55 protein-coding genes (2 of these 55 only partly in view) are annotated in these 56341 nt (G+C 72.5%); 25 read left to right on the top strand and 30 right to left on the bottom strand.

Annotated features, from left to right (window positions below; translation table 11 throughout):
- Positions 1-2093 carry the 5' portion of an NERD domain-containing protein gene (locus FRAAL_RS23300; protein ID WP_157892197.1) on the bottom strand. It extends 268 nt beyond the left edge of the window, so the window shows 2093 of its 2361 coding nt (coding positions 1-2093); the start codon lies at positions 2091-2093; its stop codon lies off the left edge, out of view.
- Positions 2094-2211: 118 nt separating this feature from the next.
- Positions 2212-2628 (bottom strand): hypothetical protein, encoded by a 417-nt coding sequence (locus tag FRAAL_RS23305; RefSeq protein ID WP_041939679.1) that lies wholly within the window; start codon positions 2626-2628, stop codon positions 2212-2214.
- A 172-nt stretch (positions 2629-2800) separates the two neighbouring features.
- Here FRAAL_RS23305 and FRAAL_RS23310 point away from each other — a divergent pair, with 172 nt between their 5' ends.
- Together FRAAL_RS23310 and FRAAL_RS23315 are read left to right on the top strand one after the other, a co-directional pair.
- The gene (locus FRAAL_RS23310) at positions 2801-3763 is read left to right on the top strand and encodes an alpha/beta hydrolase-fold protein (protein WP_041940917.1); all 963 of its coding nucleotides are present in this window, start codon (positions 2801-2803) and stop codon (positions 3761-3763) included.
- A 28-nt stretch (positions 3764-3791) separates the two neighbouring features.
- Positions 3792-4979, top strand: a complete 1188-nt coding sequence (locus FRAAL_RS23315; protein WP_011606432.1) for a phytanoyl-CoA dioxygenase family protein — start codon at positions 3792-3794, stop codon at positions 4977-4979.
- A 132-nt stretch (positions 4980-5111) separates the two neighbouring features.
- On the opposite strand, the gene FRAAL_RS23320 is transcribed toward FRAAL_RS23315, so the two are convergent.
- Positions 5112-5318, bottom strand: a complete 207-nt coding sequence (locus FRAAL_RS23320) for a cold-shock protein (RefSeq protein WP_041939680.1) — start codon at positions 5316-5318, stop codon at positions 5112-5114.
- A gap of 276 nt (positions 5319-5594) precedes the next feature.
- Between FRAAL_RS23320 and FRAAL_RS33595 the strand changes: the two genes are divergently transcribed.
- Positions 5595-5780: a helix-turn-helix transcriptional regulator gene (locus tag FRAAL_RS33595; protein WP_011606435.1), complete on the top strand. Its 186-nt coding sequence runs from the start codon at positions 5595-5597 to the stop codon at positions 5778-5780.
- A 78-nt stretch (positions 5781-5858) separates the two neighbouring features.
- Positions 5859-7610 carry a cation:proton antiporter gene (locus FRAAL_RS23325; protein WP_231861227.1) on the top strand — a complete coding sequence of 584 codons (1752 nt, stop codon included), beginning with the start codon at positions 5859-5861 and terminating at the stop codon, positions 7608-7610.
- Here FRAAL_RS23325 and FRAAL_RS23330 read toward each other — a convergent pair.
- Positions 7565-9022 carry a PP2C family protein-serine/threonine phosphatase gene (locus tag FRAAL_RS23330; RefSeq protein WP_011606437.1) on the bottom strand — a complete coding sequence of 486 codons (1458 nt, stop codon included), beginning with the start codon at positions 9020-9022 and terminating at the stop codon, positions 7565-7567. The genes FRAAL_RS23325 and FRAAL_RS23330 overlap by 46 nt on opposite strands.
- Positions 9023-9135: 113 nt before the next feature.
- Here FRAAL_RS23330 and FRAAL_RS23335 point away from each other — a divergent pair, with 113 nt between their 5' ends.
- Positions 9136-9357: a hypothetical protein gene (locus FRAAL_RS23335; RefSeq protein ID WP_041940919.1), complete on the top strand. Its 222-nt coding sequence runs from the start codon at positions 9136-9138 to the stop codon at positions 9355-9357.
- A gap of 809 nt (positions 9358-10166) precedes the next feature.
- On the opposite strand, the gene FRAAL_RS23340 is transcribed toward FRAAL_RS23335, so the two are convergent.
- The gene (locus FRAAL_RS23340; protein ID WP_041939681.1) at positions 10167-11036 is read right to left on the bottom strand and encodes a P1 family peptidase; all 870 of its coding nucleotides are present in this window, start codon (positions 11034-11036) and stop codon (positions 10167-10169) included.
- A gap of 175 nt (positions 11037-11211) precedes the next feature.
- Between FRAAL_RS23340 and FRAAL_RS23345 the strand changes: the two genes are divergently transcribed.
- The 3 genes from FRAAL_RS23345 (at position 11212) to FRAAL_RS23355 (ending at position 13722) form a co-directional block, all read left to right on the top strand.
- On the top strand, positions 11212-12054 hold the full coding sequence (locus FRAAL_RS23345; protein ID WP_011606440.1) for a sulfurtransferase: 843 nt from the start codon (positions 11212-11214) through the stop codon (positions 12052-12054).
- Positions 12055-12222: 168 nt separating this feature from the next.
- Positions 12223-12642 carry a PPOX class F420-dependent oxidoreductase gene (locus FRAAL_RS23350; RefSeq protein WP_011606441.1) on the top strand — a complete coding sequence of 140 codons (420 nt, stop codon included), beginning with the start codon at positions 12223-12225 and terminating at the stop codon, positions 12640-12642.
- Between the two features lie 348 nt (positions 12643-12990).
- Positions 12991-13722 carry a DJ-1/PfpI family protein gene (locus tag FRAAL_RS23355; protein ID WP_011606443.1) on the top strand — a complete coding sequence of 244 codons (732 nt, stop codon included), beginning with the start codon at positions 12991-12993 and terminating at the stop codon, positions 13720-13722.
- 21 nt (positions 13723-13743) lie between these two features.
- On the opposite strand, the gene FRAAL_RS23360 is transcribed toward FRAAL_RS23355, so the two are convergent.
- Positions 13744-13950: a WD40 repeat domain-containing protein gene (locus tag FRAAL_RS23360; protein ID WP_011606444.1), complete on the bottom strand. Its 207-nt coding sequence runs from the start codon at positions 13948-13950 to the stop codon at positions 13744-13746.
- A gap of 408 nt (positions 13951-14358) precedes the next feature.
- On the opposite strand from FRAAL_RS23360, the gene FRAAL_RS23365 reads away from it, so the two are divergent.
- Positions 14359-15309, top strand: coding sequence for a CLIPPER-2 domain-containing protein (locus FRAAL_RS23365; protein ID WP_443985216.1), 951 nt, complete (start codon positions 14359-14361; stop codon positions 15307-15309).
- 115 nt (positions 15310-15424) lie between these two features.
- Positions 15425-16024: a class F sortase gene (locus FRAAL_RS30660; protein ID WP_157892199.1), complete on the top strand. Its 600-nt coding sequence runs from the start codon at positions 15425-15427 to the stop codon at positions 16022-16024.
- A 125-nt stretch (positions 16025-16149) separates the two neighbouring features.
- On the opposite strand, the gene FRAAL_RS23375 is transcribed toward FRAAL_RS30660, so the two are convergent.
- From FRAAL_RS23375 to FRAAL_RS35215, 3 genes are read right to left on the bottom strand one after another with little or no spacing between them, the layout of a single operon-like run.
- On the bottom strand, positions 16150-16404 hold the full coding sequence (locus FRAAL_RS23375) for a hypothetical protein (protein ID WP_011606447.1): 255 nt from the start codon (positions 16402-16404) through the stop codon (positions 16150-16152).
- Between the two features lie 7 nt (positions 16405-16411).
- Entirely contained in the window at positions 16412-17725 is a 1314-nt protein-coding gene (locus FRAAL_RS23380) for a DUF2252 domain-containing protein (protein ID WP_011606448.1), read from the bottom strand.
- A 2-nt stretch (positions 17726-17727) separates the two neighbouring features.
- Positions 17728-18015: an EthD family reductase gene (locus FRAAL_RS35215; protein ID WP_041939682.1), complete on the bottom strand. Its 288-nt coding sequence runs from the start codon at positions 18013-18015 to the stop codon at positions 17728-17730.
- Between the two features lie 553 nt (positions 18016-18568).
- Here FRAAL_RS35215 and FRAAL_RS23390 point away from each other — a divergent pair.
- Entirely contained in the window at positions 18569-19621 is a 1053-nt protein-coding gene (locus FRAAL_RS23390; RefSeq protein WP_231861237.1) for a nuclease-related domain-containing protein, read from the top strand.
- Positions 19622-19660: 39 nt separating this feature from the next.
- Here FRAAL_RS23390 and FRAAL_RS23395 read toward each other — a convergent pair whose 3' ends face one another.
- Positions 19661-19879, bottom strand: a complete 219-nt coding sequence (locus FRAAL_RS23395) for a hypothetical protein (protein WP_041939683.1) — start codon at positions 19877-19879, stop codon at positions 19661-19663.
- Between the two features lie 486 nt (positions 19880-20365).
- Here FRAAL_RS23395 and FRAAL_RS23400 point away from each other — a divergent pair, with 486 nt between their 5' ends.
- Both FRAAL_RS23400 and FRAAL_RS23405 read left to right on the top strand, forming a co-directional pair.
- Positions 20366-20608: a hypothetical protein gene (locus tag FRAAL_RS23400; protein WP_011606452.1), complete on the top strand. Its 243-nt coding sequence runs from the start codon at positions 20366-20368 to the stop codon at positions 20606-20608.
- Positions 20608-21078: a hypothetical protein gene (locus FRAAL_RS23405; RefSeq protein WP_011606453.1), complete on the top strand. Its 471-nt coding sequence runs from the start codon at positions 20608-20610 to the stop codon at positions 21076-21078. Before FRAAL_RS23400 ends, FRAAL_RS23405 begins: the two co-directional genes overlap by 1 nt.
- 110 nt (positions 21079-21188) lie before the next feature.
- On the opposite strand, the gene FRAAL_RS23410 is transcribed toward FRAAL_RS23405, so the two are convergent.
- The 3 genes from FRAAL_RS23410 to FRAAL_RS23420 all read right to left on the bottom strand — a co-directional run bounded on the left by FRAAL_RS23410 (position 21189) and on the right by FRAAL_RS23420 (position 23445).
- A complete protein-coding gene (locus tag FRAAL_RS23410; RefSeq protein WP_083867040.1) occupies positions 21189-22181 on the bottom strand; it encodes an alpha/beta hydrolase in 993 nt (330 codons plus the stop codon).
- 163 nt (positions 22182-22344) lie between these two features.
- Positions 22345-22842, bottom strand: coding sequence for an effector-associated domain EAD1-containing protein (locus FRAAL_RS23415; RefSeq protein ID WP_011606455.1), 498 nt, complete (start codon positions 22840-22842; stop codon positions 22345-22347).
- Positions 22843-22875: 33 nt separating this feature from the next.
- On the bottom strand, positions 22876-23445 hold the full coding sequence (locus FRAAL_RS23420) for a DUF6232 family protein (RefSeq protein WP_041939685.1): 570 nt from the start codon (positions 23443-23445) through the stop codon (positions 22876-22878).
- 451 nt (positions 23446-23896) lie between these two features.
- On the opposite strand from FRAAL_RS23420, the gene FRAAL_RS23425 reads away from it, so the two are divergent.
- Positions 23897-24334 carry an SsgA family sporulation/cell division regulator gene (locus tag FRAAL_RS23425; protein WP_011606457.1) on the top strand — a complete coding sequence of 146 codons (438 nt, stop codon included), beginning with the start codon at positions 23897-23899 and terminating at the stop codon, positions 24332-24334.
- A 65-nt stretch (positions 24335-24399) separates the two neighbouring features.
- Here the strand turns inward: FRAAL_RS23425 and FRAAL_RS23430 are convergent, their stop codons facing one another.
- Positions 24400-25095, bottom strand: coding sequence for a TetR/AcrR family transcriptional regulator (locus FRAAL_RS23430; protein WP_041939686.1), 696 nt, complete (start codon positions 25093-25095; stop codon positions 24400-24402).
- 59 nt (positions 25096-25154) lie between these two features.
- Between FRAAL_RS23430 and FRAAL_RS23435 the strand changes: the two genes are divergently transcribed.
- The gene (locus FRAAL_RS23435; protein WP_041939687.1) at positions 25155-26039 is read left to right on the top strand and encodes an SDR family NAD(P)-dependent oxidoreductase; all 885 of its coding nucleotides are present in this window, start codon (positions 25155-25157) and stop codon (positions 26037-26039) included.
- Positions 26040-26084: 45 nt separating this feature from the next.
- Here the strand turns inward: FRAAL_RS23435 and FRAAL_RS30665 are convergent, their stop codons facing one another.
- A complete protein-coding gene (locus FRAAL_RS30665; protein ID WP_083866902.1) occupies positions 26085-26897 on the bottom strand; it encodes a helix-turn-helix domain-containing protein in 813 nt (270 codons plus the stop codon).
- A gap of 48 nt (positions 26898-26945) precedes the next feature.
- Here FRAAL_RS30665 and FRAAL_RS23445 point away from each other — a divergent pair, with 48 nt between their 5' ends.
- Positions 26946-27908 (top strand): LLM class F420-dependent oxidoreductase, encoded by a 963-nt coding sequence (locus FRAAL_RS23445; protein WP_011606461.1) that lies wholly within the window; start codon positions 26946-26948, stop codon positions 27906-27908.
- A gap of 62 nt (positions 27909-27970) precedes the next feature.
- On the opposite strand, the gene FRAAL_RS23450 is transcribed toward FRAAL_RS23445, so the two are convergent.
- Positions 27971-30538, bottom strand: coding sequence for an FtsX-like permease family protein (locus FRAAL_RS23450; RefSeq protein ID WP_050997231.1), 2568 nt, complete (start codon positions 30536-30538; stop codon positions 27971-27973).
- Positions 30535-31269: an ABC transporter ATP-binding protein gene (locus FRAAL_RS23455; RefSeq protein WP_083867041.1), complete on the bottom strand. Its 735-nt coding sequence runs from the start codon at positions 31267-31269 to the stop codon at positions 30535-30537. Before FRAAL_RS23455 ends, FRAAL_RS23450 begins: the two co-directional genes overlap by 4 nt.
- Before the next feature lie 238 nt (positions 31270-31507).
- On the opposite strand from FRAAL_RS23455, the gene FRAAL_RS23460 reads away from it, so the two are divergent.
- Together FRAAL_RS23460 and FRAAL_RS23465 are read left to right on the top strand one after the other, a co-directional pair.
- On the top strand, positions 31508-31927 hold the full coding sequence (locus FRAAL_RS23460; RefSeq protein WP_041939688.1) for a YciI family protein: 420 nt from the start codon (positions 31508-31510) through the stop codon (positions 31925-31927).
- On the top strand, positions 31927-33303 hold the full coding sequence (locus FRAAL_RS23465) for an RNA polymerase sigma factor (RefSeq protein ID WP_011606465.1): 1377 nt from the start codon (positions 31927-31929) through the stop codon (positions 33301-33303). Before FRAAL_RS23460 ends, FRAAL_RS23465 begins: the two co-directional genes overlap by 1 nt.
- A gap of 79 nt (positions 33304-33382) precedes the next feature.
- On the opposite strand, the gene FRAAL_RS23470 is transcribed toward FRAAL_RS23465, so the two are convergent.
- The 8 genes from FRAAL_RS23470 to FRAAL_RS23505 form a co-directional block, all read right to left on the bottom strand.
- Positions 33383-34300, bottom strand: a complete 918-nt coding sequence (locus FRAAL_RS23470; RefSeq protein WP_011606466.1) for a DUF1684 domain-containing protein — start codon at positions 34298-34300, stop codon at positions 33383-33385.
- A gap of 65 nt (positions 34301-34365) precedes the next feature.
- Positions 34366-35370 carry an LLM class flavin-dependent oxidoreductase gene (locus FRAAL_RS23475; protein WP_231861239.1) on the bottom strand — a complete coding sequence of 335 codons (1005 nt, stop codon included), beginning with the start codon at positions 35368-35370 and terminating at the stop codon, positions 34366-34368.
- A 126-nt stretch (positions 35371-35496) separates the two neighbouring features.
- On the bottom strand, positions 35497-37329 hold the full coding sequence (locus FRAAL_RS23480) for an FAD-dependent monooxygenase (protein WP_011606468.1): 1833 nt from the start codon (positions 37327-37329) through the stop codon (positions 35497-35499).
- A 2-nt stretch (positions 37330-37331) separates the two neighbouring features.
- On the bottom strand, positions 37332-38705 hold the full coding sequence (locus FRAAL_RS23485) for an NtaA/DmoA family FMN-dependent monooxygenase (RefSeq protein WP_011606469.1): 1374 nt from the start codon (positions 38703-38705) through the stop codon (positions 37332-37334).
- Positions 38706-38811: 106 nt separating this feature from the next.
- Positions 38812-40602 carry a nickel ABC transporter ATP-binding protein NikE gene (nikE, locus tag FRAAL_RS35875; RefSeq protein WP_041939690.1) on the bottom strand — a complete coding sequence of 597 codons (1791 nt, stop codon included), beginning with the start codon at positions 40600-40602 and terminating at the stop codon, positions 38812-38814.
- Between the two features lie 68 nt (positions 40603-40670).
- Positions 40671-41579 (bottom strand): ABC transporter permease, encoded by a 909-nt coding sequence (locus FRAAL_RS23495; protein ID WP_011606471.1) that lies wholly within the window; start codon positions 41577-41579, stop codon positions 40671-40673.
- 3 nt (positions 41580-41582) lie between these two features.
- Positions 41583-42605, bottom strand: a complete 1023-nt coding sequence (locus FRAAL_RS23500; RefSeq protein WP_011606472.1) for an ABC transporter permease — start codon at positions 42603-42605, stop codon at positions 41583-41585.
- 61 nt (positions 42606-42666) lie between these two features.
- Positions 42667-44220 (bottom strand): ABC transporter substrate-binding protein, encoded by a 1554-nt coding sequence (locus FRAAL_RS23505; RefSeq protein WP_041939691.1) that lies wholly within the window; start codon positions 44218-44220, stop codon positions 42667-42669.
- Positions 44221-44743: 523 nt separating this feature from the next.
- On the opposite strand from FRAAL_RS23505, the gene FRAAL_RS23510 reads away from it, so the two are divergent.
- Both FRAAL_RS23510 and FRAAL_RS23515 read left to right on the top strand, forming a co-directional pair.
- Positions 44744-45436 (top strand): CGNR zinc finger domain-containing protein, encoded by a 693-nt coding sequence (locus FRAAL_RS23510; protein WP_011606474.1) that lies wholly within the window; start codon positions 44744-44746, stop codon positions 45434-45436.
- Between the two features lie 383 nt (positions 45437-45819).
- The gene (locus FRAAL_RS23515; RefSeq protein WP_041939692.1) at positions 45820-48498 is read left to right on the top strand and encodes an FAD/NAD(P)-binding protein; all 2679 of its coding nucleotides are present in this window, start codon (positions 45820-45822) and stop codon (positions 48496-48498) included.
- Here FRAAL_RS23515 and FRAAL_RS23520 read toward each other — a convergent pair.
- Together FRAAL_RS23520 and FRAAL_RS23525 are read right to left on the bottom strand one after the other, a co-directional pair.
- Positions 48484-48720: a hypothetical protein gene (locus FRAAL_RS23520; RefSeq protein ID WP_041939693.1), complete on the bottom strand. Its 237-nt coding sequence runs from the start codon at positions 48718-48720 to the stop codon at positions 48484-48486. The two genes, FRAAL_RS23515 and FRAAL_RS23520, sit on opposite strands and share 15 nt — an antisense overlap.
- A 98-nt stretch (positions 48721-48818) precedes the next feature.
- The gene (locus FRAAL_RS23525) at positions 48819-49022 is read right to left on the bottom strand and encodes a DUF5708 family protein (protein ID WP_011606477.1); all 204 of its coding nucleotides are present in this window, start codon (positions 49020-49022) and stop codon (positions 48819-48821) included.
- Positions 49023-49735: 713 nt separating this feature from the next.
- On the opposite strand from FRAAL_RS23525, the gene FRAAL_RS32060 reads away from it, so the two are divergent.
- Entirely contained in the window at positions 49736-49891 is a 156-nt protein-coding gene (locus tag FRAAL_RS32060; RefSeq protein ID WP_011606480.1) for a hypothetical protein, read from the top strand.
- Positions 49892-49986: 95 nt separating this feature from the next.
- On the opposite strand, the gene FRAAL_RS23530 is transcribed toward FRAAL_RS32060, so the two are convergent.
- The gene (locus tag FRAAL_RS23530) at positions 49987-50463 is read right to left on the bottom strand and encodes a DUF2867 domain-containing protein (protein WP_011606481.1); all 477 of its coding nucleotides are present in this window, start codon (positions 50461-50463) and stop codon (positions 49987-49989) included.
- A 477-nt stretch (positions 50464-50940) separates the two neighbouring features.
- On the opposite strand from FRAAL_RS23530, the gene FRAAL_RS35235 reads away from it, so the two are divergent.
- Complete coding sequence (locus FRAAL_RS35235; protein WP_011606482.1) at positions 50941-51102, top strand: LuxR C-terminal-related transcriptional regulator; 162 nt, start codon at positions 50941-50943, stop codon at positions 51100-51102.
- Positions 51103-51353: 251 nt separating this feature from the next.
- Positions 51354-52646 carry a glycosyltransferase gene (locus FRAAL_RS23540; protein WP_041940927.1) on the top strand — a complete coding sequence of 431 codons (1293 nt, stop codon included), beginning with the start codon at positions 51354-51356 and terminating at the stop codon, positions 52644-52646.
- Positions 52647-52649: 3 nt separating this feature from the next.
- On the opposite strand, the gene FRAAL_RS23545 is transcribed toward FRAAL_RS23540, so the two are convergent.
- On the bottom strand, positions 52650-53789 hold the full coding sequence (locus FRAAL_RS23545; RefSeq protein ID WP_231861254.1) for an SAM-dependent methyltransferase: 1140 nt from the start codon (positions 53787-53789) through the stop codon (positions 52650-52652).
- Positions 53790-53791: 2 nt separating this feature from the next.
- On the opposite strand from FRAAL_RS23545, the gene FRAAL_RS23550 reads away from it, so the two are divergent.
- Positions 53792-54784 (top strand): LLM class F420-dependent oxidoreductase, encoded by a 993-nt coding sequence (locus tag FRAAL_RS23550; protein WP_063822659.1) that lies wholly within the window; start codon positions 53792-53794, stop codon positions 54782-54784.
- A gap of 81 nt (positions 54785-54865) precedes the next feature.
- Here FRAAL_RS23550 and FRAAL_RS23555 read toward each other — a convergent pair whose 3' ends face one another.
- Positions 54866-55927 carry a methyltransferase domain-containing protein gene (locus FRAAL_RS23555; RefSeq protein WP_157892200.1) on the bottom strand — a complete coding sequence of 354 codons (1062 nt, stop codon included), beginning with the start codon at positions 55925-55927 and terminating at the stop codon, positions 54866-54868.
- Positions 55928-56090: 163 nt separating this feature from the next.
- Between FRAAL_RS23555 and FRAAL_RS23560 the strand changes: the two genes are divergently transcribed.
- On the top strand, positions 56091-56341 hold the 5' end (the start) of the coding sequence (locus FRAAL_RS23560) for a histidine phosphatase family protein (RefSeq protein ID WP_041940928.1). 439 nt of this gene lie beyond the right edge of the window; only the first 251 of its 690 coding nucleotides appear in the window; it begins with the start codon at positions 56091-56093; its stop codon lies off the right edge, out of view.

A 56341-nucleotide genomic window follows, 5' to 3' on the forward strand; every position in this document is an offset into this window, starting at 1 on the left:
CCGTCGTACTCGAGCAGCGACACCGCCGGGATGCCGGCCCGGGTCAGGAGGCGCTGCCAGCTGGCGACCGCGTCGTTGGTCGAGGTGAGCAGGGCCATGTCGCCGTAGCGGACCCCGCGGCCGTCGTGGGCGTCGACCAGATCCGCGCGCAGCGCCGACACCTGCTCGGCCTGGCCGGTGACGGCGACCTCGTCGACCTCGCCGCCGGGACGGTCGATCTCGACGTGACGCCGGCCGCGTTCACCGGCGACGTCGAGGTCGTCGAAGCTGTCGCCGGCGACGACCTGCTGGGCGTAGCGCAGAATCGCCTCGCGGTTGCGGTAGTTGCGGGCGAGCACGGTGGACCGCCCGACGACGGACACGCCGGCCTCCGCCAGCGTGAACCCGCCGGGGTAGACCGACTGCTGCCCGTCCCCGACGACCAGCAGGCCGTCCTGCCGGTCACCGACGAGGGCGTGCAGGAACTGCAGGCCGACGCAGGTCAGGTCCTGCACCTCGTCGACGATGACGGCGTCGAACTCGTCGCCGGCGTGCTCCCTCGCCAGGTCGCGGGCCAGCAGCAGCACGTCGCCGCGGTCGAGGACCCCGCGGGCCGTCCGCAGCCGCTCGTAGTGCTCGTACAGCTCCCAGACGGCGCGCCGGTGCGTCGGCTGCAGCGGCATGCTGCGCCCGACCCGGGCAAGCTCGGCGTACTGCTCGAAACCGGTCAGGCCCCGGCCCTTGATGACGGTGGCGATCTCGTCGCGCCAGTATCCCGGTTCCACCCCGCAACGGCCCAGGACCGACGCAAGCCCGACGCGCCCCCACGCCAGCCAGAAGCAGTTCTCGGCGATCCCCCGCTGGTAGCGGGTGCGCGCGCCCCGCTGTTCGAGATGGCGAACGGCGAGCGCGTCGACCGAGGTGAACTCGATCCGGTTGACGTGCTCCGGGGCCATCCGGGCCAGCAACGCCCGGTTCACCGGCCCGAGGGTGCGGACCAACGAGGTGACCAGCACCCGGTCGCCGCGGGCGGCCAGGTACTTGGCCCGGTGCAGCGCGACGACGGTCTTGCCGGTGCCCGCCGCGCCGCGGATGCGCGCCGGCCCGGACGAGCGGCGGCAGACCAGCCGGGCCTGCATCGGATGCAGCCAGGTCATCCACGTCTCGATCGGCTCGCGAGCCGCGGCGTCGACGAGCTCCCGCCACAGCTCGTCGCGGCTGAACAGCCCGTCCACCTCCGGTGCCCGCCCGGCCGGTGGTGCCGGCACGCCGGACAGTGCCGGCGCAGCGGGAGGTGGCGGCGCAGCGGAAGGTGGCGGCGCGGCGGGCAGTGGCGGCGCAGCGGACGGTGGCGGGGGCGTGCGGGTGGCTCGCGACGGGCGCACTCGGCGGGGCAGGTCGGTCGGGGAGGCGGCCACGGCGGCGTCCTGCATCGGCGGGCACGCCTCGTCCAGGCAGGCCAGCACGCGTTCCACGACGGCGGGTTCCAGCCGCAGGCCGCGCCGCACCAGGTCACGGGTGAGATCGAGCTCGCCGGTGACCTGCACCCGGTCGAGCTGCTCGGTGCCCCGCCGTCCCACGAGGACCAGCAGGGGCACCACCTCGGTCGGCGGCAGGCCCGCGTCCGCCAGCACCTGCTCGACCGCCGCCGTCTGATCGGTCAGCTTGCGCAGTTCGTCCTCGGCGTTCTCGTCGCCCCGCCACAACCGGCCGTGCTCGACTCTGACCTCGCGCCAGTTCTTCACGTCCACCACGAAGACGCCGCCCGGGCCGACCACCAGCACGTCGATGTTGGCGCGGCGGGTGCCGGGCCACCGCCGGTCGGGCAGCACCCGCCACCCGGCGTCGTCCATCCCGACGAGCACCCGGACGACGTCGCGTTCTCCTCGCGCCCCCGCCTCCCAGGCCCGGCGGCTGCGGCGCAGCTCGCGGAGCAGGTCGGTCAGGTGCTGGATCTGCCGCTGGACTCCGTCGATCTCCATGCCGATCAGGACGGCCTGGCCGAACGCCGACGGCTCGATCTGGGCCTCGACCTCGACCTGGGCCTCGACCTGGGCCTGAACCTCGACCTGAGCCTGAGCTGCGGCCGGCACGCCCGACCGACCTGGCGACATGTCATCTCCTCCCCACCGAGAGTCACCAGGAATGCTATGCCTATATCGGTCCTTTAGCGATGTTTGCCGTCGATGGCGTCCTGTAGCTGCCAACCTCCCGTGACTGCCGGCGCCCCGGTCAGGGGCCGGCCTGGACGTCCGCGGTCAGGTCGCCCAACAGCTCGCCGAGACGTTCCCAGGCGGCCTGCGCGGCCACGGTGTTCGCGCCGGTCGGCGGCCCCGCGGCAAGCAACTGGACGGTCTTCACCGCCGCGTACAGGTACAGCGGGCGGGCCCGCCAGACGGTGAGCTGCGGATACGTCTCGTCCAGTGCGCGGTGCACAGTCCGCCGCAGGGGGACGTCGGGGGTTCGGCGGGCGAGATCCATCCGGTGCAGGATGGTCACGGCCGCGTCGATCTCGTCGGGGTCCGGGCGCCAGGCGCCGGCCCGCAGCGCGGCCTCGGCCTCGGCCAGCGCCTCGGCGGCGGCCACCGCCGGATCGCCGCCACCGTAGGGCACGGGCGGCGGGGCCCAGTCGTCGTCATCATCGGTCACCCGACCACGGTCCCTCACCGACACGGCTCTGGGACGCCGAGTGACGAGACCCATAGTGGACGAAGAATGCACTGAATTCGGCGTGCACAGCGTGCACGATGCGCGGGCCGGCGAGTAGGTCACGTCGGCCTCACGGGCTGGCCCGCACGGGCCGACTGGCATGATCGGCGCCATGCGACCGAGCCGGCGAGCCCTGGTGATCGCGGCACCGGTCGCGGCGGCCGGTGCCGTCGCCGTCGGGTTCGCCGCCGGCGGGCTTGCCGCCGGCGCCGTCGGCCGATCCTCCCCCGCGGACGGACCTGCCGCGGCAGGCTGGACGCCGCCCCCCGCCGACCCGCGTGCCGGCGGCGAGAGCGCGGCACCCGGCGCGGCATCACCGGTCGTGGCGTCACCGGCCGCGGCGTCGTCGGAGCCGGCCATCGGTCCGGCCGTGGTGACCACCACGACGTTCAGCAGTGCGGCCCGGCGGCGGCCGGTCACGATGGTCACCGTCACTCCGGCAGGCGGCGGGCGTGGCCTGCCCGTGTGCCTCGTGCTGCACGGCCGGGGTGATGACGCGCGCCGCGCCGTCGGCCTGCTGGGCCTCGACCACCTGTTGCCGGCCGCGATCGGCGCGGGCGTGGCGCCGTTCGCCCTGGTGACCGTGGACGGCGGCGAGACCTACTGGCACCGGCGGGCCACCGGCGACGACCCGGAGGCGATGATCCTCGACGAGATCCGGCCCCGGCTGGCCGCAGCGGGCTTGCGCACCGTCCGGCTGGCGGCGCTGGGCTGGTCGATGGGCGGTTACGGCGCGCTGCTGCTGGCCCGGCGCCATCCCGACCTCGTGGTCGCGGCGGCGGCGAGCAGCCCGGCGATGTGGCGCAGCTACGGCGCCAGCGCCCCCGGCGCGTTTGACTCCGCCGCCGACTTCGCCGCGCACCGGATCCTGGGAACCGCGCCGGCGCCGGGGGTGGCGTACCGGATCGACTGCGGCGACGCCGACCCGTTCGCCGCCGTCTCCCGGCAGGCCGTCGCGGACCTGCGCCCGCAGGAACACAGCCTGGGCCCCGGCGGGCACACCCCGGCCTACTGGCGCTCGGTCGCCCCGGCCCAGCTCGCCTTCGTCGGCGCCGCCCTGCACCGCTCCGCCTGAACCCGCACGCTGGCCACCAGAAGGCACAATGATCACTCCGCTTGGTGCGCTGCCCTACGAGATCTCCGCGGGTGACCGCGCGGATCCAGAGGTCTACGACCGAGAGGGCCACCTCGTCGGCCGCGGCGTGTTGGAACCGGAGGTGCTGCGCAGGCTGCGAACGCCGTTGATCGAGGCACTGGTGGCGGACGGACACGTGGCGGTCGTCGAAGGCGAGAAGGACCGGTTCGCCTGGTGCGGGGACGCGTCGAGCTTCGATCGGCGTCTCGATCGGTATCGCGACGGATTGACGGCCGCCTGTGAGGAGCTGGTGGTGGCCACGGGCATCGCCAGCAGGGCAGTCGAGGCGATGTGGGGACGCCGACCGGCGATCTGGCGGTTCACGAGAGTCTTCGTCATGGTGCCGGGCGACCCCGATCGCGTGCATCGCGACGGCTGGTACATGCTCGGCGCGGGCGCGCCCGACGAGCATCTCAACCTGTGGATACCGCTGACTCGTGCGGACGAGGGCGACGGCACGCTTGCCCTTGCGGTTGGAACGCACCGCATGGCAGATCAACCCGCGGAGGTGGCCGTGGCCCATCCGATGCACAGCGAGGTCCTCGTCAACACGGGAAACCCGCCGCCGGCGGAGGTGCTCGCGCCGCTGTGGCGCACGACGACCTTCGAACTCGGCGACGCCGTGGCCTTCCGCCCCGACAGCGTGCACTCCGCGTCGGCCAACACGGGTCAGAATCTTCGTATCGCGATCGGCCTGCATGCCCAGGACGCCCGACTGCCATTGTCACCCAGGGCCGGGCTGACCCTCGACCCCGGGCGTGATCTGATCGCCGTCGAGTGGCTCACGCTGGCCGTCCTCGCTGTCCAGCCGAGCACGCCGTGGCTGGCTCGCCAGGCGTTCCTTCCCCGCGGGATCATCGGTCGGCTGTGGACCCAGCAACTCGACGAGTTGACCCTGAGCGCGTTCCCGGTCCTCGAGAGGCGAGGTCTGATCGAGCCACACGAGATCCAGCCCCAGGCAGACGAGGTCAATCATCGGTACTTCCACGCCACCGCGCGGGGTTGTTCCGAGGTCAGGCAGTGGCTGGTGGGTTCAGGTCCGGTCGACGATCATCTGCGTGCGGTCAGGCTGTTGTTCGCCGAATGGCTCGGCATCGGCGGGTCGTCCTTGTTGACGAACCAAGGTGGCTGGTTGTCAGGGCCCGGGAGCTGGTAGCCGGCGCCGCGAGGACGGGGCGAGCGGCGGGCCGCGTGAGCCGGTGGGCACGCGGCCTGCCCGAGCGGGCCGTCCAGGCGCTCCCGGTCTGGCCGGGAACCGTGGGACGACCGGCCCGTGAGAGCCGCCTGGCTACCCGATCGCCTGGACCTTGGCGGCCTGCAGGCCCTTCTGGCCCTGCTCGATGTCGAAGCTGACGCGCTGCCCCTCGTCGAGGGACTTGAAGCCCTCACTCACAATCGAGGAGAAATGGACGAAGACGTCGCCGCCCCCACCGTCCACCGAGATGAAACCGAAGCCCTTTTCGGCGTTGAACCACTTCACGGTTCCTGCTGACACAGTCGCTCCTCACTGTTCCTGCCGCGGCGCATCCACACGACGCGCCGCATATCTCCGCCGACCGGATCCGCTCCGGTCGATGGATCGTGCCATCCTGAAGGTGACCGGCGACACCAAGAAGAGCAACGTGGGCAAGCGTACCCGCATGCGGCGCGTACGCCGAGCGGTACCGACCCTCCGCGGTGCCGTGCACGCCCGTCCGTGGTGCCCGGCGCGGGCGGGGCAGGGCAACCCTGGGCGGCGCCGGGGCGTGCCGTTGTCGCATAGCATGGCGCTATGGCGGTAGACGATCTGTGGACGACCGCCGATATCGCTCGTCGGCTGTCGATTTCGGCACATCGCGCCCGTGGGCTGTGCGCCCGTGACGATTTCCCCTCCCCCATCCACTCCGTGGGCCACTTTGTCCTGTGGCGGGCGCGTGACGTCGAGGCCTGGCTGACCGAGGGCCGTCCTGATCTCTGACGGTCCCGGCCGCGCCGCCGGAGTCCGTCGGCGCGGGTCGCGTACCACCGGGGGCGGCACGTGCCGGGTGGGCGGCAGGTGCTGGTGGGGCGGCAGGTGCTGGTGCGGCGACGCATACTCGGCGGGCGGCACATGCTGGGAGAGATAGCCTTCGGGCTGCTCGGCGTCGCGCTCGTGGTGACGGCCGCCCTCACGGCACGCCGGTTCGGCCTGCCGGCGCCCGTGCTGCTGGTCGTCGCGAGCGCGGTCTACGCGCTGCTGCCCGGGCCCACCGTGCGGCTCGAACCGGACCTCGTCCTCGCACTGATCATTCCACCGCTGCTCTACTCCGCCGCCCTGAGCTCAAGCCTGGTGGAGATCCGCGCGAACCTGCGCGCGGTGGTGTCGCTGTCCGTTCTGCTCGTCGTCGTCACCGCGGTCGTGATCGGGGCGGCTCTCGTCGCCGTGGTGCCCGGCCTGTCGTTCGCCGCCGCCTGCGCCCTCGGGGCGGCGCTGGCGCCGCCCGACGCGGTGTCGGCCCTGTCGATCGGACGCCGCGTCGGCCTGCCGGACCGGCTGCGCACCGTCATCGAGGGCGAGAGCCTCTTCAACGACGCGACGGCCCTGACCCTGTACACGGTGGCGGTGGCCGCGGTCGTCGACGGACGGTTCGACGTCCCGTTGGTCGCCGGCCGTTTCCTGCTCGCAGTCGTCGGCGGGCTCGCCGTCGGCCTCGCCGTGTCCTGGTTGATCGGCCAGCTCCGGCGGCGCATCGAGGATCCGGTGACCGAGACGACCGTCTCCCTGGCGACGCCCTTCGCCGCCTACGTGCCGGCGGAGGAGCTGCACGCCTCCGGGGTCCTCGCGGTGGTGACCGCCGGGCTGATCCTCGGTTCCCAGTCCCGCAGCCTGCTCTCCGGGCCCGCGCGGCTGCATGCGCGCGCGGTGTGGCGGCTCGTGGACCTCCTGCTGGAAGGCTTCGTCTTCCTGCTCATCGGCCAGCAGCTCGCGGCGGTCATCCCGGCGATCGGTGACTACCCGCGCTCGACCGTCGCGGCCGCGACGGCGGTGACGGTCGGCGCGGTCGTGCTGGTCCGGCCACTGTGGCTGCTGCTGCCCACGATCCTGCCGAGCCACGAGCCAGCGCCGACCCACGAGCCCCCGCCGACGCCCGCAGCGCCGGCGGCGCCCGCAGCGCCGACGGCCCCCGAGACGCCGCTGACGCGCCTGCGCCTGCTGTCCCCCCATCCGTACCTCTCGACCCGCGAGCTGGTGGCGCTGTCCTGGTCCGGGATGCGGGGAGTGATCTCCCTCGCCGCGGTCTTCGCGCTCCCGCTGTCCATCGACGGGACCGGCTTCCCGCATCGGGACCTGCTGGTGTTCTGCGCCTACGTCGCGGTGCTGGTGACGCTCGTCGGGCAGGGGCTGACCTTCGGACCGGTCCTGCACCGGCTGGGGGTGCGGCCCGACATCGACGAGGGCCGGCGGCAGCGTGCCCGGGCCCGGGTCGCGGCGGCCGACGCCGGCCTGCGGACCCTGGCCGTCCTCCATGATCGCGGCCAGCTTCCCGACGATCTCATCCTCCGGCTGCGCACGGTCGCCGAGGAGCGCAAGCGGCGCAGTGAGGACAGCCTGCGTGCGCTGAAACGCGCCGACGCCGGCCGGCCCCCCACCGCGAGCCTCACGGAGGCGTTCAGCCGGGTTCGCCGCACGATGATCGAGGCCGAACGCGACGAGCTGCAGCTCTGGCGGGACACCGGTCACCTGTCCGACGCCTCTCTGCGCCTGCTCGAGGACGAGCTCGATCACGAGGAGGGCGCGCTACCTCCACCGCAGCCGCCACCCTCCTGACCAGGACCTACCGGTGCAGGGCCAGGACCCGGGCCGACCCGCCCAGCCACGCTGGCCCCTGGCCGGGCGGGTGGGGAGCCGGGGGCGCTCGGCAGTCCGAGCGCGAGGATGGCGATGTCGTCGTGCGGTGCGCCCTCGGCGAAGTCGAGAACCTCGGCCTCGACGGCCGCCGTCAGCCGTGCGGCGGTGACCGGGCCGAGGGCGCCGACCAGGGAACGAAGTCGATCGTCGCCGTACTGCTCGCGGCCGCGGCGCGCCTCGGTGACGCCGTCGGTGTAGAGCAGGAGCATGTCGCCCGGGTCCAGCCGGATCGGGGTGTCCACCAGCTCGGCGTCGTCGAAGAGCCCGAGCACGAGGCCGTGCACGCCGACCGGCCGCACGTCACCGTCGGCGCGGCGCAGCAGGACGGGGGTGTGGCCGGCCGAGCAGAGGGTGAGCCGTCGGCCCGAACGTGCGTTGCGGACGTCCAGATAGGCGGCGGTCAGGAAGCGCTCGCTGTCCGGGCGCTGCGTCAGCAGGGCCGTGTTGAGCTGGCCGAGGATGGCGGCGGGACTGGTGCTGTGGCTCGCTGCCGCCCGGATCGTGTAGTGGGCCAGGGCGGTCACCCGGGCCGCCTCGACGCCCTTGCCGGCGACGTCGCCGAGCACGACGCCCAGGCCGGCCGGTCCGGTGTCGAAGACGTCGAAGAAGTCGCCGAGCACCTGGGAGCCGTCGCCGGCCGGCCGGTACCGGGCCGACAGGTCCAGGCCGGGCACCTCGGGCAGGCGGGGCGGCAGCAGGCTCGCCTGCAGGGTGCGGGCCAGCTCGGTGGCGCGCGCGAGCGTCGCCCGCAGCGCGATCTCGCCGGAGGCCGCCTCGGACAGCGTCTCCAGGATCGTGCGGTCGCGGTCGGTCCACGGACGCGGATGGTCGTCCGCGATGCTGAAGACCCCGACGATCTGGCGGTCCGGGCCGAAGACCGGATGGCCGGCCCACGCCGCCACGCCGAGCGTGGTGGCCATCGGGTTGTCCCGGGTGCGGGCGTCCCCCGCCGTGTCGGACACGGCGAGTGGCGCGGCGGCGTCGATGACCAACGGGCACAACACCGCGGCGAGCGGGCGGCACCGGCCGGTCCGGGCCACCGGATCCACCCCGGCCTGGGACAGCACGCCGGCCTGGGACAGCGCGCCGGCCAGGGTTGTCGCGCCGGCCTGGGACTTGACGAAGGCATGGCGGTCATCGACCACGGTGAGCATCGCCAGCGGGGCGTCCAGCATCATCGCGGCCAGCCTGGTCAGCCGGTCGAACGGCTCCTCCGGGTCGGAGCCGAGCAGGCCACACCCACGGACCGCGGCCAGGCGGACGGGGTCGACCATCCGGGCACCGAGGTCCTGCGTCGGATGGGCCCGTCCCCCCGCCGGCCCGCGTTCCACAGCACCCAGACTAGCCGTGCGTACGCCCCCTTTCCGGCCATCGATGGACGACAGCCCGGCCCCGGGGCGGGCGGCGACTGGCCATCCCCGCGCGGACGTGCATACTGGAGGTGATGACCGAGTCAGCGGTGCCCCGACGTCGCCTACCCAACAGCCCCTTCAAGGTTCCGGCGGTCCCCGCGCAGGAGCGGTTCTCGGTCGGTGACCGCGTCACGCATGACGTGTACGGGCTCGGCCGGGTTATCGGGGTCACTGGAGACACCTCCGTGGATGTTGATTTCGGCTCCCGGCAGGAACGCATCCCGAGCCCCTTCAGCCGGATGTACCGGCTCTGACGACCCGCCCACAGGTTCCATCGGCACGCAGGCTTCGCGCCGCGGCCAACGGCTCCAGGGTGTGGTCGCAATACCGATCGTCGTCCGACGATCCGTCCTCGAAAGCGAGACACCCCCATCGCTACCTCATCGATCCATCCTTTCTCCGCGCAACGGGCGGCCCGGTCGCAGCCGAGGCGTGAGCTTCCGCCGCCGACGACCCGCCCCTTCCGGATCCCGGACTTCGCCCAGCCTGCCGCGGAGGCCAGCGCGCACCCGATCGCGGCCACCCAGGTCGCCAGCCTCGTCTTCCAGGCTCCGCCGGCAGCCCCGGCCGCAGCCTCCCAGGACGTAACCACCCGGGACGTAACCACCCGGGACGCGACCTCCCGGGACGCTGTCTTCCCGTTCGCCGACCAGCCGGCCGCCCCGAACCGGCGCAGGCCCGCGGCCACCCCCGTCCGGCACAACCAGCGGCGTCGTCGCCCCACTCGCTGACCGTCCCACCGCTCAGAACGGCCGCGCCACCGCGAAAGCGGGCCGAGCCACGCCGTGGCCGCCGGGAAGGCGGCCCTCTGCCACATCGACGGCGCCCCGCCCCGGACCAGCGTCCGGAAGGCCGGTTCCTCGGCCGAGCCCGGCATGGGACCGCCGGGCGGGAACCGTCTGTCTCCCCCGGCCCCAGGCTGGTGACTGAGCCCCCGACAGCAGGACCCCTTCGGGCCGACGATCCTTTGGAACGGCCGCCGGACCACGCCGCCCGGCAGGATCCCTCGGTCCGCGACACGGCCACATCACGGCCGCGACCCGGCGACCGGCAGGCACCCAGGTCAGGGTGAGCGGTCGACGGAGCGGATGGCGGCGGTGACGGCCGCCAGTGCGAGCAGACGGACGAGGTCGACGTCGGCCTCGACCCGCCCGGTCGCCGCGGCGACGAACGCGTCGCCGTCGAGGCGGGTGTGCGGCGGAGTGATGGCCCGCGCCAGCCCGTCGTGGGCGCCCTGCGCGACCAGCAGGCAGCTCGTCTTGTCCAGGCGGGCGTTGGTGACCACCACTCCGATCGTGGTGTGGGTCCGCCCGGCCGCAAGATCGAACGGTCGCCACTGCGATTCGGCGGCGTCGAGGGGCACGGGATCGCCGCCGTGGTCGACATCCCCGAATGCGTTGACCACGCACAACGCGGCGACGCTGACCTCGCCGCGGCACCGTTGCGCGTGGCCGAGCCCCCCGGGGCGGCGGTGCTCGGGCCCGCGCCACTGGCTCGCGTACGCCCCCGTGCCGGCGCCGACCCGGCCTCGCAGCACCTGCTCGCCGCCGGTCGCCCGCGCGGCCAGATAGCCGGCGTCGGCGGTCGGCCGGGCGGTGGGCGCTCCGACGGCGAGGTCGAACAGAGCCAGTGCCGGGACGACCGGCACCGGTCCCCCGCTCGTGGGCACGCCGCGGCCACGCTCGGCGTAGTAGCGCATCACCCCGTCGGCGGCGGCCAGACCGAACGCCGACCCGCCGGTGAGCAGCACGGCGTCGATGCTGGCAAGCGCCATCTGCGGCGCCAGCGCGTCGAGCTCGCGCGAGGCCGGTGCCCCGCCGCGCACCTCCGCCGAGGCGACCGTGCCCACCGGCAGCTCCACCACCGTGCACCCGGTGACGCCCACCGGGTCGGTCCAGTGCCCGACCCGCACCCCCTCGACCCCGATCGCCATCGCGCCGAGCCTCGCACGGATCCGTCTCGGGCGACAAATCAGCATCCGGTCCGGCGGACGGGCGCGACCCCGTCGCCGGCCGCCTCGCCAACCGCCACCCGCCACCCGGCGCATGCACCGCCGACCGTCCGGCGGGCGGCGCGGTGCCGGCCTCCCGGACGGTAGCGTCCGGGGCATGAGCAATGTGCTGATCTCCGCGACGGACCTGGTCCGGCTCCTCGACTCCGCGCGGCCCCCGCGGGTGCTCGACGTCCGCTGGCAGCTCGGCGGTCCGCCCGGGCGGGACGGCTACCTGGCCGGGCACATCCCCGGAGCGGTCTTCGTGGACCTCGAGACCGAGCTCGCCGCGCCGCCCGTGCCGGCACAGGGCCGCCATCCGCTGCCGGACGTCGCCGCGCTGCAGCGGGCCGCCCGCGGCTGGGGGCTGTCCACCGGGGACACCGTCGTGGTCTACGACGACTCGGGCGCGATGTCGGCGGCGCGGGCCTGGTGGCTGCTGCGCTGGGCCTCGGTCGAGCCGGTGCTGATCCTCGACGGCGGGCTCGCCGCCTGGACGGCCGCGGGCGGGACGCTGCAGACGGAGCCGGTCCAGCCGCCGCCCGGGGACATCACCCTCGTCCCCGGCGCGCTGCCGACGCTCGACGCCGACGGGGTCGCGGCGCTGGCCCGCGACGGGATCGTGCTCGACGCCCGGGCCGGCGAGCGCTACCGCGGCGAGGTCGAGCCGGTCGACCCGGTCGCCGGGCACATCCCCGGCGCGCACAGCGCCCCGACCGGGGACAACCTGGGCGCCGACGGGACGTTCCGCTCCCCCGCCGAGCTCGCCCGCCGGTTCGCGGCGCTCGGTGTCACCGGCGAGCAGCCCGTCGGGGTGTACTGCGGCTCGGGCGTGACCGCCGCCCACGAGGTCGCGGCGCTGGCCATCGCCGGTCACCCCGCGGCGCTGTACCCGGGCTCCTGGTCCCAGTGGTCGAACCTGCCCGACCGTCCCGTCGCCACCGGCCCCGAGGCCGGCTGAGCGAAAATGGTGCCGCAGGGCGCGTGCCGCAGGACGCAGGAGTGCGCGCCGTCGGATCGTGCCCGCATGACCAGCACATTCTCGAATGCGGGCGCGCCGCACCCGTCAATGCACGGGAAACGTCCCGATGATTGTTAGGCTGATCGTCGTGGATGGGAGCATCGGGCGATGACACTGCTGACACCTGAACTCCGTGACCTGATCTCCAGTGGTCCGCTCGCGCACCTGACGACGATCAATCCGGACGGCAGTCCCCAGGTGAGCGTCATCTGGATCGGGCTGGACGGTGACGACGTCGTCAGCGGTCATCTGGGCCGGCACGTGAAGGTGCGCAATGTGGAGCGCGATCCCCGCGTTGTGCTCTCCTTCGACGCGCCGCGGGTGCCGGGAGCCTTCCTGGCCGAGTACGCCGTCCTGCATGCGACGGCCACCGTCACCGCCGGGGGCGCCCTGGATCTGCTGAACAGCCTGACGAAGGTCTACGTGAACCCGGACGCCGACTTTCCGGGCCCCAGGGGCGACGGGTTCGTCCTGCGCTATTCGATCAACCGTGTCGGTGGCGTCGGTCCCTGGGCGGCGGCGCGCTGAACCTCGGCCGCCGGTATGCCGGCGGTTGTCGAATCTCGCCGACGGCGACGCGCCCCTGGCCGCACCCGCGCTGACGACCCCCGAGCAGTGGCGCGATTATCTGCGCGAGTACAGCGAGACGTATCGGACGACGGCGACGGCCCCTGGGCGGCGGCGCACTGAATCCTCGCCGTGGACGCGCCGCCCGGCCATCGATCAGGCTGGCAATTTCCCGTCGAACATTGTCACGCCGGCCGGCGGTCGGCGCCGCACCCCATCGATAGCGTCGGCACCGACCCCCCATTCCGGGGTCGGGAGACGGGCCAGCCCCGTATTACGCGGTTGACCGCTGAACCAGAGGAGTTGTCGATGACCGATCGCACGGCCGACACGCCCACCCCGCCACGGGCTGCGATGCTGCTGTACCCCGGGCTCACCCTGCTCGATCTGATCGGCCCGCAGACCGCTCTCGCCCCCGTCATGGAGGTGCATCTGGTCTGGCGGACGCTCGACCCGGTCATGTCCGACACCGGCGTCGCGGTGATCCCGACGACGACCCTGGCCGACTGCCCGCCGGACGTCGAGGTCCTGTTCGTCCCCGGCGGGCGGGACCAGGCCGCTGCGGCGGACGAGGACGTCCTCGCCTTCCTCGCCGACCGAGGCTCGCGGGCCCGCTACGTCACCGCCGTCTGCGGAGGCTCGTTGCTCCTCGGCGCCGCCGGACTGCTGCGGGGCTACCGGGCTGCCACCCACTGGGCCGGCCGCGACGTGCTGGCCCTGGTCGGCGCCGAGAACGTCAACGACCGTGTCGTGATCGACCGTAACCGGATCACCGGCGGCGGCGTCACCGCCGGCCTTGACTTCGGCCTCACGCTGCTCGCGCAGATGTTCGGCGACGACGTCGCGAAAATCGCCCAGCTCGCCATGGAATACGACCCGCAGCCGCCCTTCGACTGCGGTTCTCCCGAGAAGGCCGGCCCCGCCCTGACCGAGCTGGTGCGGGCCACCACCCGGCAGACCAACGACGACATGATCCGCGTCCTGACCGACCTCGACAGCCGGGGCTGGGGCCACGGACGGAGCGTCGTCGCCGCCGGTTGACCCGCGGGCCGACCCGGTAGCTCAGGCGAGGGTCCAGATCCGGACGCTGTCCTGGCCGCCGCTGGCCAGGGTGCGGCCGTCCGGGGAGCAGGCCACCGACTCGATGAGCGAGCTGTGGCCCCGCACCGCGGTCCCCTGCGGGCGCGGGGCGTCCGGCCCGGTGAGGTTCCACAGGTTAAGGGCGTCGAAGTCGCGACCGCGGCGAGCGAGCCGTCGGATGTGAAGCACACCGGGCCGTCGCCGGCCATCGGCTGGCCGAACGGGCTCAGGGAGGTCCGGTCGGCGGAGACCCGCCACAGGTGCACCGCGTCATCGGAGCTGCCGGTGGCGAGGACACGGTCGCGCCGGCCAGCCGCTCCCCCGCCGCGGGGCCGGACCGCCCTCGACCGCGCCCCTGGCACCGCCGATTTGACCACGGGCCACGTCCGCGTCAAATTACTCTGAGTAACAATCCGTGACGCTGGGTGGGGAGCTTGTGATGACGGGACCGTCGTTGGACTCGGCGGGCGCGACAGCGGCCACGACGTCATGATCGGCCGTCGGCCGCTTCGTCGCCACCCGGCCGCCCCGGCGGCACCGAAGGGTCGCCCTGACCGGCCGCTGTCAGCGGTCCTGACGACGACCGTGCTGCTGGTGATGATGGCCGTCCTGCCGGGACTGCCGGCCAGGGCGGACAGCGGCTCGGCGCAGACCACCGTCAGCCTCATCGTCCTGGGAACACCGGCGCTGGCTGCCACCAAGCGCGGAACCGTGGTGGACGCGGACTCCGACGGCAGGATCGGTCCAGGTGACCGGGTGCACTGGAAGATCACGGTCTCGAACACCGGGAACACGGTGGTGTCCGCGGTGACCGTGAGCGATCCCACGGCGGGCCCGGTCCGCTGCCCCGCCAGGTCGCTTCTCCCGAAGCAGGCTGTGACCTGCACCGTTCCCGAGCACACGATCACCCCCGCGGATGTCGCGGCGGGCGTCGTCAAAAACGTGGCGAACGCGTCCGCAGCCGCTCAGGGTGGGCGGGTGATCGCGCCGCCCGCCTTCGCCAGCGTGCCGATCCCGACCGTCAAACCGATCGTCGTCTTCCCGCCCCCGCCGTGGCTACCCGGGTTCCCCGGCGGCCTTCCCCATCACCCCGACTTCGATCACCCCGACTTCGATGGCCCCGACTTCGATGGCCCCGGTCTCGATGGCCCCGGTCTCGATGGCCCCGCGGTGGGCGGCGCCGTCGTGGGCGGCGGCGCGGTGACCGGCGGTTCCGGCTCTGGCAACGGCTCCGGCACCGGCCCGGGCGGCGGCACCGGCACCGGCACCGGCCCGGGCGGCGGCCCCGGCACCGGCACTGGCCCTGGTGACGGGCCCGGCACCGGCCCGGGCCGGCCCGGGCCCGGTTCCCCGCAGCGCCACGGTGGTGCGTCGCCGGCGCCGGGGGGCCAGCAGGATGCTCATCCGCCGGTGGCCGTGGCGGGGGGACAGCCCGATGAACCCGGGCGCAGCGGTCTTGAGCTGGTCGTACTCGGCACGGTCACCGCCGGCTGCGCACTTGCCGCGCTCGGGGCACTCGGCGCCCGACGGACCAGACGCCGGCGTTGAGGCGACCGCCGGTGCAACGCGCCGCCAGGCGGCCGACCGCCGCGGGTCACCCCTGACCAGAAGACGCCCGGCCGTCTCACTGCCCGTCCTCGGCGCCCTGACCCTCGCCGGGATCATGGTGGCCGGGATTGCGCTGGTCGTCCTGGGATGGCCGGCCAGACCGGCTCCCGTGGCCGCCCCGCTGCCCGAGGTCGGCGGGGCGCACCTGCCCGAGCCGTCGCCCGGGCCCGGTGGGGCGGGCACGGTCCAGATCCCGCGGCACCAGTCCGATCTGCCGGCATCCAGCCTCCGGATACCGGCGCTCGGCGTCACCGCCAGGATCGGCCGGGCGACCGAGGACGGGGGCATCCTGACTCCGCCGCGGGCGCCGTCCGAGGTCGGGCTGTGGTCCGGTTCGGCCGCGCTGGACGCCAGCTCCGGGGAGGTGACGCTCGTCGGGCACGTGAACTGGCGGGGGATGCCGCCGTTCGCGTTTGGACGGCTGGCCCACCTGCACGCCGGAGATCTCGTCTACACCAGCGACGCAGGCGGGCAGCAGACCGCGTGGCGGGTCAGTCGGGTCTCCGCCCGCGCCAAGGCCGGCGGCGTCGATCCGGCGGCATTCGCCGGATCGCGGGGCCCACGCCAGCTAGTCATGATCACCTGCGGTGGACCGTTCGACGTCCGGGCCCACTCCTATTCCGACAATGTGTACGTGCGCGCCAGCCCCGCGTGAGCGACGGCCCCCGTCAGAGGAGAGGCTGCTCGCGGCCGGATGTGGCCGCCAAGGAGGAACCGGCACGGGGCGGAACAGCACGGGAAGGATGCCGCGCGTCGCCCAGCCGGGCGAGGATCGGTCGCTCAGAAGGGCAGGATCGACGCGATCGCCTCCCACAGCCGCGGGCGTTGCACCCCCTTGTCCAGCGCCCCGTGGGCGGCGTAGTAGGCGGTCGTCTCGGCCCGCAGACGTCGCTCGCCGGCACGCCACGGCCGGGACACCCACCTGACATACAGTGCCCGCACGTCCGCCGGCTGCTCCTCCCAGCCGGCCCAGGCGTCCGCCTGGCCGAGCGCCTCGAGCAGCTCGTCCGGGAGGGACTGCGGGTCGTCCGCCATGTTCCGCTCAGTCCACGTCGATGAGCTGGCCGTTGCGGAACATGTCGACGAAGAGCTGGTGGTCGCGGTGGACCTGGGCGCCGTAGTCGTGGGCGAAGTCGACCAGCGAGGCGACGAACGCCTTCTCGTCGCGCGTGATCGCACCGTGGATCGCGTCCTCGGTGGAGAAGTTCACCAGGTCGTGCTCGCTGTCGTCGTCCGCGACGGCGTGCATCCGGGCGGTGGAACGGCCGAGGTCGGCGACCAGGGCGAGCATCTGCTCGGGTTCGTTCACCTCCGACCAGTCCAGGTCCTGCGCGTACGGCGACACCTCGGCGACGAGCTGGCCGACGCCGTCGAGCTCCGTGTGGCCGAGCCAGGTGTCGCTGTCCGCCTGCAACGCACGCTGCGACAGCGCCGTGCGGTGCCCCTGGTGCCGGAAGTAGTCGGCGATCCGCCGGTCGGGGACGAACCGGCTCAGCGCCGGGACCTGTCCCTGCTTCATGTACAGGACGACGTCGTTGTCCAGCGCCTCCGTCTGCCCCTCGACAAGCAGGCTGTACGACGGCAGGCCGGCGCTGCCGATGCCCACCCCGCGGCGCAGCACGACGTCCTTGACCGTCAGCGACACCGGGCGGGTGCGCCGGTCCGGCGGGACCGTGGGCACGTAGCGCTCGAACGCGGCGAGGACGCCCGCCCGGGTGGCCTCGTCCACCGGGCTGATGCCGTCGCCCCGGGCGAACCGACGGTCGTGGCCCTCGACCACGGTGAGCTCGTCGAGCAGCCCCACCCTGGTGGAGCGCCGCGCCTGCTGGAGGAACGCGTGAACCACCCCCGAGGTCGTCGCGAGCGTCAGCAGGTCGGACGACGACGCACCGCCGCCCTCGGCAAGCTCGCGGATCCGGTCGGCGTAGGCGCCCACGCACGCCTCAACGAGCCGGGTGATCACCGCGTCGCTGAGCGCCTTGGCGCGCCCGAGCAGGGCCAGGCTCGCGACGAGGCGCCGCAGGTCCCACGTGAACGGCCCGACATAGGCCTCGTCGAAGTCGTTGACGTTGAACACAAGCACGCCGTTGCTGCTCATGTACGTGCCGAAGTTCTCCGCGTGCAGGTCCCCGTGGATCCAGATCCGGCTGGTCCGCTCGTCGAGGAAGGGGTCGTCGAGGGCGTGGACGTCGGCGTAGAACAACGCCGCCGAGCCCCGGTAGAAGGCGAACGGCGTCGCCGCCATCTTGCGGAACTTCCGCCGGAACGCCCCGGGCTCCGCCGCCATCAGCTCGCCGAAGGCGACGGCGAAGACGGCGGCGATGACCTGGGCGCGCTCGGGTTCGGGCGTCGCCATGCTCAGCCCGTCACCTCGCTGGTCTGCATCACCGGGGTGATCGTGGTGAAGTTCGCGACGTCAGCGACGATCGCCGCCCGGTCGCCGCGGGACATCGCCGCCTGCATCTCCTCGATCGACGCGAACCGGAAGTGCGAGGCGGCGACGTACGGGCCGTCCAACCCACGGTCGATCTCGATCTCCGAGATGCCCCACGCGGCGCTGGCCAGCGGGATGTGCTTGTCGCGGTAGTAGTCGTGGTCGAACGTCGCACCCTCGGTCCTCGGGTACAGCACGCTGAACCGGATCAAGATGACCGCCTCCTGACAGTCGCGGTCTCCGCCGATCGGGCCGCGCTGGTCCCAGCTTCTCCCAGAACGCCCCTTCCGCGCGCGCCCCTGCCCCTCTCCCGGCTCCGCACCACGCCCACGCCGAGGTCCAGGTCCAGGTCCACCGCACGTGGGCCCGCGCCGGCCGACGAGATCGCCCCGATCCCAGCGATCTTGGTGTTCCGCGGAACCGCGACACGATTCCCGGCGGACCACAGCCCGCCACACCGCGCCTTGTACGTCGCGTGACGAAGAACCCCATTCGCCACCACAAAGAGTAACCGGCCCCCAGGGTTTCCGGGGCGACCTCACATCGATATTTGCACTGGTCAGCGGCCCAGCACGAAACGATTTACCGGGGGCCGGGCACGGTAGGCGTCGCAGAACCGGTGCATTAGCCAGTTCCGTCAGGATAGTGTGATCCGGCCGCACCGCGTAGAAGCCGTCCAATTCCGCGGACGGCCGATCCGCCGCGCGGCAAAGCCGGTCGATCGGCCTTGATCCGTCATCTTCGTCGGCAGGAATGGGCAGAGCCATGAGCGAGCTACCGGGCATGCACGAGCTACAGGTCACGCCGTGGCGTCGGTTTGGACACCACCGGCTGTACGTGAACCTTCCCGACGGGCAGAGCGCCGCCTGGTTCGACCTGAAGAACCATCAGCTCAACGTCCTGCTCGACGCCTATCGGGATGCGGTGCTCGACGTCCTCGCGCCCTACCTCGGCGAAGGGCCAGCGGCCCCGACCGGCCCCCTGCCACCGGCACCGGCACCGGCACCGGCGACTGCACCCCCGCCCGCCCCACCCCTCGTGTCGGCCCCGCCCGCACCGTCGGCCGGATGGACACCGGCCATACCGGCGACGTCCTCATCGTGGACTGTGCCGACGCCCGTTGTTCCCCCCGTCAGTCCGTCCACCACCGCAACGGCGGCCCCCGGGGCAATGACCGCATCGCCGCGTGCTGCAGAATTGCTGCATCCTGCGGACGACCTTGCCGACAATCCGCCCGGCGCGGCGATCCGGGTGAAGATCGAGGAGCTGACGCCGGGTTTCTGGCGTGCCCTGCTGAACCGCCTGCTCCGCCGCCCCTCGGAGCTGGAGTCGTGGCGTAAGGGGCTGGTCGGGGAGGAGATGGCGGCGGCGGAGCTGGAGCGGCTGATCCCCTGGGGCTGGCGGGTGCTGCATTCCGTGCCGCTCCCCCGCGGCGTCGACATCGACCATCTGCTGATCGGTCCCGGCGGGGTCTTCACCGTCAACACGAAATATCATGTAGGCGCCCGGATCTGGGTCGGTGACCAGGCCGTGAAGATGGGTCGCCAGCCGTATCCGTACGTGCGAAAGGCCCGCGCGGAGGCCGAGCGGGCGGCGAAGGTGCTGACGCACGCCTGCGGCTTCACAGTGCCGGTCAGCGCGGTTCTGGCGTTCGTCGAACCGGCAAAGCTGACCGTGGAGTCCTCACTGCGCGACGTCCGAGCGATCCGGCACGACCAGCTCGCCACCTACGGTGCTCTCCCGGCGGTGTGGCGGCCGGGCCACGTCGAGCAGATTTACGCCGCGGCGCGAAACCGCCGTGCCTGGCTGACCGCCTGACCGGAACCGCTCTCGCCATCCACTCTGCGGTCGGCGTCGCTACCGCTGGAATTCCAGGTGGGCGAGCAGCCCCGCCGGTGCGTCGGACGCGATGGCCGAGGCGATCGCGTCGGCGGCGGCCTGCGCGGACCTCGGCAGCATCACGTTCTCGTGGACACGAACGGCAGCGTCCAGGTCGTCGACGTCGGGGCTTTCGGGAGAGGCGACGATGGCTCGGGCAAGATCGGCGCCGTCGAGCATCGCGAGGTTGGCCCCCATCCCGGAGAACGGCGATCGGCCGCGGCGTCGAGGTCGTGGACGGTGACGTCGATGCCGTGGCACTGCAGGACCCGGGCGCAGGTCAGGCCGCCGGGGCCGGCGCCGACGACGGCGATCGGCGCGGCCTGGACAGAGGTTTCCGTGATCGCTCTCCTGTCGGTTCGATGGGAGCACCCACGAATGCGGATCTTCGCGCTGCTGGAGCATGGCTGGACGGCGGTGGCCGGCTCTCCGCCCGATCCGACGTGATCCCGCCACCGATTCCCCCACGCACGGCTATGAGACGCATTTCGGCCGGTCGACCGTGATGTCGTTTCTTACCCGCGCCGTTCTCCGGCCGAATACAGGTTTCCGCCACGGCGGACCGGGAAGAGCGGGCTCGACCCATCGCCTCAGGGTGCGGTTCGGTGTCGGCCGTCGTACTTTCGAGATGGGCGCGAGCTTCGCGAATTCCGCGCCTGGTCGACATCTACGGGGAGCGTAAACATGACGCAGACCAGTAAGGACCGCGCGGTCATCGACTGGACGGATCTGGGCAAGGACCTGTGGTCCTTCCTGACCGGCAAGGGCGCCGCGATCAATTACCAGTTTGTCGACATGCTTGTCGAGGTTCCGCGGGACACCGGGCCCGACGCCGCCCGCGCGACCTGGCGCCTGCACGGCACGCTGCGGATCGTCACCTCGGACAACGACTCGCCCGGCGCCTTCGCCAACGGCGCCGCGCGCTAGTGACAGCCCGATTCTCCGGTGACGTCGCCTTCAGCGTCGAGGACGGCTCCGGGCCGGTCGGCGGGCGCCTCCAGGCGTCCGGCGACCGGATCCGGATCACCACCCATCAGCCCGGCCGGCTGTGGTCGGTCGCGGGGGACCTGCTCGCCGCCCTCCCGCCCGGCGCGCTGCCGGCATCCGTTCCCACGGGGCGCGCCGGCCTGCGGGAACTCGCCGACGTCCTCGCCGCCGAGGGCATGACGGTCGAGGTCCACGGACCGGCCGGCCCGCTGGTCACCATCGGGGCCGACGTCGACTCCCGCCTCGGGGGTCTGACCGTGGGCAGCCGCCGCGTGGAGCCGACCCTCCCCGCCGCCCTGTCCGGGCACCCACATGCGCTCGGGCGAACCGCTGCGGTGGGAATCGTGGCGTTGGCCGCGTTCGTTGCCGGGTTCGCGGCGCGCGCCCGGCTCCGCCACCGGCCCGGCTGAGCTGACGGCGGGCCTGCGCCGAAGCCCACCCGGGCCCGCTGACCGGCGGCGGAGCAACAGAAGCCCAGCTCCTGGTCGGGCCGCCGCGCGGCCACGGACGAACGGCGCCGCTACGCGCCGATCGCGGAGAACAGCAGGGGCAGGGAGGCGTGCAGTTCCTGCGTCCAGTAGCTCCAGACGTGGACGCCGGGGCTGTAGAAGTGGGTGGTGAGCAGCGGATCGCCGCTGGCCCCAGGGTGCGCGGCGACGTAGGCGTCGTTGAGCTTCTGGGTGAACGCCTGGCTCTCGGCGTTGACGATCGCCTCCGTGTTGGTGGAGCCGGGGTCGGGATCGTTCGGACCCTTGGTGCCGTCGCCGGACGAGACGTAGATCGGGATGCCGGTCAGCTTGTCGGCCAGGTAGTACGGGTCGTGCTGCTGCCAGACCGCCGCCCCGGACGTGGTCGTCGGGTCGCCCCACAGCGTCCTGACGTCCTTGCCGGCCGACCACACCTGCGTCCTGATGGTCGGGTAGTCGGCGTAGGGGTGCAGGGCGCCGCTGTAGGACGCCGCCGCCTTGAAGTCGTCGGGATGCCGGGCCGCGTACGACACCGCGCCGAATCCACCCATCGACAGGCCGGCGATCGCCCGGTCGGAATTGGCGTGGTAATTGCGTTCGAGCAACTGCCGCAGCTCGACCAGGTGGAAGGTCTCCCACTTCTGCGGATCCGAGATCCAGTCGCTGTAGTAGCCGACGTTCCCGCCGTCGGGCATGACGACTATCACGCCGTGTCCGGCGGTCTGGCTTTCGACGTCGGTGTTGGTGGTCCAGTCGACGTGGCCGGACGTCCCGCTGCCCGAGCCGTGCAGCAGGTACAGCGTCGGCCAGGTTCGGTCGGTCTGCGGGTCATAGCCGGTCGGCAGCAGGAGCCGCACGATCTCGTTGGCGTTCATGGCGGCGGAATGGACGGTGAGGTCGACCAGCCGTGTGTCGCCCGAGGTCGGGTAGGTGACACAGGTGACGGACGATCCGTCGTCGCCGGTGGCCCCGAGCGCCGTACACGACGCCGCCTGCGCCGGGGAGCACACTATGAGCAGGCCGATCAGCGCACTCGCCGCAACCATCGCGGGCAGCACGATCCGCCGTCTCCATCTCCACGATTTCATGACCGCGACGCTAGTACAAATAGGACATAAACAGCAAAGAAAGGTATGGTTCGGACCGATGTCCGTTCGAGCACACGAAATTCGGCGTAGCGCCCTGCCGAGCCGGCGGCCGTTTCAGGCCCTACGCTTCTGGCCCAGTGGGCCGGATTCCCGGAGCCGATGCCAGAACGCGATTCGCGGGAAAGTCGTCGAGCGCCGCGCGCAGGAGTCGCCGCCGGCCGTCGACCAGGACACCGAAGGTCAGCAGATCACTCAGACCGCGCCAGAACTCGGCCGCGTCGCCCGCCCATTCCGGCACCCGCTGCGGCGGAAGACCTGCGCGCACCAGCAGCCGGCCGGCCGACGACCGCGAACTGTAAATCGTGGCCAGCTCGGAGATCTCGGCCTCGGACAGCCCCGCATCGCCGCCCGCGTCCTCGGCGTCCGAACCTGCGCCCCGAGCGTCATCCGACGCGGCATGCGGTGTTGCGGCCGGACTCCCAGCCCGGGGGCGCTCGGCGCCGGCGGGCCCCAGGTTCACCTGCGCGCCGAGGAACCCGCCCCGGTTGTCGAGGGTACCGACATCCCCGAAACTGACGGCGAGAGAGTTCGGCTGCGAATCGTGCCGGTCGGACACCATCGTCGGATCCCGCCCTTCGTCGGCCCGCGGCTTCTACTGATGGTCGCGGTGCTGATGACTGATCGTCGAACCGAGCCGCCCGCCGCGGTTGTCCAGGTGCTCGATCCTGCCGATGCTGGTGGTGATGTTGTTGTAGTAGGTGTTCACCTGGCTCGCTCGAGGGTTCTCGACCGCCTTCGCGATCAGGTCGGCGAGATGGCTGATGGCGGCCGGATCGCGCCCGACGACCACCTCCACCGGGACTCCCGCCGACTCGAGGACGATCGAGTGAAGTATGTACCCCCGCCCGCCTGCCATGAATGCCTGGACGACGCCGGCCAGAGCGGCCGGAACGCCCACGACCAGGAGGACCGAAGCCAGCACGAGGATGATGCTGGCCGGGAAAGTCAACTCTCCCGCGCCCAGGAACGGCAGATTCACGAAGGCGCCGACGGCCAACGGCAGGTACCACCGCCATTTCGCCAGCAGGGCCGCTCCGAGTCCGCCCTGAAATCCTATCCTCCGCTCGATTCTGGAGACCCTGGTGATGGTACTGAGATTGTAGACGTCACGACCGATGTACAGGAGGCCGCCCTGCACCGTGATGCCGGTACCCTGACTCATTCCATCCCCGATCTCCCACTCACCCGGGAGCTCACGGTCCAGGCAGTTCCGCCCGCTGACGGACTCGCGGTGATCCCTGTTCCAGGATAGTCGGCGCATGGAACGGAAGTCGCGGAGATTCCGGCACACAGCCGGAGTCGTCGGCCGACCGTCCGCCCTTCCCGCATGGAGGCCGGTCGGACATGGCCGCCCGCCGACCCGTCCCCCGGCCCACCTCGGCCTTCTCACTCCCTCCCGTTCGACGGTGCCCGTCGGCGCATCCCCACGACCCGTGACCGGGATCCGCGTGCGGGCCATGGTCGCCACGACGGGGCGCCGGCCTGTCCGGGACGCGCGCGCACGGAGGTCGCGCCGACGTGTGACGATGGACGGGATGTCGGGTCGGGTCGGCGGACCGCCGGCCGCGCCGATTGCCGGTCGTGGGCCGTGAGCCGGGGAAGCGGAGGATGCTATGTCACAGCGCCGCCCGCCGGTCGCGAACCCCTTCGAGTCGCAGATGTCGGCCTTCCTCGTCCAGCCGGACGGCACCCGCGCGCCGCTGCCCGCGGCGCTGCGCTTCGACCGGGCCGATCCGTTCGCCGTCAGCCTGCGGCTACGGACGAGCACCGTGCAGACGGTCACGTGGACGTTCGCCCGTCAGCTCCTCATCGACGGCGCCCGGCGGCCGACCGGTGTCGGCGCCGTGGAGGTGCGCCCGGCGTTCCACGACGGGACCAGGCTGCTCGTCCTGTCGCTGAAGTCGGCGTCCCGGCACACCGAGGTCCAGCTCCGCCACGAGCAGGTCGCCGCGTTCATCAACGACACGCTGGCGGCGGTTCCCTCCGGCGCGGAGAGCGATCAGGTCGACTGGAACGCCGAACTGAACAGGTTTCACGACGACGATTCGTAGGCGACGGTCCGATCGGCAGGCGGCCGGGTAGCCGACCACGACCACCGCTGCCGGCTGCGACCGCGCTACTGGCCGCCGGCGCCGGAGGGCTGCAGGCCGCGCAGCATCGCGGCGAGGATCCTGGCCAGGCGCGGTTCGACGTCCACGATGGCGTGCGCGAGCCGGGGGTCGGCGCGATAGAGCGCCGCGATCTCGGGCGACGGCGTGGCGATCTGCCAGAACGTGCCGGCCAACGCCGTCGCCGCTGCCACCAGGTCGACGACGGACCCCTCCGGGAGGCCGGGCAGGGCCGCGCGCACCGCGGCGACGATCTCCGCCAGCGCGCCACGGGTCGTGAGCTTGAACTCCCGCACCCTGGCCACGGACACGTTCCGTTCGAGGTTCATCGGAGCCTGCGCGAGCAGGTCGCAGAACAGCGCCCGCGCGGCCAGCGTCGAGGCGAACACCGCCGCGACAGCGTCCGCATCGGCGGGGGCACTGGCGTCGGCGACGGGGCGTGTGAGGGCGCGCAGCGACGCGCAGACTGCCGGCGCCCATTCCCGCCAGCCCTCGGCGGTGAGGCGCAGGAAGATCTCCTCACGCGTCTCGAAGTACCGCAGCATGGCGGACTTGTGCATCCCGACCGCGGCGGCGATGTCCGTCAGCGTGACCTGCCGGACCCCGTGCTGCTCGCCGAGCCTGCGGGCCGCGTCGAGGATCGCGGCTTCGCGGACGCGCTTGGCCTCGGGCGAACGAGCGCGCTGGAAGTCGTCCGTCGACACCGGCCGATCATAGCGCAACGCGGTTGCGCAACTTAGCGGAACGGTGTTTTATTAACCCCATGCAGCAGACCTCCAGGCAGCAGACCTGGTTCATCACTGGTTCCTCGCGCGGGTTCGGCCGCGCCCTCGCGGTCGCCGCCCTCGCCGCCGGCGACCGGGTCGCCGCGACCGCCCGGCGGCCCGAACAGCTCGCCGATCTCGTCGCGAAGTACGGCGACGCCGTCGTGCCGCTCCAGCTCGACGTCACCGACCCGGCGGCGGCGCGCGCCGCCCTCGCGCAGGCCGCGTCGCGGCTGGGCCGGCTGGACGTCATCGTGAACAACGCCGGCTACGCCAACGTGGCGCCGATCGAGACCGGCGACGACGCGGACTTCCGGGCCCAGTTCGAGACGAACTTCTGGGGCGTCTACCACGTCTCGAAGGCGGCGATCCCCCTGCTGCGCGCGCAGGGCGGCGGGCTCGTGATGCAGTTCTCGTCCGTGGGCGGCCGGGTCGGGGGGTCGCCCGGGATCGCGTCCTACCAGGCGGCGAAGTTCGCCATCGACGGCTTCAGCCGGGTCCTGCGGGCCGAGACCGCACCGTTCGGCGTCCGGGTGGTCGTGGTGGAGCCGAGCGGATTCCGCACCGACTGGGCCGGGGCGTCCATGACCGTGCACGACATTCCCGCCGAGTACGCGAGCACCGTGGGCGCGCTGAACGCGCGGGTGCGCCAGAGCGACTCCGGCGCCGCGGGCGATCCGGCGCGGGCGGCGGAGATCCTCGTCGCCCTGGCCCGACGCCGTGACATCCCCGAGCACCTGCCGCTGGGCGTGAACGCCGCCGAGGGGTCGATCGCACTGGATCGCCGACTTCTGGCGGCGGACCTCGCCTGGCGCGACGTGAGCCGTTCGGCCGACTTCGCCGAGCCCTACCCGGTCGAGTTCCCGCCGGACTCCGCGGGTTGAGCAAGGTGCGTTGAGGTAGCTGGCGAGGAAGGCGCGGGGGTCGGGTCAGCCGGTCCGGTGCGGGCGTGGGCGCGGGCGCGCGGCGACGAGGACGGCGATCTCGGGCCGGCCGGTGGGATGCAGCAGATGGGCCGCCGCCGGTTCCCCGACCAGGTCGAACGTCGGATGGCCGAACGCGCCGATTCCCCGGCAGTCCCACACCAGGTCCAGGGCCGGATGGTCCGCGCGCAGCAGCGCGCCGATCTCGGCGATCCGCGGGTCACCGGCGTGCAGGTCGGCGGCCATGCGAAACTGCCGTGCCACCGGCAGCAGCAGCTCGGCGGGCGCCGACGCGGCGGCGAGCAGCCAGAGCACGTGCCGGCGTGCCGGTTCGTGCCCGGCGGGGTCGCCCCAGGCCCGAGCCCAGGCCGCGTTGGTGGCGACGATGTCGAGATGGTGGTCGAGCAGCGCCGCCGGGCTCGCCGGCCAGCTGTCCAGCAGCCCGGCGAGCCCACGCAGATGCTCGCCGGGCGGGGCGATCGCCGGCGGCTCGGGCGCCACCAGCCGGCGAAGGTGCCGCCGGCCCACCTCGTCGAGGCGCAGCACCCGGCCGACGGCGTCGAGGACCTGCGCCGAGGCCGTCACCCGGCCCTGCTCCAGCCCGGTGTACCAGGTCAGGCTGACGCCGGCCAGGGACGCGAGTTCCTCGCGGCGCAGCCCCTGGATGCGGCGACGCCCCCCGGCGGGGAGTCCGACGCTGGCCGGTTCGACCAACCTGCGGTACGCCCGCAGGCAGGCCCCGAGCTCACGTCGCCGAGCCGCCGGGGTGGCCGGGGTGGCCGGGGTGGCCGTCCAGGGTGTCACTTCCACTGGCACCATCGGCAGGCTCCTGGTCTGCGTACCCAACCTTCGACCAGGCTGGTGGACGTGATTCGTATCGGCGTCAACCTCGCTGCCGGCCTCGGCACTCCCGGTTCCGGCAACCTCATCGACGACCTTGCGGCGATCGCCCGGACGGTGGCCGCCGCCGGGGTGTCCACCGCCTGGCTGCCGCAGGGCTACGGCTACGACTCCATCGGCGTCCTGACCGCGGTGGCCCGCGAGGTGCCGGGCATCGAGCTGGGCACCTCCGTCGTCGTCGTCCAGCCGCGCCATCCCCGGGTGCTGGCCGGGCAGGCGTTGACGGCGCAGGCCGCGGCGCACGGCCGGTTCACCCTGGGGCTCGGCGTCAGCCATCCCGGCCTGTTGGAGATCTACGGCCAGCCGTTCCACCGGCCGGTCGCCGCGCTGCGCACCCACCTCGACACCCTGCTGCCGATCCTCGACGGACGCCGCGTTCCCGGCGCCACGGGGATCGGATCCGACCCCGCCGGCAGCGCCGTGCCCGGCGCGGGGGTCCGCGTCCCGGTGCTGCTCGGCGCCCTCGGCCCCACGATGCTGCGGCTGGCCGGGGAACGCACCGACGGCACGATCACCTTCCTGGCCGGACCCCGCACCATCGGTGACCACGTGGTCCCGCTGATCGGCGCGGCCGCCCGGGATGCCGGCCGGCCGGCGCCGCGCGTCGTCGTCGGGCTGCCGGTGGCGGTGACGTCCGCACCGGACCGGATCCGCACCGAGCTCGACGCCGAGTACGCCGACTACGCCGCCCTGCCGTCCTACCGCACGGCCCTCGACCGTGACGGCTTCACCCAGCCGGGCGCCATCGCCGTCGTGGGCGACGAAGACGCGGTCGTCGACCAGCTCGCCGCCTACCACGCGCTCGGCGCCACCGATGTCCTGGTCAGCCTGGTCGGCACGGCCGAGGAACGCGCCCGGACCCTGCGCCTGCTCGGCGCCGACCCGCTCGTCCACCCGAACCAGCCGGCCTCGCCACGCCGCGGGACCTGACGCCGAAGCCGCTCACCCATCGTCGCCGCCACCGGTGCGCCACCTGTCGCGACAGGCGGCCGTCACCGTCCCGTTCCCGCGGACTGGACGGGTGGGGTGCGCAGGACGGCGCGGGCGGGGAGCAGGCTGCCGGCCATGGCCAGGAGCAGGCCGGAGCCCAACAGGGCGGCGACCCACTGCGGTGGTACGTACGGGGTGCCGGTCCCGCTGATGCCCCGGCTGAAGGGCACCAGGGTGGCGGCGGTGATGGCGGCGCCGACGACGAGGGCGATGGCGGTGATGAGGACGGCCTCCCAGCGCACCATGCGCATCACCTGGCGGCGGGTGGCGCCGGTCAGTCGCAGGGTGGCGAACTCCCGGCCGCGTTCCAGAGTGGCCATGGTCAGGGTGTTGACGACGGCGATCGCGGCGAAGGCGGTGAGCAGGGCGACCAGGAGGTAGTTGGACCAGGCGCCGAGGTCCTCCTGCTGCTGTTCGGCGCCGTCGAGGGCCGCGCTCCCGAGGGCTGCGCGGTCGTGGACGTGCAGCCCGGGCTGGGCGGCGACCAGCGCCCGCCAGTCGATGTGGGCCCCGGGTGCGGTGTCGACCAGGATGGTCTGGATCAGGGGGCTGGTGGTGTGGGTGGCCACGACCGGAGACGGCAGCAGGTAGTCGCCGAACCCGATGCTGCGCCGGTAGACGGCGACCAGGCGCAGGTCGCGTCGGGTGCCGTCGCCGAGCCACAGTCGGACCGTGCGCCCCACGTGCTTGCCGTGGGCCCGGTCGGCACTCAGGGCGACGGTGTCGCCGCGCAGGTCGGCCAGCGAGCCGGCGGTGACGTCGAGGTCGAGCAGGCCCGAGGTGCCACCGGGGGTGCCGGGGGGGCCGGGGGGGCCGGCGAAGGTGATGGCCTGGGCGGCGTAGCTGTCCGAGCCGCCGGTGACGACGGTGGTGGGGGTGAGGCCGGCCGCCGCGGTGACGCCGGGGGTGGCGCGGACGGTGTCGACGAAGCCGGCCGGCAGTCCCTGGCGGGTGGTCAACGCCTGGTCGGCCAGGACGCGGTCGCGGCCCTGCACCTCGCTGGCGTGGGAGCGGCTGGTCTGGAGGAACAGCAGTGTTCCGCCGAGGGCGGTGCACAGGACGAGGGGGGTGAACACCGCGGTGACCCGACGGGTGTGGGCCCTGCTGTTGGCCACGGCGAGGAAGCCGGTGGTGCGGGACAGGCCGCGGATGAAGGGGCCGAGCAGGGCGAGGGCCAGGCGGGCCACCAGCGGTCCGAGCAGGCCGGCGGCGAACAGGTGGAGCAGGACGGCGCCGGCGGCGATGGCCGTGAGCACGCCGCCGGTGAGGAAACGGGTCGTGGCGACCACGGCGATCCCGCCGGCCGCGCACAGCAGCCCGAGCAGGAGCCGGGCGAATCCGAGGCGGGCAGGCGGAACGGTGGCCTCGTACAGGGCCTGCGCCGGGCGCAGGCGGCCCGCTCGCAGTCCGGTGACCAGAACGGCGAGCTGTGCGGTGAGCACGGTGGCGCCCGCGCCGACGAGCAGCGGGATCCATCCCACGTCGAGGCGCATCGCCGCGGGTGCCACCCCGTGGTCGACCAGGACGGCGCGCAGGACCCAGGCCAGCGCGGCACCGCCCACCAGGCCGGGCAGACAGGCGAGCAGGCCGAGTACCAGGGTCTCCCCGCAGATCAGCCGGCGGATCTGGCGTCCGGTGGCGCCGACCGCGCGCAGCAGGGCCAGCTCGCGCCGGCGCTGCTGCACCGACAGCGCCAAGGTGCCGGCGAGCACGAACAGCGCGACCGCCATCGAGATGCCGCCGAAGGTCGCGCTGAGCGCGACGACGTTCTCCAGGGCGCCGTCCACGTCGAGGAACTCGGCGGCGCCGCGGCCGTCGCCGGTGCGCACCGACAGCGGCAGGCCGTGCAGGCTCCGGCGGACCGCCTTGGCCACGGTTGCGGAGTCGGAATCGGGGGCGGGATAGACGCCGAGGACGTCCACCAGGCCGGCGGTGAGGCGGTTCGCCTCGGCGTCGGCGACGAAGACGGCGGGCCCCGGATCGGCGCTGTGGGGAGCGGCGACACCGACGACGCTGTAACCGCCTGCTACCCGGTCGGTGGCGGCCACGGTCACCCGGCTTCCGGGAGCGAGACGCGCGCGGCGGGCAAGGTCGGCGTCGACCACCACTTCCCCGGGGCCGGCCGGTGCGCGTCCCTTCGTCAACCGGTAGGGGGTGAGCCGGGCGCTGTCCCAGCCGTGGAGCTGCACGGTGTCGGGGGTGGTGATCTCGGTTCCGGCTGTGGCCAGTCCGACGGGCAGCGAGACGTCCGGTACCACCTCGGCCACGCCGGGGACGGCACGCAGCCGGTCGGCGAGGCCCGGTGCGGGGCGTACCCGCTCTGGCAGTGCCACGTGCTCGGTGTTCTTCCCGTCCCCCGAGCCGTAGGTGAAGGCCAGTGACTGCCTGCCCGCGACCACCAGAGGGACGTCCCGGTAGCGCTCGGCCGGCGGATGAGAGGTGAGCGCGGACTGGAACAGCAGCCCGCACGCGGTGATCAGCGCGCAGGTACACACCAGGGCGACGAACGAGCCGAGGAAGGCGGACCTGCGCGTCCGCAGCGTCCGCAGCGCCAGCCAGAGCACCGTCACCCCCCGAGCCCGAGCAGGCGTCGGGCCACCGCCGCGGCCGACGGATGGGGCACGGTGTCCACGACGCGGCCGTCGGCGAGGAACACGACCTCGTCGGCGTACTCGGCCGCGCCGGCGTCGTGGGTGACCATCACCACGCTCTGGCCGTAGTCGTCGACCGCCTCCCGCAGCAGGCGCAGCACTCCCCGCCCGGACTCGATGTCCAGCGCCCCGGTGGGCTCGTCGGCGAACACGATCTCGGGACGGGTGACCAGCGCCCGGGCGATGGCCACCCGCTGCTGCTGCCCGCCGGACAGCGCCGCCGGGCGGTGCCGGACCCGCTCCTGCAGGCCGGTGCGCGCCACCACCTCCCGCACCCACGCGCGGTCGGCACGGGTTCCGGACAGCCGGAAGGGCAGCGTGATGTTCTCCAGGGCCGTCAGCGATTCGACGAGGTTGAACGCCTGGAAGACGAACCCCATCTCCCGGCGACGCAGTTCGGTCAGCTCCGGCTCCGGCATCCGCGCGAGATCCCGTCCCGCCAGCCACACCGACCCCGAGGTGGGACGGTCCAGCCCGGCGGCGCAGTGCAACAGCGTGCTCTTTCCGGAGCCGGAGGGCCCCATGACCGCCGTGAAGGCACCGCGCCTGAATCCGACGCTGACGCCCCGCAGCGCCGTCACCCCGGCCAGACCGCCGCCATACGACTTGACGACCTGCTCCAGCCCCACCACATCCACGTCACCGTGCATGACCCACATCTTCCTACCCACAGCGACCCCATGCGTACGCTCACGACAATCTCACGGGCCGACTCGATGCCGGCCCTCGACTCGATGCCGGCCCTCGACTCGATGCCGGCCCTCGACTCGATGCCGGCCGCAGAGCAGGCGTCGAATTTTCGTCTGGGTGCCGTGTCGATCGGCGGCTGTGCCGTTCGACCTGGTGGTGAGAGGGTCGGGAGGCGACCCGTGATCGAGGAGGTCAACGATGGCGAAGTACATGCTGATCATGCGGGCCACGGACGAGTCCCTGGCGACGATGATGGCGACGCCCTTCGAGGAGATGCTCGAGACCATGGGCCGTTTCAACGAGGAGCTGATCCGGGCCGGCGTGCTCGTCGCCGCCGAGGGCCTCGACGATCCGACCCAGGGCGTGGTGGTCGACTTCGGCGGCGAGGCTCCGGTCGTCACCGACGGCCCGTATGGCGAGACGAAGGAGCTGTTCGGCGGCTTCTACCTGATCGACGTCGCCTCGAAGGAGGAGGCGGTGCAGTGGGCTCGACGGCTGCCGGCGAGCGCCGGCGCGAAGTGCGAGGTCCGCCGGGTGCCGACCATCGACGAGTTCCCGCAGGACAACGAGTGGGTCATCAGGGAGCGGGCGTGGCGCGAGCGGACCGGCCAGCTCTGATGTCCGCGGCCGCCGATGGTCCGCCGCGTGACGAGTCGGCACGTGACGAGTCGGCACGTGACGAGTCGGCGCGGCGGGCCGTCGAGGCCGTCTGGCGGATGTCCTCCGCCCGGATCGTCGGCGCGCTCGCCCGCTATACGGGCGACGTCGACCTCGCCGAGGATGTCGCGCAGGAGGCGGTGGCCCAGGCGCTCGTCGCCTGGTCGCGTGACGGTGTGCCGGCGAACCCGGTGGGCTGGCTGCTCACGGCGGCCCGGCGGCGCGCCATCGACGGCTTCCGCCGCCGGTCGGCCCTCGACGAGCGATACGCGCTGCTCGCCGGTCCGCTCGCCGAGGGCGAGACGAGTTCGGGCGGCGTGGGCCCCGGTTCGGGTTCGGGTTCCGGTTCCGGCGCGGTGCCCCCGGCCGACCCGTCGGACGACCTGCCGTGGGATCCCGACCGGGTCGACGACGACGTCCTCGCGCTGATGTTCGTCGCCTGCCACCCGGTGCTCTCCCCCGAGGCCCGCGTGGCGTTGACGCTGCGCGCGGTCGGCGGTCTGACCAGCGAGGAGATCGCCCGGGCTTTCCTCGTACCTGTCGCGACGGTCCAGGCGCGGATCACCCGGGCGAAGAAGACCCTCGGCGCGGCCAGGGTGCCGTTCGCCCTGCCACCGGCCGAGGAACGGCGCGGTCGGCTCGGTGGTGTCCTGAGCGTGCTGTATGTGATCTTCACGGAGGGCTCGACGGCGACAGCCGGTGACAGCCTGCTGCGCCCCGACCTCGCCTACGAGGCGATCCGGCTGGCCCGGACGCTGGCCGCCCTGATGCCTGACGAACCAGAGCCACACGGGCTGCTCGCCCTCTGCGAACTCACCGCCGCCCGCTTCCCCGCCCGCACCGGGCCCGACGGCGAGGCCGTCCTGCTGGCGGACCAGGACCGGCGCCGATGGGACCGCTCGGCGATCCGCCGCGGGATGGCCGCCCTCGACCGGGCCGCGGCCCTCGGGGCTGCCGGCCTCGGACCGTACGGCCTGCAGGCGGCGATCGCCGGCTGCCATGCATCGGCGCCATCGGTCCCGGAGACCGACTGGGAACGGATCGTGCTCCTCTACGAAGCGCTCGGCCGCGTCGCTCCGTCCCCCGTCGTCGAGCTCAACCGGGCCGTCGCCGTCGCAATGGCGCAGGGACCGCAGCAGGCGCTGGCCATCGTCGACCACCTCGTCGCCACCGACCGGTTGGCCGGGTCGCACCTGCTCCCGAGCGTGCGCGGCGAGCTGCTCGGCCGGCTCGGCCGCACGTCGGAGGCCCGAGCCGAGCTGGAACTCGCCGCCCGACTGTGCCGCAACGCCCGCGAACGAGCGGTCCTCCTCCGCAAGGCGGCCGCGCTGGCGTGACCGTCCTCCGCGGTTCCGCGGAACCGGCGGGAGGGCCAGCTGCCTGGTTTCCGGCCAGAGCACCTGTCAGTCCCGATCATCAGGACACGGCGCGTTCCTCGGTCTCGACGGGCTCGGGGCGGAAGGTGGGGATCTGCTCGCCCGCCTCGATCGGGATCGTGAGGCGGTTCTGCTGCGGGGCGAGCGGGCAGGGGGCGTACGGGGTGTAGGCGCACTGCAGGTTTCCGGCGCGGTTGAAATCGAGCACGATCCGCGTGCTGCCCGGGGCGGGCAGGGGGGTGATCAGCCGGCGGCTGGCGCGGTAGGTCGTGATGCCGCTCGTCGCGTCGGTGAACAAGATGAGGCCGGCGTCCGCGAGATGCTCGGCGCGCAGGAGGATCAGCCGCAGCTCGGCACCGTCGAGCGTGAAGACGGCCTCGCCGACGGCCTCGTGGGTGTGCACGATGCCGTCGACCGCCGCGGCGACCTCGATCGGGCGCGGGGCGGGGTACGGCGCGAACTCGGCCGGGATCACCCAGGCAGGGTCGTGGTCGAACGCCGGCGTCCGGACGTAGGCCTCGCGCAGCGGGTGCCGGGGATCGAGCGAGCGCAGCAGGTCGTTCCCGCCGCGGCGGGACAGCTCGACGACGACGTCGCCGAACGACGCCGCCCGCCGGAACTCCCGCTCGCGGACGGAGCCGAAGACGTGGCGCCCGGTCACGGTCCTGCCGTCGACGACGAGGGACTCCCCCGCGTCGAGGTCGACGACCGGTCCCTGCTCGCCCGTGGCCCACCGTCCCGGGAAGCCCTCGACGCGGCGGGGTTCGCCGTCGAGGAAGTGCAGAGCGCTGTAGGCGAGGAAGCCGTACGGCTGGCGCCGCTGCTGCTCGGACTCCTCCCGCCACGCGTCCCACTCGGCGCGCGCGGCCGCGACGCCGGCCGCGGTCTCGGTGGCAGGCGCGGTCTCGGTGGCAGGCGCGGTCTCGGTGGCAGGCGCGGTCTCGATCGCGGAGGTCATGGTCGGCTCCTCATCCTCGATGGTCCAGATCCTCGGTGGTCCAGGTGCGTGGACGTGGGCGACGGTCACGCCGTCGGTGCCCGGTCGTGCGCAGGGAGGCGCGGGAAGATCTCCTGCGCGATCAGCCGCAGCCCGTCGCGGAACTGGGGGGAGGACTGCGGCAGCGGGACGCTGAACAGGTAGTCGGTCGAGCGGGTGAACGCGGCGTCCTGCAGGAGCTGTTCGATGATGTCGTCCGGATTGCCGTACTTCACGTTCGACCTGGTCAGGAACTCCTCGGCCGTGGCCGGCGGGCCGCCCGGGGTGACGTACTGGCCAGGGTTGCGGCGCAGCTCGGAGTCGAGCAGGGCGATCGCGTCGCGCTTGGACGCCGCCGGGAGCAGGACGCGGGAGATGCCGATCCGCGGGCTGCGCTCACCGGCGTGGGCGTCGAGGTAGTCGTTGATGAGACCCGCCTGGACCTGGCCGGCGTCCCCGGACGGGACCAGCCGGTGCAGGAGCAGCCGGTCACCGGCGCGCCCGATCTCGGCCGCCGTCCGCGGGTTGCCGGTCGCCTGCCACAGCCGCGGCAGCAGCCCGGCCGGCGGCGGGTACAGCTTCACCTCCTTGTCGCCGGCGGCGATCGTGCCGGCGAGGGCCCGGCGCAGATCGTCGAGCGCGTGGGCGTACAGCGACTCCCGGTCGTCCTCGGACAGGTTGAAGGCCTCGAAGGCGACGGTGGAGAAACCCCCGCCGTTGCCCTTGCCGACGCCGAACTCCAGCCGCTCGCCGCTCAGGGCGTCGACCAGCGCCGCCGTCTCGGCCAACCGGATCGGGTTGTCGAAGGTCAGCGGGACCACCGCGGTTCCCAGCCTGATCGTCGTCGTGGTCTGCGACGCCGCCGCGAGGAAGGTGAGCGCGGACGGGAGACCGATGAGGGTGAAGTGCGCCTCCGCGGCCCATGCCGTCTCGTAGCCGAGCTCCTCCGCGAGGCGGATGACCTCGAGCGACTGGTTGTACGTGCGGGCGGGCTCGCCGTCCGCGGGAATCGTCAGGAACAGCGACAGGCCGCGCTGGGGATGCGATGTCACCGGATTCGATGTCACGTCCACGGTCACCGTCAGGACCTCCGATGCAGGATTGTGGTGAAGTGCGGGTCGCCGGCCGGCGCCCGGGGAACGGACCGCGAGCAGCGGGCCTTGTGCCGTTCGGTGGAGCTACCGTTCTGCGGAGTCGACGAGCTGCCGTTCGGTCGGGTCGACGAGCGGCCGTTCGGCGGAGTCGACTAGCTGGCCGAAGGCCTTGGTCTGCGTCTGGGCCGGCGGCTGGGCGGGGAGCCGGCCGCGGCCGTGGACCAGGTCCAGCACCGCGCCGGCGTCGACGTCGTCGAGGCCGCTGCCGTCGCCGCGCCAGGCGACGTGATGGTCCGGCCGGACGAGCGCGTAGGGGGCGCCGTACAGCTCGCGCGCCGCCGGATCCGGCAGGTGGATGACCTCGATCTCGAGGCCCCGGGCGTCGGCCGCCGTCTCGAAGGCGCCGACGGTGCCGGCGGTGCCGGCGTCGTCGGCGAGGACGAGCAGCGCGACGTGGGAGCCGATCCGGTCGTAGAGGGTGAACCCGAAGGGGTCGAGGTTGCCGTTCGGCGCCCGGTGTCCGGGTCGCGCGTCGTCGGCGTACGCGTAGGCGTCCCAGGGCGCCTCGGCCTCGAGCTGGCCGTCCTCGTACCGGATGACCGACGAGGCGTCGTAGCGCTCGTCGAAGACGACCCCGAGCGGCAGGCTCCGGCCCTCCCCGAGGATCGCGCCGATCTCGGCGCGCCGCCGCACCGCGTCCGGGCCGGTGTCGGCGTCGTCCGGGACCCCGAGGGCGCGGACGCGCTCGTAGGCGGCCGTGTGCCGGCGGTCATCCGCCAGGGCGTAGTCGGCGATCCGCCAGTTGTGCGGGCGTCGTTCCTCGTCGTAGGAGTCGAGCAGCGCCTCGCCGGCCTGGCCGCGCAGCACGGCCGCGAGCTTCCAGCCGAGGTTCACCACGTCGCCGAAGCCCTCGCACAGGTTGCCCCCCGGCGTGCGGACGTGCGCCGCGTCGCCGACCAGCGCAATCCGGTCACGGTAGAAGGTGTCGGCGATGCGCGTGGTCTTGAAGAACGGGGTCAGCGACACCACCTCGAGGTCGACGTCGAAGCCGAACGCCGCCCGGGCCTGGGCGATCAGCTCGTCGGTGGTCGGGTCACGATCGAGCGGGTACGGCCCGGCGTACGCCCGCCAGTCGGTCGCGTTCAGGGCCGCGAGGAAGCCGGAGTAGCGGTCGTTGTAGATGACCGCGGTGGCGGGCGGGAACGCCCCGAGCGCGGCCGAGGTGTCCGAGGTGGTCCGCACGACGAACCGGAAGTACCGCTCGTCGGCGTAGCTGCCCGAACGCGGAATCCGCGCCAGCGTGCGGACCGTGCTCGACCCACCGTCGGCGCCGACGACGTACCGGGAGCGGATCGTGCGGCGCCGGCCGGTCTCGACCTCGACCACCGTCGTCGTCACGCCGTCGGCGTCGCTCGCGAGGCCCTCGACCCGCCAGCCGCCCGAGACCGCGGTGCCGATCTCCGCGAGCCGGTCGAGGAAGACGCGCTGCAGCACCGTCTGCGGCCGGCGCAGCATGGTCTCGGTCGAGTACCGGCTGGTCGCGCCGAGCCCGAACGACCGCAGGGTGGTCCCCGCGAGCTGGTGCCCGGCGAGCGAGGTGAGCAGGAGGTTGCCGGTGCTCCACTCGGGCGGGAAGGTCCACGCGTGCTGGATCCGCTGCAGCAGCCCCCAGCCGCGGATGACCTCGAGCGCGCGGGAGGTGTACCCCGCGGCGCCGGCCCGGACCAGCGTCGCGCCGAGCGCGGCGTCCACCACCGCGGCCTGCACCCCGTGCCGGTGGAGCTCGAGCGCGGTGCCGAGGCCGTTGGGTCCGGCCCCGACCACGAGGACGTCCACGTGCTCGGCGGGCTCGGTCCGCGGGAAGGTGAGGGCGTCGACCTGCCGCTTTCCCCGCGTGATCTCGTTGCGTGCGGGCATGGCTACCGTCGCTCCCCGTCGTGGACCGGACCGCTGGACTCCCCCGCCGCGCTCGCGCGGCCGCCGGCCGGTGCGCCGCCGATCCCGAGGTTGCCCCGCAGGGTGTCGTGGGCGTACTCGCGCCGAAAGCGGCCGCGGTCCTGCAGCTGCGTCACCACGCCCTCGATGAACTCGACGAAGCCCGCGGGCTGGACGTCGATGTTGATGACGAAGCCGTCCGACGCCCGCGTGTCGACCCACTCCACGATGTCGTCGGCGACCTGCTCCGGGGTGCCCACGATCAGCCGCTGGCCGCCGGAGAGGTTGTGGAACAGCAGCTGACGGATGGTGAGCCCACGGCGGCGCGCCTCGGCGACGAGCTGGTCGCGACGCGCGGTCACCGCCGGTGCGGCGGCCCGCTGCGCCAGCTCGGCGTAGGGAAGCTGCGCGTCGAGGTCGAGCCTGGAGACATCGAACTCCAGCTGCGCGGTGAGGAGCTCGACGAGCGGCCCCACGGCGAGCAGCTCGTCGAGCTCCCGCTTGCGTTCGCGGGCCGCGGCCTCGGTCGCCCCGAGGACGGTGAACAGGCCCGGCAGGACGAGCAGGTCGTCGGGATTCCGCCCGTTCGCCGCGGCGAGCCCCTTGACCTCGGCCGAGAACTCCCGCGACAGCTCCGGCAGCCGCTGTGAGGTGAACAGCGCGTCCGCCCAGCGGGCGCCCAGCTCCTTGCTCTGCCTCGACGCCCCGGCCTGGAAGAGCACCGGGCGGCGGCCCTGGTAGCCGCCGGGCAGCGGAAGCACCCCGGACGTCCGGTAGAACTCGCCGCTGAAGTCCACGGGCCGGGTGCGCCGCGCGTCGATGTAGACGTCGGCCGCGGCGTCGGCGACCACGGCGTCCTCGGGCAACGAGGCCCACAGCGCGTCGACGGCGGAGATGAACTCCTCGGCCTTGCGGTAGCGCGCCTGCGGTTCGAGGACCTCGTCGACGCCGAGCGCGGAGCGGGTGACGTCCTCCTGGCTGGTGATGATGTTCCAGCCGGCGCGTCCCTTGCTGACGTGGTCGAGGGTCGCGATCGAGCGGGCGAGCAGGAACGGGTTGCCGTGGATCGCCGGGTTGGTCGACACCAGGCCGATGTGCTCGGTCTCGCGCGCCAGCGCCGCGAGCAGGACGGTCGGATCCGTCCCGCGCCACGGCCGGCGGTAGGAGGCGGCGTCGAGCGAGCCGAGGCGGTCGGCGATGAAGATCGCATCGAAGCGGGCCCGCTCGGCGAGCCGCGCGATCTCGGTGTAGTAGTCGATGCCGGCGATCCAGTCCGACGTCGGCGGCAGGGTCTTCCAGGCCGCGTCGTGGCGGCCGGTCGCCTGCAGGTTCAGGCACAGTCGCACCTGTCGAGTCACGAGTATTCCTTGCGGTCGTCGGGAGCGGGAGGTCGTCGGAAGCAGGTGGTCGTCGGCGTCAGGGGGCGTCCGCGTCAGGGGGCGTCGACGTCAGGAGGCGTCGACGTCAGGAGACGGCGAGGCCGGCCCGCAGCCGTTCGCGCTGCTCTCGGTCGGCCGGTCGGGAGGTGAGGGTCGGCGCCGACTCCACGAGCAGCCGGGTGTACGGGTGCGACGGCGCGCTGACGATGCGCGCGGTGTCGCCGGCCTCGACGATCCGGCTGCGGTAGAGCACGATCGTCCGGTCGGAGATGCCCGCGACCGAGCCGAGATCGTGGGAGATGAACAGCATCGCGACGTCGAGGGTGGAGCGCAGCTCGCGGAGCAGCTCGAGGATCGCGACGCGGTTGGCCGAGTCCAGTGCGCTCACCGGCTCGTCGAGGATCAGCAGGCGCGGCTCGCCGATGAGCGCACGGGCGATCGCCACCCGCTGACGCTGCCCGCCGGAGAGCTCGCCGGGGAACCGCTCCAGCAGCGACTCGTCGAGCCGGACGGCGCGGAACTGGCGGCGGACGGCGGCGGCGATCGCCGCCCGGTCGAGCCCGCCGCGGATGCGCAGCGGTTCCGCGACGGACGCGGCGACGGTGTGTTCCGGGTCGAGGCTGCGCAGCGGATCCTGGAACACGTACTGGACGACGCCCTCGCGGCCGAACGCCCGCCGCTGGCGCCCCGACAGGTGGGTGACGTCCCGCCCGCCGACGTGCACGGACCCGGCCGAGGCCCGCACCAGGCCGAGCACCGCGCGCGCGAGGGTCGACTTGCCCGCCCCGGACTCGCCGATGACGCCGACGGTCTCGCCCGGGCGGATCACCAGGGAGGCGTCCTCGAGCGCCTGCTTGCGCCCGCGGCCGCGGCCGAACTGGACGCCGAGCCCGTCGACCCGCAGGACCGGCTCCAGCGACTCGGGCGCGCTCGAACTCCTCGGCTCCGGTACCTGCACCTGCACCGGGGCCTGCACCGGGGCCGAGCCCGATGCCGGCGCCGATGCCGGCGCCGAGGCCGGCGGGCGCGAACCGGTGCCGGCGGCGCGCAGGCCGTACTGCTCGTGCTCGGCGACCAGCAGCCGGGTGTACTCGTGCCGCGGGGCGTGCAGGATCGCGGCCGTGGGGCCCTGCTCGACGACGTGCCCGTCGCGCATGACCAGCACCTCGTCGCAGAGCTGGGCCACGACGGCGAGATCGTGCGAGACGACGATGAGCGACAGCCCGATCCGCTCCTTCAGCTCGACGAGCAGGTCGAGGATGCCGGCCTGCACCGTGGTGTCGAGCGCGGTCGTCGCCTCGTCGGCGATGAGTACCTCGGGATCGAGAGAGATCGCGATGGCGATGAGGACGCGTTGCAGCATCCCGCCGGACAGCTCGTGCACGTACTGCTCGTAGACGTACGCGGGATCGCGCAGGTGGACGGCGTCGAGCAGCTCGATGGCCCGCTGTTTCGCCGCGGGCCGGTTGAGCCCCTGCTTGACCCGCAGCACCTCCTGGACCTGCTTGCCGACCCGGATCGACGGGTTGAGGTACGACGCCGGGTCCTGGAACACGGCGCTGATCGAGCTGCCGCGCAGGGCCGTCCACTCCGGCCGGGACAGGCCCGCGACGTCGCGGCCGAGCAGCTCGATCGAGCCGCCGGCGACCTCGATGTGCTTCGGCAGGACGCCGAGCACGGCCTTGCAGGTCAACGACTTGCCGCTGCCGGACTCCCCGACGATGCCGACGACCCCGCCGCGGGCGAGGCGCAGGCTCACGCCGTGCACCAGCTCCTCGTCGGCGGCGTCGTTGTGGATCCGCACGTCGGTCAGCGTGAGCACCGTGTCGCGGCCGGCCGCGTCGCGGTCGGCGGGACCAGGCACGCTCGGCGTCATCGGTTGCTCCTCAAACACAGCCGGAACGTCAGGCATGGACGGAACGTCAGTCATGGCGGGGACGTCAGTCATGGCCGGGACGGATCTGTCGGGTCCGCCAGCTCCGCCAGCGCGGCGAGTCGCCGGGTCCGGTTGGAGCGGGCGGTCTTCTCGCCGGTCAGGGCGCGGCCGGTCTCGCCCGCGGCGTCCCGGATGGCGTCCGCGAGCAGGTTGCAGGCCAGGACGGCGGCGAGGATGAGCAGGGTCGGGAAGACCGGTGCGTACGGCTTCTGGGCGAGGTAGCCCAGGTCGGAGGCGAGGATCCCGCCCCAGGTCGGGGTGGGCGGCTGGATCCCGATACCGAGGAACGTCAGGCTCGAGATCACCACGAGCCCGATGCCGAGGGTGGTGGCCAGAGTGACGGCGATCGACGGCAGCACCTTGGACCACACGTGGCTGCGGACGATCCAGCTCGTCGACGCCCCGGCGATGGAGGCCGCCTCCACGTACTGCGACCGGGCGACGGACATCGTCGCCGCCCGGCTCACCCGGTAGAACACGGGTGCGATGAGCATGCCGACGACGATCATGGCCTGGGTGATGCCGTTGCCGAGCAGCGCCGTCATGGCGACCGCGAAGACGAGGAACGGCAGGGCGATGAACGTGTCGACGACCCGCAGGCTCAGCCACTCGAACACCGAGCCGAGATAGACCGACAGGATGCCGGGGATCGTGCCGAGTACCAGGGCGATCCCGGCGACCTCCAGCGCGCTGAGGATGCTCAGCGGCGCGCCGGCGAGGATGCGGCTGAGCACGTCGCGGCCGATGTAGTCGGTGCCCAGCAGGTGGCTGGCCGAGGGGCCGGCAAGCGTCCGGTCGCTCCCCTTCAGCGGGTCGTAGGGCGCCAGGACGGGGCCCAGCACGGCCACGACGGCGATGATCGCGAGCAGGGCGAGGGCGACCCGCGCGCTGGTGAGCCGCAACAGTGTTCTGATCACGCCTCAGACCCCCCGGTTGGCGTCGGGGGTGACGCGGTTGAGCACGATGTTGACAAGCAGGTTGAACACCACGACGAGGACGACCGAGACGACGAGCACGCCCTGTACGGCCGGCACGTCGCCGCGGACCGCCGCCTGGCTGGCGTACACGCCGTACCCGGAGAGCCCGAAGATCGCTTCGATGATCACCGCTCCGCCCAGCAGGTTGGGGAACTTCAGGCCGAGGACCGCCAACGCCGGCGCAATGCCGTTGCGCAGCACGTGCACGAAGAAGATCCGGCGCGGGCCGAGGCCGCGCACGATCGCGCCGGTGACGTAGTTCCCGCGGTAGGCCGACACCAGCCCGTTGCGCAGCTGCCGGGCGACGTCGGCGGCCGTGTCGAAGCTGAGCGCGATCGCGGGGAGGATCAGGTGGCTCAGCCACGGGCCCAGCCCGGCCTGGATCGGCACGTAGCCCGCGGCGGGCAGCAGCTGCAGGCTGACCGCGAACACCGCCGCCAGCCCGATCCCCACGATGAACGGCGGCAGCACCGAGATGACCGTGGTGAAGGTCGTGATCGCCCGGTCGGGCCAGCGGGTGTGGAAGTGGGCGGCGAGCGCGCCGAGCAGAAACCCGAAGACGATGCCGAGGACGAGCGCGACCCCGGCGGCCGAGAGCGTGATGGCGGCCCGCTGGCCGAGCGCGTGCGCCACGCTCAGCCCGTTGTACCAGCTCTTTCCCAGGTCGCCGTGCAGGAGCGAGCCGAGCCAGTCCCCGTACTGGACGAGGAAGGGGCGGTCGAGGCCCCACGTGTGTTCGATGGCCGCCACGGCCTGCGGGGAGGCCGCGTCGCCGAGCTGCAGGTAGGCGGGGCTGCGCCCGCTGAGATGCCCGAGCAGGTAGGTGAGGAAGGTGCCGAGCAGGAACACCGGGACGAGGATCCCGAGCAGCCGGGCGGTCGAGGCGACCGCCCGGCTGATCCGGTGGGCGACCACGCCGCGACGGGCGGCAGGCGGCGCGGTGAGCGCGGGTGGCGGTGCGGACACTGGCTTCTACTCCCGTCGATGAACGGCGTTGGTCGTGTCTTCAGGGTTGGTCGGGGTCGGCTCAGTCGCCGTGGGTGAACGTGACGCCCTTCCAGCTCAGGAAGCCGTCGATCGCGGGCAGGTCGGAGAGCGACTTCTTCTTGGCGATGGCGGAGGCGTAGGTGTAGAGCGACACCGTGGAACCGTTCTCGTAGCCGGCCTTGGCGGCGGCCTGCAGCCGGGAGGGGTAGTCCGGCGAGTCGATGGGCGTGGCCCGGACCGCCTTGAGCGCCTGCTGGAAGGGCGCGGACGTGTACGGCGAGCTCAGGTTGAGCACGCCCCCGGTGTCGTAGTGCTCGGTCAGCGCCTGGACGTGGGAGTCACGGCCGACGTAGCCGAAGATCGACGCGGCGAGGGTCTTGCCGTAGTACCCCTTGCTCCAGTTGGCGAAGTCGGTCAGTTTGATGGTCGTCCGGATGCCGACCGCCTTGAGCTGCTCCTGGAGGACTTCCGCGACCTGGTCGAAGTTGTTGGCGAGGCCGGCGATCTCGAAGGAGATGGCACCGTCCGCGTAGCCGGCCTTCGCCAGGATCTCCCGGGCCCGGGCGGGATCGTAGGGGTGCTCGGAATCCAGCGCGCCGACGTAGGCCGGGTGTCCCTTGGGGAAGGGCTGGTGGGAGGGCTCGCCCTCACCGAACCCGAGTTTGGTGGCGAACTCGGCGGGGTTGACGGCGTAGCGGATCGCCTCGACGACCTTCGGGTCGGTGAACGGCGCCTTGTTGATGTTCAGGCTCAGGAAGGTCGACCCCCACTGGCGGTTGACCCCCGCCAGGATGTCGAGACCCGCGCCGCGCGCCTGCTGGATCTGTGACCCGTCGATCTGGGCGAAGTTGTACACGCCGGACTGCAGGCCCGGCACGAGCGTGTTCGCGTCGATGCCGAAGTTGATCTCGATCCGCTTGACGTGGATGTTCGCCGCGTCCCAGTAGCCGTCCCACTTCTCCAGGACGATCTTCGACTCGGGGACGATCTCCACGACCTTGTACGGACCGGCGCCGACCGGGTTCGTCTGGCTGAGCTTGACCGGGTCCGCCTGCGCGGCCGCCTTGCTGGGCAGCATGCCGCCGCGCACGGACAGCAGGTAGGGGATCTGGTAGTCCTGCTGGCCAAGATCGAGCCGCACCGTGAGGTCGTCGATCACGGTCGCCGACCTGACGTTGTTGTACGAGCCCTTCAGCGCCGAGTTCTGCTGCGTCTTGATCCGCTCGATGTTGAACTTGACGGCCTCGGCGTTGACCGGCGTCCCGTCCTGGAAGGTCAGCTTGGGCTTCAGCCGGATGGTGATCTGGTCGCCCGCCTGGTTGTACGAGTAGCCCTCGGCGAGAGCCGGCTTCACCTCACGCTTCTCGTTCAGCGTGAACAGCGACTCGTAGATGGGCGTGAGGTAGTTCGTCGCCGCGGTCGATCCGGTGACGACCGGGTCCCAGGCGACCGGGATCTGCTTGGTCCCCCAGTGGACCGTGTCCGAGCCGCTCCCCCCGCCGGCGGCCGCACTGGTCGAGCATCCGGCCAGCAGCGCGCCGGCCGTCACCAGTGCGGTGAGGACGCCGAGGCGCCTCTTTCTCGTTCTGAACATTTCTCTCCGATCGGGGGATCGTTCGGGCATCGCGCGGTGGCCGCACCGGCGGTCGTCGCATGAAGGGCATGAACGGGCATGAACGGGCATGAAGGGCATGACGGGCTGGGCGACGGGAGAGAAGTCCCGTCGCCGATGTCGACGACTACTCGGAGTCGTCAGGGATGGTGTCGCGGACGACCCTGAATCGGTCCCGCGAAGATGACGTATGGGTCGTGGCTGGAGCACTCATGCTCGGGGGCGCCGACCGCGCCCCCGTCACTCACCGACAGCGAGCGCTACCGGTGCGCATGAGGTCGACCTCACGACGGGTGACGAGCGGCATGAGCGCGCGAAGGCGCGGCAGGCCAGTCCTCGGTTCCTCGATCGCCACGGGACCGATCAAAGCCGGCCGAGGCCGCGATGTCAACCCATGTTGTAATGATTTCGATCAGGAAGCACCCGCCGTTTCCCGCCGCGACGCCCCCCATCTCATGACATCATCCCTTGATGACCTCCAAGGTCCCGCAGCCCAAGGAGTCACGTGTCCACCTCCGTTGCGGCCGAGCCCGCCCCGATGCGCACCACCGCCCGCCCCAGGCCCGTCGACACCGGCAGCCTCTGTCTCGACCTCGTCGCCACCCGCACGCCGGGCGGCCCGGACCTGCTCGAGACGGCAGCCGACGCGACGGCGTGGCTCGACGCCTTCGACCTGCCGACCCCCGCGGCCGGGTTCACGTCGCGTGACCTGGAGCGGGTCCAGGCGCTGCGCGCCGCCGTGGACCGCCTCGTCCAGGCCCGCCTCGCCGGCGCCAGCCCCGACCCCGAGGACGCCGGGCACCTCAACACCTGCGCCGCGCCGCCGACGCCGACGTTCTTCCTCCGCGGGGATGCGTGGCTGCGGGTCGAGGTCCCGCAGCCCGACCTGGCCGGCGTGCTGTCCGTCCTCGCCCGCGACGCGGTCCACCTGTTGACCACGAGCGAGCCGAGCCGCCTGCGCTCCTGCGAGGGCTGCGGCCTCGCCTTCTACGACCGCTCCCCCTCGGGTGCCAGGCGCTGGTGCTCGATGAAGCGCTGCGGCGAGCGCACCGCCTCCGCCAACTACCGCCGCCGCCACGCCGATGCCCACGCCGACGCCAACGCCGGCCACAGCGCCATCCCGGCCGACGCGGCGACGGAATCGCCCGTGCCGTCGGCGAACCCGCGTTCCCGGCGAAGCCCCGCGTCCAACCACTGACTCCGGCCCGTCGCCATGGGCGTCCACGCCCTGGCTGGCCGGCAGCGGGGAGTCGCCCGTTGCGTGCCGACCGGTGGCCCTCGGATTCGTCGACGACGTCTACGTCGATGCGGACCATCGCGGAAAGGGCGAGCCACGCCCTCGGAAGTGGAAGCAGGTCGGCAGTCATCGGGAAACGCGGGCACGGAACAGACACACGCCCAGCGCGGTACGCGACCACTTCAGGGACGCTGGAACCTGCCGACGTGGCGACTGCCCACGTAACGTTCTGTCGATCCGGGCCACGACCTGCCCCGTCTGTGCCTAACCTGATGGCGATCAGGATGGACGGGGAGGGAGATCTTCATGCCCAGGTGTCCGCACGCATACTGTCGACGGTCCCGATGAGTGCGCCGGTGGTCGTCGCGGTGGTGGGGGGCGGGGCGAGCGGTTGCCTCGCCACCGCCCAGCTGGCAAGGTCCGTGGCGGTTACCGGCCGAAGATTCACGATCCTGCTCGTCGAACCCGACGACGTCGGTGAGGGCCTGGCGTATCGGACCCGGGATCCGCGGCACCGGCTCAATGTGCCGGCCGCGAAGATGAGCGCCTTCGACGATGACCCGCAGCACTTCCTGCGCTGGCTTCGGCGGCATGTCGCGGTCGACTTTCCGGCCGGGGGCTACGCGCCCCGCCAGTTTTACGCCGACTACCTCCGCCACACGCTGGAGGAGACGCTGCGCGCCGCGGGCGGGGTGCACTGCGAGCGGGTGCGCGCCCGCGCGACGGACGTCCGCCGGCACGGCCGCCGGCTGCGCCTCACGCTCGACGACGGCACCAGCCATCCGGTCGACGGCGTGGTCCTCGCCCTCGGGCACGGCGCTGCGACGACGTCGTGGGCTCCCCCGGCGCTGGCCCGCTCGCCGCGGTTCGTCGGTGATCCGTGGCGGGCGGATTCCCAGCCCCGCGTCCCGGCCGGCAGCGACGTGCTGCTCGTCGGCTCCGGCCTGACCATGGCCGACATGGCCCAGCGCTGGAGCCGGGCCGGCGTGCGCCTGCACGTGACCTCGCGCCACGGGCTGCTTCCACTCCCCCACGCCGCGAACCCGGCACCGCCGCTCGCCGCCCCCCAGCTACCCGACGGACCGTTGAGCCTCGCCCAGGCCCGCCGCCTTGTCTTCGATCACATCCGCGCGGCCGACGGCGACTGGCGGCGGGCCGTGGACGCGATGCGCCCGGTGACGGCCGAGCTGTGGTCACGCCTGGACGCCGCTGCCCGCTCGCGCTTCGTCGCCACGACGATGCGGCGCTGGGACCAGGTGCGCCACCGCGTCGACCCCGCCGTCCACGCCTGGCTGGAGCAGCGACGCGCCGAGGGATCGCTGGTCGTGCACGCCGCCCACGTCGTCGACGCTGCCGACACCGCGGCCGGCATCGAGGTCTCGCTCGGTGACGGCTCCCGTGTGGTCGCCGCGGCCGTGGTCAACTGCACCGGGGCGGGCGCCGGCGTGCGGACCAGCCATGATCCCCTCATCATGAACCTGCTCGCCAGCGGCCTGGCGACCCCGGACGCCCTGGACCTGGGTTTCGCCACCGAGGGGTCCGGGCGGCTGGTCGCGACCGACGGACCGCGGCCGGCGATCTGGGCCATCGGACCGTTGCGGCGCGGCGAACTGTGGGAGAGCACGGCGATCCCCGACCTTCGCGGCCAGGCGGCTGCGCTCGCCCGCGCCGTCGTCACTGCCCTGCCCGGGCCACGGGTCGTCCGGCGGGTGCGCGACCCCTACGGCCTGCCCCTCACCGCCAGCCCGGCGGCGGCCGGTCGCTACGTCGCCGGGCTCGGACGGATCCTGCGGGTGCGGTCCGGAGCCGAGACGCTGGTGGCCGAGGCGGTCGCGGCCGATCCCCAGTTCGCCCTCGGGCAGGCGGTGCTGGCGCTGCTCGGTGCCGAGTGGGGCGCCGACGTCGATGTGGAAACGGCGCTGCGGAACGCTCAACGCCACGCCGGCCGGGCCGACGAGCGGGAGCGGCGCTTCATCGAGGTCGTCGCCGCCCGCATCCACGAGCCGGGCGGAGCCGGTTCGGCGGCGGCGCTGCTCAGCTACATCCAGGCCTACCCGGAGGACGCCCTCGCCGTCAGCATCGCCGTGCCGACCATCGCGTTCAACGGCGCCACGGAGATCCCGGCCGAGGCCTGGGCCCTGGTCGAAGGACTGGCTGCCGTCTACCGCGACGACTGGTGGTACCGGGGGCTGCTCGCCTTCACCCGCCAGGAGCAGGAGCGCTGGGACGAGGCGGCCGAACTCGCCGCACTGTCGCTGGCCGTCGAACCGACCGCCGGCCACGCCGTCCACGCGAAGACCCACGTCCACTACGAGACCGGCGACCACGAGGCGGGACTGGCCTGGTTGGACGCCTGGATCTCGACCTGCGGGTCGGACTCGTCGCATCGGGCGCACTTCTCCTGGCACGCGGCCCTGCACGAACTCGCCCTCGGTGACGACAACGCGATCCGGGCGCGTTTCTCGACCCAGCTCTCGCCGCCGGCCGTCTCCGGCGTCCGGGCGCTGATCGACTCGGCGTCGCTGCTGTGGCGCGGCCTCGCGGCCGGCGCCTGGACGTCGGTGGAACTCGGACCGGTGTTGGAGACCGTTCCCGGCGCGTTGCTCGTCGATCCGCCGACGCCCTTCGTCGGGCTCCACGCGGCCATCGCCCTCGCCGCCGTGGGAGACTGCCGCCGACTCGCGCAACTGCGCCGGTCCGCCGCCGCCCGCAGCAGCGCGGTGTTCACCGACACCGTCGCGCCGCTGGCCGACGCCCTGATGCACCTTCTGCACGGTGATCCCGACCGGGCGACCGACGCGCTGATCGCATTGCCCGGCGTCGAGCGGCTCGGAGGCAGCGCCGCCCAGCGCGAGATCGTCGAGGACACCACGATCTACTGCGCCATCCAGGCCAACCGGCCCGACCTCGCCCAGTCGCTTCTGCAGACCCGACTCGACCGCCGCTGCTCCCCCCGCGACGTCCACCGCCGCGCACAACTCCTCACCGGCCAACAGACCGGACGCTCGTCACCGAGCGAGTGACCGGTACTTCGTCATGGTCGACGTGGTGGTGCTCGCCCGGACGGCGACAAAGTTCATCTCCGGGTCCAGCGGACGGAGGCAATTGATGGTGGGCGGGGCGATCCCATCCCGGATGGCCAGGCAGGACACGATCGCCTCGACCGCACCCCCGGTGCCGATCATGTGCCCGGTCATGGACTTGGTTGAGCTGACCGGGACATGTGGCGCGTACGCGCCGAACACCCCTCGTTGCGTACTCCATCACCACCCGGTCGGCGTGAAACGTCCAGGTGGCGCTTCTCCGGACCAGCTCGAATCCCAGGTCCATCGGGCGTCCTCCGCTATCGCCGCTGGCTCTTCCGGTCCGGGAGAAGCATCGCGCCGGTGGTGATGACCAGCTCGAGGGCGCCCAGGAAGACAAGCACCACGCCGACCTTGGTCAGGGTGAAGACCGGGATCTTGACCCCATCCGTGGTGAAGTAGAGGATCAACCCGGCGGCCAGCATGAAGGCACCGGTGATCAGGGACTTGACATTGTTGGACACGTCGCCTCCTCGGCGTATGAGGATCCGGGCAGCACTCCATCCTCGGCCGGCCCGCCGGTGTCGCCGGTCGACTGCGGCGAGACTGACCGCAGGTCGTGCAGAAACCTGATGAAGAACAGTCCGAATGCGACTCCAACCTAGCAGCATCCAAGCACCGCGAGTGCGCTCCGACTGCCGAAGGCCGCGATCAGCCAGGTCAGCAATGAAACCCCGAACGGGCTCGGCCCGGAGACCTCAGTGGTTGCGATACTTGTGACCCGGCCGAACAATCTTTCGGGAACCCGCTCCTGTAGCACCAACATGTACTGGAGATCGACGGGCTGATCACCACTCCCGCGACGAACATCACCATGAGTGCGACCGGCACGGCGGTCTGCGCTGCGAGTAGAAGAACCAGCACCCCGGAGGAGCTGACTGGACCGGATTCCGGTGTGGTCGCCGCGGCCGACGCGACCACACGGTCGGGCGCCGCGCCTCCGACTGGAGTCAGGAGAGGTAGAAGAGGCACCGCGGGATCCAGGACGGATGCCACCGCCACCAGTACTCCGCATTTCCTGTTGCGAAGTCCATAAACAAGCGGCTACATCCGTCGCCGGGAAAGGAATACCACGGGAGAGTCGAGCAAGAACGCTCGGGGTCCTCGACCGGTACTGGCAGCAGATTGCCGCCCACGGCCACGGACGGCCGATCGACCGGCCGCCGGCAGTGACGGAGTGGTCCGTCAGCTGGTCGTCGCCGACTTCTGGCCCATGGCCAGGAAGTACGCCGCGCACCTCGGCCAGGGCACGCTGCGCCCGCTCGGCCCCGGATACTGGTACGGCGGCCCGTGGCTCCGTGTCATGCTGCTCAGCGTTGTCAAGGAGCAATAGCGCGATCCGGCCGCGGCTCTATGACCACCCGTTCTGGTCGGGCCGGCGGTGGGTGGCCGGGTGGTCGCATCCGTCGGTCGATCATGGGATCGCGGTCACTCCGCCACCGCCTTCCCGGGAAACGGCGCGGAGACGAGCGACGGGATGATCAGACGGTGAAACGGCTTCACCACCGCGAAGTAGGCGCGGCCAAGGGTGTCGTTCAGCTGCACCTCGGTGGTGAAGCTTCCGCGCGGAGCGATGCCCTCGCGGGTCGTGAAGATCGCGCGGAAGGCCAGGTGCGGGTCGGAGTCCGCGCAGACGACACGGTCGGCCTCGATCGAGCGCACGACGAGCGGACCGAACTTTCCGCCGACGGAAAGGTGGACGCTGCGGCCGTAGTTTCGTTCCTGCGTCTGGAAACCTAGGCGGCCGGCGACGACGTCCCGCGCGGACAGCAGCATCTCCAGCCAGCGCGGTGCCGCTTCGAGGATGCGGGCGCAGAACGCCGGCGCGTCCATCGGCTCGGGCAGGGCAACGGAGTAGGTGTCGCGGTAGTCGATCCGATCAAACCGGTCGGCGGACGCGCTCATGTCGGTGGTGGGGGCGGCAGCAGGTCGAGCAGGGCCGACGTGTCCAACGTGGTTGGCATGGTCATTTATGGGACATCCTCACCGTGCATCGCTTCTGTCCGTCATCGTCGCCCTTGATTGCCACGCGGGTCAGGGCTGCCGGGCTTCCAGTGGTGCCCAACACGATCGTCGCCGCGTCGCCCCAGGCTGACGAACTGCGCGGCGAACGCGACTTCCCGCGCAGGCAGTCGCGCCCGCCACGTCCCTCTCAGCTCACGCGCTGAACGTGGGAACGGGGGTGTGCGGGGGCGGGCGTCCTGTGGTTCTCTGCCACGGACCGCGTCTCCGACCTGCAGGTCTTCCGCGCCGAGCTGCGCAACGTCGCCACCGGAGGCACGGTGATCGACGCCGACCCGGTCGTCCGGCTCGTCACCCGCCGTCGCCAGGACGACCCCCTGGGCAGACTCACCGACCGGGAACGGGCGGTGCTGGCCCCTGATGGCACCCGGACACTCCAACACCGCCATCGCCATCGACCTCAACCTCGCCGTCAAGACCCTCGAGGCCCACGTGACCTCCATCTTCACGAAACTGGACCTGACACCAGGCGACCGCGAACACCGACGCGTACTCGCGGTCCTCCGCTTCCTGCGCGGATGAGTCCCGTGCCCCCGGCGCCAGTAAAGATCCTCAATGCCTTGACTGTCCGATACCATCGGCCCCTGTGGCGGTAGCGCCCATCGTGTCCGCGACTGGCTGGGCATTCCCACCACAATGGTCATGCCATCGCTCCGTCGTCGAGCGGTGCCTGGGTCGTCGGCTCCCCGTTGTGCTTTCTGTTGTTGACGACGAGGATGCCCGTCCCCGGCGTCGACTCGGCGATGTTCGTGTCCTTCCGGAGAGGGGTCGTCGTGCGCGTCGCGATTTTCGCCGTGGGCACCCGCGGTGATGTTCAGCCCGCGGCCGTGCTCGGAGCCGAACTGATCCGGCGCGGACACGAGGTGATCATGGGTCTGCCGGGTGAGATCGCCAGCTTCGGGATCAGAATGGGTGTCGAGGTGTCGCCGATCGGCGCGGAGCCGCTCGAGTTCATGGGATCCGAGGAGGTCCGGCGCTGGCTGGGCGCGGGCGACGTGCGGCAGGTGATCAAGGGCTTCATGGACTTCAAGCGCCAGAACACCGACCGTATCGCCGAGGCGATGGCGGAGGCCAGCGACGGCGCGGATCTCATCGTCTCCGGGATCCTCACCGAGGACGAGGCGGCCTGTATCGCGGAATGGCGACAGGTGCCCATGGTCGGTCTGCACCACGCGCCGCTCCGCCAGAACAGCGCCTTCCCGCTTTTCGTCCTCAGCACCCGCCGACTCCCCGGTGCGGTGAACCGTATGATGTATCCGCCGATCGAATTCGCCGGCTGGCGCGTGATCGCCGCGGACGTCAACCGGCTGCGCCGCCGACTTGGTCTTCCGCCGACCCGTGAACCCACCCCGACCGCACTGGCCCGGGCCGGAGCGACCGAAATCCAGGCGTTCAGCCGCTTCCTGGTGCCGGAACTGGAACACTGGGACCAACGCCGACCACTCGTCGGATTCCTGGGACTGTCTCCGGAGCAGCGGCGGCTGCTCGGGGAGGACAAGCTCGACCCGGCGGTCGACGTGTGGTTGGACGAGGGCGAGCCGCCGGTCTACTTCGGATTCGGGAGCATGCCCATCCACAACGCGCGAGGCACGCTGGCGTTGATCGAGCGGGTGTCTCGTTCCCTGGGGGTCCGCGCGCTGGTCAGCGCCGGATGGACCGATCTGCCCGCGGGGATCAGCTCGGACGGTCAGGTCTGTGTGGTCGGGGCGCTCGACCATGACGCGGTGCTGCCCCGGTGCCGCGTCGCGGTGCACCACGGCGGCGCCGGCACCACGGCGGCGTCAATCGGCGCCGGCCTGCCGACCGTCGTCTGCTCGGTCCTCGGTGACCAGCCCTTCTGGGGCGCCCGGCTGCAGCGGCTGGGGATCGGGGCCACGCTGCGCTTCTCCGACCTCAACGAGCGGGTGCTGGCCCGGGCCGTGGAACCACTCCTGCACCCCGGGCGGCGGGAACGGGTGGCCCGCTTCGCCGCCCAGCTGAAGTCGGACGATGCCCCCGGCCGCACCGCCGACATCCTGGAACAGGTGCACGGCTCCCGGCCGCCCCGACCCAGGGCGGGCTCCTAGCTGCTACTTCGTGGTCTTGTTGCGGACGCCGCTGACGTAGCGCACGTCTCCCATGCGCAGGTCGTCGTCCCTGAGGGGCGGAAGGCCGTGGGCGGCGAGCAGGTCTCGGACGCTTATTCCGGTCAGCGCCCAGCCGCGGTCGGCCAGGTAGGGAGCCGTCTCGTTGCGCTCACCGTAATAGCGCAGCCTCGCCATGTCGGGATCGAAACTGTGCGCACGCCAGCGTTCGGAGATGCGGTTCAGGGCTTCCTTCGTCCTGTCCTCGTCGCCCGGTTTCGGGTTGGGCCGGTTCTCGGTGGCCACCCGGCTTTCCGGCGCACTGAGTTCGGTGACGGTGTCCAGCAGGCGGTCCTGCGCCTCGGGCGGCAGGTAGCCCAGCAGGCCTTCGGCGCTCCACGCGGTCGGCCGGGCCGGGTCGAAGCCGGCGGCGCGCAGTGCGGCGGGCCAGTCGTCGCGCAGATCGACCGCGGCCACTCGCCGGTCGGCGGTGGGCACAGCGCCCAACGCGGCCAGCGTACGGGTCTTGAATTCGACGACCCGCGGCTGGTCGAGCTCGTACACCACGGTCCCGATCGGCCAGGGCAGTCGGTAGGCGCGGGAATCCAGCCCCGAGGCCAGGATCACGACCTGCGTGATACCCGTGTTCGTCGCCTCGAGGAAGAACTCGTCGTAGAACCTGGCCCGTACCTTGGCCACGTCGATGGCCACCTGCTCGACCAGGCCGTCTGGGGGCACGTCGCCGGTCGCCAGCCGGGTGAGGAGATCGATGCCGACCGCCCGGACAAGCGGTGCGGCGAACGGGTCGTCGATGAGCCGACGATCCGCGCGGGTCGCTATCGCCCGGGCCACCGCGGCCATGGTGGCGGTCGCGCCGACGCTGGACGCCAGGTCCCAGGTGTCTCCGTCGTGCCTGGTGGAAGTCATGTCCTGCCCAGAAGTCGTGGTCGGGTCGCCGTTTCCGTTCTGCCTCGGCAACGTCGCGCCACACGGTATCCGCCGCAAGGACTCGGTATCGGTCAAGCGATTCGGCCGCGGCAACCGAGACCACCATGGGTGCACGGGAAGGGCCAGGAATAGTGGGGCGTCCTCGAGCGTCCACAACGATGTTCGGATTCGCGACGCGTCGTCGAAGGAGTCGGTCATCCGTGGGCCTCGGGATCTCGTTGCATACAGGAGCAACCCCCGTCGGCGACACCTTGCGTGTCATCCTGGAACGCGCCCATGAGGCGGCGGAGGCCGGCGTCGACACCGTCTGGTTCTCCCAGGGACTCGACATCGACGCGATCACCGTGTCCGCCCTCGTCGGCCGGGAGGTCCCCGGCATCGGGATCGGCACCGCGGCGGTACCGATGTACCAGCGCCATCCCCTCGTGACCGCCGCCCAGGCCAGGACCGCGCAGATCGCCACCGACGGCCGTTTCCTGCTCGGCATCGGCCTGGGAAACCGGGCCGTGGTCGAGGATGCCTTCGGCGTCCCGTTCGAGCGGCCCATCCGCCACCTCCGCGACTACCTCCGCGTCCTGCGCTCGGTGTTCGAGACCGGTGCCGCCGATGTCCAGGGCCCGACCGTCACCGCCCGCCTGCCCACGACGTCACCCACGGGTCCGCGGACCGGCGTCACCCCTGCGATCCCGCTGCTCGTCGCGGCCATGGGTCCCCAGGCCCTGCGCGCCGCGGGCGAACTGGCCGACGGAACGCTGCCCTACCTGGCAGGGCCGCGCACCCTCGCCGAGTCGATCGTCCCCACCATCGTCGGGGCGGCACGCGCCGCCGGTCGTCCCGCCCCCACCATCGCGGTCGGTGTCCCGGCCGCCGTCACCGCCGATGTCGCGGGAACCCGTGCCCACGCGGAGCGAACCCTGGCCGCCTACGGCAACGTCCCCTCCTACCGTGCCGTGTTGGACGCGGAGGGCGCGATCCACCCCGCCGACCTCGCCCTGATCGGTGACGAGGATGCCGTCGCCGCCGGCATCCGGCGATACCTGGATGCCGGTGCGACCGACGTGCGCATCTCCCCCGCCGCCTTCCGTACCGACGACGACCGACTGCGTACCTGGCGACTCGTCGGAGAACTGGCGCGACGGGCCCGAACGGCCACCGGCGCGGACACCGAGCGAGAACAAGCGGGGATCGGATGAACGCTCCGCCCGCACGTCCTGGACCGGACAGAAGATCGCATCCGCGCGGCGACGGGGTCGGACCCGCCGGCGGCCGCCGCGCTACCCGGTCCGGCGATGAACGTGATGGATGAGGCGGGCGATCCCGCGATAGGGGTCCCGCGCCCCGGCCGCCCACTCGGCGTCGACGACGGCGTCCACGTCCGGCCCCGGCGGCATGCCGCCGAGATGATCGGTGAAGGTCCTGATCCCGTACCAGGCGAGCGACCGCGTTCCGGCGGCGGTGAGGATCGCGGCGACGTTCGCCGGATCGTCGCCGGGTGGCATCTGCACCGCCGGCTGCCAGCCCGGTCCGGCGGCTCCGGCGGCTCCGGCGGCTCCGGCGGCTCCGGCGGACCTGGCGGCTCCGGCGGACCTGGGCTCGCCGAGCAGCGCCGTGGTGTCCCCCCAGCGACCCTGTAGTCCCGCGCGCAGCGCAAGCGCCGGGCCGTTCTTGCCGACCACGGAGATGATCCCGCCGGGCCGGGTGAGCTCGACGAGGACGTGCAACAGGGGCGCCGGCTCGGGGACGAACATGATGACGCCGTGGCAGAAGGTGGCGTCCCAGCCGGTCCCCACCAGGTCAACGGCGTCCCGGCCGTCCCCCCGGACCAGCTCCACGCGCCGCCGGACCGACTCGGGGGCGTCGGCCAGCCCGCGTCGCGTCTCGGCCAACATCCGTGGGTCGGGCTCGCAGACGGTCACGTCGTATCCCCGCCGGGCGAACTCCAGCGCCTGCACGCCGTTCCCACCGCCGATGTCCAGCAGCCGCGCCGGCGCGGGCGGCAGATGCCCGATCAGTGCGCGGCTGACCAGCCGCTGCCGGACGACTCCTCGCAGCGTCGCGGTGTGCGCCACATAGTCGGCCGCGTCCGTGTAGTCGGCCGTGTCCGGGCCGTCGACGACGGCGAGCACGCGGGGCGCAGCGGCGGCAGGATCGCCGTGACTCGGCTGCGGCTGGTGGCCGGCGACCCGCGCCGGCTTCCGGGAAACCTGCGGCCCGCCTACCGGCGGCACCCGAAGCTCGCGCTCGGACGCCGACGGGTGGACCGCAGGCGGGACGGTGTGGTCGACATCGGCCGCGCTGCGACCACTGATCGGGGACGGGGACGGGGACGGTTGCATCAGGCAGTGCTCCTTCCTCACTACGGAGGGCCTGTCCCGTTCGGCGGCACCGCGAACCTCTTCCGTCCTCTTCCACGCGATCCCCGGAATGCTCCCGGTCACCTCGGGCAGGGCGAACGAGTGTCGACTCCCCACCCGTACCGGCCCGTTAGACTCTGTGCCGATGCGCCTGATGCTGCTCCGACACGGCCAAACCCCCTCCAACGTCGCCGGCGCCCTCGACACAGGGCGGCCGGGAGCCGCGCTGACCGCCCTGGGCCACGCGCAGGCACGTAGGCTGCCCGACGCACTCCGCGGTGAGACGATCTCGGCGATCTACGCCTCGGTCCTGGTTCGCACTCAGCTCACCGCGGCGCCCCTTGCCGAAGCACGGGGGCTGGGAGTCGGCGTCGTGGAAGGCATCGAGGAGATCGC

This window comes from Frankia alni ACN14a (genome assembly GCF_000058485.1).
GTDB classification, from domain to species: domain Bacteria; phylum Actinomycetota; class Actinomycetes; order Frankiales; family Frankiaceae; genus Frankia; species Frankia alni.

Coding starts and splice junctions, on each gene's coding strand:
- FRAAL_RS23380 (WP_011606448.1), bottom strand. CDS start 17,725: ATGGCGACGCCCGAACCCGAGCGCGCCCAGGTCATCGCCGCCGTCTTC.
- FRAAL_RS23400 (WP_011606452.1), top strand. CDS start 20,366: ATGACGCAGACCAGTAAGGACCGCGCGGTCATCGACTGGACGGATCTG.
- FRAAL_RS23425 (WP_011606457.1), top strand. CDS start 23,897: ATGTCACAGCGCCGCCCGCCGGTCGCGAACCCCTTCGAGTCGCAGATG.
- FRAAL_RS23410 (WP_083867040.1), bottom strand. CDS start 22,181: ATGGTTGCGGCGAGTGCGCTGATCGGCCTGCTCATAGTGTGCTCCCCG.
- FRAAL_RS23420 (WP_041939685.1), bottom strand. CDS start 23,445: ATGAGTCAGGGTACCGGCATCACGGTGCAGGGCGGCCTCCTGTACATC.
- FRAAL_RS23315 (WP_011606432.1), top strand. CDS start 3,792: ATGATCACTCCGCTTGGTGCGCTGCCCTACGAGATCTCCGCGGGTGAC.
- FRAAL_RS23345 (WP_011606440.1), top strand. CDS start 11,212: ATGAGCAATGTGCTGATCTCCGCGACGGACCTGGTCCGGCTCCTCGAC.
- FRAAL_RS23555 (WP_157892200.1), bottom strand. CDS start 55,927: ATGCAACCGTCCCCGTCCCCGTCCCCGATCAGTGGTCGCAGCGCGGCC.
- FRAAL_RS23455 (WP_083867041.1), bottom strand. CDS start 31,269: ATGCACGGTGACGTGGATGTGGTGGGGCTGGAGCAGGTCGTCAAGTCG.
- FRAAL_RS33595 (WP_011606435.1), top strand. CDS start 5,595: ATGGCGGTAGACGATCTGTGGACGACCGCCGATATCGCTCGTCGGCTG.
- FRAAL_RS23460 (WP_041939688.1), top strand. CDS start 31,508: ATGGCGAAGTACATGCTGATCATGCGGGCCACGGACGAGTCCCTGGCG.
- FRAAL_RS23415 (WP_011606455.1), bottom strand. CDS start 22,842: ATGGTGTCCGACCGGCACGATTCGCAGCCGAACTCTCTCGCCGTCAGT.
- FRAAL_RS23515 (WP_041939692.1), top strand. CDS start 45,820: ATGAGTGCGCCGGTGGTCGTCGCGGTGGTGGGGGGCGGGGCGAGCGGT.
- FRAAL_RS23530 (WP_011606481.1), bottom strand. CDS start 50,463: ATGAGCGCGTCCGCCGACCGGTTTGATCGGATCGACTACCGCGACACC.
- FRAAL_RS23390 (WP_231861237.1), top strand. CDS start 18,569: ATGAGCGAGCTACCGGGCATGCACGAGCTACAGGTCACGCCGTGGCGT.
- FRAAL_RS30660 (WP_157892199.1), top strand. CDS start 15,425: ATGGTGGCCGGGATTGCGCTGGTCGTCCTGGGATGGCCGGCCAGACCG.
- FRAAL_RS23355 (WP_011606443.1), top strand. CDS start 12,991: ATGACCGATCGCACGGCCGACACGCCCACCCCGCCACGGGCTGCGATG.
- FRAAL_RS23365 (WP_443985216.1), top strand. CDS start 14,359: ATGATGGCCGTCCTGCCGGGACTGCCGGCCAGGGCGGACAGCGGCTCG.
- FRAAL_RS23395 (WP_041939683.1), bottom strand. CDS start 19,879: ATGGGGGCCAACCTCGCGATGCTCGACGGCGCCGATCTTGCCCGAGCC.
- FRAAL_RS23505 (WP_041939691.1), bottom strand. CDS start 44,220: ATGTTCAGAACGAGAAAGAGGCGCCTCGGCGTCCTCACCGCACTGGTG.
- FRAAL_RS23335 (WP_041940919.1), top strand. CDS start 9,136: ATGACCGAGTCAGCGGTGCCCCGACGTCGCCTACCCAACAGCCCCTTC.
- FRAAL_RS23375 (WP_011606447.1), bottom strand. CDS start 16,404: ATGGCGGACGACCCGCAGTCCCTCCCGGACGAGCTGCTCGAGGCGCTC.
- FRAAL_RS23465 (WP_011606465.1), top strand. CDS start 31,927: ATGTCCGCGGCCGCCGATGGTCCGCCGCGTGACGAGTCGGCACGTGAC.
- FRAAL_RS23545 (WP_231861254.1), bottom strand. CDS start 53,789: ATGACCGACTCCTTCGACGACGCGTCGCGAATCCGAACATCGTTGTGG.
- FRAAL_RS23470 (WP_011606466.1), bottom strand. CDS start 34,300: ATGACCTCCGCGATCGAGACCGCGCCTGCCACCGAGACCGCGCCTGCC.
- nikE (WP_041939690.1), bottom strand. CDS start 40,602: ATGACGCCGAGCGTGCCTGGTCCCGCCGACCGCGACGCGGCCGGCCGC.
- FRAAL_RS23435 (WP_041939687.1), top strand. CDS start 25,155: ATGCAGCAGACCTCCAGGCAGCAGACCTGGTTCATCACTGGTTCCTCG.
- FRAAL_RS30665 (WP_083866902.1), bottom strand. CDS start 26,897: ATGGTGCCAGTGGAAGTGACACCCTGGACGGCCACCCCGGCCACCCCG.
- FRAAL_RS35235 (WP_011606482.1), top strand. CDS start 50,941: ATGGCACCCGGACACTCCAACACCGCCATCGCCATCGACCTCAACCTC.
- FRAAL_RS23310 (WP_041940917.1), top strand. CDS start 2,801: ATGCGACCGAGCCGGCGAGCCCTGGTGATCGCGGCACCGGTCGCGGCG.
- FRAAL_RS23480 (WP_011606468.1), bottom strand. CDS start 37,329: ATGCCCGCACGCAACGAGATCACGCGGGGAAAGCGGCAGGTCGACGCC.
- FRAAL_RS23350 (WP_011606441.1), top strand. CDS start 12,223: ATGACACTGCTGACACCTGAACTCCGTGACCTGATCTCCAGTGGTCCG.
- FRAAL_RS23340 (WP_041939681.1), bottom strand. CDS start 11,036: ATGGCGATCGGGGTCGAGGGGGTGCGGGTCGGGCACTGGACCGACCCG.